Annotated in this window: 55 protein-coding genes and 2 pseudogenes; 25 read left to right on the top strand and 32 right to left on the bottom strand. The window is 65.9% G+C overall.

The window, feature by feature from the left end; translation table 11 throughout:
• Positions 1-83: 83 nt before the first annotated feature.
• Positions 84-626 (bottom strand): SprT family zinc-dependent metalloprotease, encoded by a 543-nt coding sequence (locus KBY93_RS09400; RefSeq protein ID WP_255094075.1) that lies wholly within the window; start codon positions 624-626, stop codon positions 84-86.
• A 104-nt stretch (positions 627-730) separates the two neighbouring features.
• On the opposite strand from KBY93_RS09400, the gene KBY93_RS09395 reads away from it, so the two are divergent.
• Both KBY93_RS09395 and ligA read left to right on the top strand, forming a co-directional pair.
• Positions 731-1153 (top strand): hypothetical protein, encoded by a 423-nt coding sequence (locus KBY93_RS09395; RefSeq protein WP_255094089.1) that lies wholly within the window; start codon positions 731-733, stop codon positions 1151-1153.
• Positions 1154-1173: 20 nt separating this feature from the next.
• The gene (gene ligA, locus KBY93_RS09390) at positions 1174-3285 is read left to right on the top strand and encodes an NAD-dependent DNA ligase LigA (protein WP_255094073.1); all 2112 of its coding nucleotides are present in this window, start codon (positions 1174-1176) and stop codon (positions 3283-3285) included.
• On the opposite strand, the gene KBY93_RS09385 is transcribed toward ligA, so the two are convergent.
• Complete coding sequence (locus KBY93_RS09385; RefSeq protein WP_255094072.1) at positions 3256-3879, bottom strand: hypothetical protein; 624 nt, start codon at positions 3877-3879, stop codon at positions 3256-3258. The two genes, ligA and KBY93_RS09385, sit on opposite strands and share 30 nt — an antisense overlap.
• A 152-nt stretch (positions 3880-4031) precedes the next feature.
• Between KBY93_RS09385 and KBY93_RS09380 the strand changes: the two genes are divergently transcribed.
• Complete coding sequence (locus KBY93_RS09380) at positions 4032-4226, top strand: hypothetical protein (RefSeq protein ID WP_255094071.1); 195 nt, start codon at positions 4032-4034, stop codon at positions 4224-4226.
• A 130-nt stretch (positions 4227-4356) separates the two neighbouring features.
• Here KBY93_RS09380 and KBY93_RS09375 read toward each other — a convergent pair whose 3' ends face one another.
• The 4 genes and pseudogenes from KBY93_RS09375 to KBY93_RS09360 form a co-directional block, all read right to left on the bottom strand.
• Positions 4357-4986 carry a hypothetical protein gene (locus KBY93_RS09375; protein WP_255094070.1) on the bottom strand — a complete coding sequence of 210 codons (630 nt, stop codon included), beginning with the start codon at positions 4984-4986 and terminating at the stop codon, positions 4357-4359.
• 170 nt (positions 4987-5156) lie between these two features.
• The gene (locus KBY93_RS09370; protein ID WP_399222919.1) at positions 5157-5771 is read right to left on the bottom strand and encodes a TVP38/TMEM64 family protein; all 615 of its coding nucleotides are present in this window, start codon (positions 5769-5771) and stop codon (positions 5157-5159) included.
• A gap of 54 nt (positions 5772-5825) precedes the next feature.
• A pseudogene (locus tag KBY93_RS09365) lies at positions 5826-6545 on the bottom strand (molybdopterin-dependent oxidoreductase).
• Between the two features lie 8 nt (positions 6546-6553).
• Positions 6554-7168 carry a cytochrome b/b6 domain-containing protein gene (locus KBY93_RS09360; protein ID WP_255094069.1) on the bottom strand — a complete coding sequence of 205 codons (615 nt, stop codon included), beginning with the start codon at positions 7166-7168 and terminating at the stop codon, positions 6554-6556.
• A gap of 104 nt (positions 7169-7272) precedes the next feature.
• On the opposite strand from KBY93_RS09360, the gene KBY93_RS09355 reads away from it, so the two are divergent.
• Complete coding sequence (locus KBY93_RS09355) at positions 7273-7779, top strand: DUF1643 domain-containing protein (protein ID WP_255094068.1); 507 nt, start codon at positions 7273-7275, stop codon at positions 7777-7779.
• A 107-nt stretch (positions 7780-7886) separates the two neighbouring features.
• A complete protein-coding gene (locus tag KBY93_RS09350; protein ID WP_255094066.1) occupies positions 7887-8330 on the top strand; it encodes a hypothetical protein in 444 nt (147 codons plus the stop codon).
• A 134-nt stretch (positions 8331-8464) separates the two neighbouring features.
• Here the strand turns inward: KBY93_RS09350 and KBY93_RS09345 are convergent, their stop codons facing one another.
• Positions 8465-9139: a MarC family protein gene (locus tag KBY93_RS09345; RefSeq protein ID WP_255094065.1), complete on the bottom strand. Its 675-nt coding sequence runs from the start codon at positions 9137-9139 to the stop codon at positions 8465-8467.
• Positions 9140-9289: 150 nt separating this feature from the next.
• Between KBY93_RS09345 and mscL the strand changes: the two genes are divergently transcribed.
• A complete protein-coding gene (gene mscL, locus KBY93_RS09340) occupies positions 9290-9667 on the top strand; it encodes a large conductance mechanosensitive channel protein MscL (RefSeq protein WP_255094064.1) in 378 nt (125 codons plus the stop codon).
• A 31-nt stretch (positions 9668-9698) separates the two neighbouring features.
• Here mscL and KBY93_RS09335 read toward each other — a convergent pair whose 3' ends face one another.
• The 4 genes from KBY93_RS09335 to KBY93_RS09320 form a co-directional block, all read right to left on the bottom strand.
• Positions 9699-12518, bottom strand: a complete 2820-nt coding sequence (locus KBY93_RS09335; protein WP_255094063.1) for a valine--tRNA ligase — start codon at positions 12516-12518, stop codon at positions 9699-9701.
• 70 nt (positions 12519-12588) lie between these two features.
• The gene (locus KBY93_RS09330; RefSeq protein WP_255094061.1) at positions 12589-13215 is read right to left on the bottom strand and encodes a hypothetical protein; all 627 of its coding nucleotides are present in this window, start codon (positions 13213-13215) and stop codon (positions 12589-12591) included.
• A 28-nt stretch (positions 13216-13243) separates the two neighbouring features.
• Complete coding sequence (locus KBY93_RS09325; RefSeq protein ID WP_255094060.1) at positions 13244-13459, bottom strand: CsbD family protein; 216 nt, start codon at positions 13457-13459, stop codon at positions 13244-13246.
• Between the two features lie 87 nt (positions 13460-13546).
• Positions 13547-13981 carry a hypothetical protein gene (locus KBY93_RS09320; RefSeq protein WP_255094059.1) on the bottom strand — a complete coding sequence of 145 codons (435 nt, stop codon included), beginning with the start codon at positions 13979-13981 and terminating at the stop codon, positions 13547-13549.
• 185 nt (positions 13982-14166) lie between these two features.
• Between KBY93_RS09320 and KBY93_RS09315 the strand changes: the two genes are divergently transcribed.
• The 4 genes from KBY93_RS09315 to KBY93_RS09300 all read left to right on the top strand — a co-directional run bounded on the left by KBY93_RS09315 (position 14167) and on the right by KBY93_RS09300 (position 17102).
• On the top strand, positions 14167-14475 hold the full coding sequence (locus KBY93_RS09315; RefSeq protein WP_255094058.1) for a hypothetical protein: 309 nt from the start codon (positions 14167-14169) through the stop codon (positions 14473-14475).
• A 57-nt stretch (positions 14476-14532) separates the two neighbouring features.
• Entirely contained in the window at positions 14533-14898 is a 366-nt protein-coding gene (locus tag KBY93_RS09310) for a hypothetical protein (protein ID WP_255094057.1), read from the top strand.
• Between the two features lie 50 nt (positions 14899-14948).
• A complete protein-coding gene (locus tag KBY93_RS09305; RefSeq protein WP_255094056.1) occupies positions 14949-15917 on the top strand; it encodes an META domain-containing protein in 969 nt (322 codons plus the stop codon).
• Positions 15918-16361: 444 nt separating this feature from the next.
• Positions 16362-17102 (top strand): hypothetical protein, encoded by a 741-nt coding sequence (locus tag KBY93_RS09300; RefSeq protein WP_255094054.1) that lies wholly within the window; start codon positions 16362-16364, stop codon positions 17100-17102.
• 196 nt (positions 17103-17298) lie between these two features.
• On the opposite strand, the gene KBY93_RS09295 is transcribed toward KBY93_RS09300, so the two are convergent.
• From KBY93_RS09295 to KBY93_RS09265, 8 genes and pseudogenes are all read right to left on the bottom strand, one after another.
• The gene (locus KBY93_RS09295; protein WP_255094052.1) at positions 17299-17790 is read right to left on the bottom strand and encodes a hypothetical protein; all 492 of its coding nucleotides are present in this window, start codon (positions 17788-17790) and stop codon (positions 17299-17301) included.
• 52 nt (positions 17791-17842) lie between these two features.
• A pseudogene (locus KBY93_RS16280) lies at positions 17843-17968 on the bottom strand (class I tRNA ligase family protein); the annotation flags it as partial.
• Positions 17967-18635, bottom strand: coding sequence for a hypothetical protein (locus KBY93_RS09290; protein WP_255094051.1), 669 nt, complete (start codon positions 18633-18635; stop codon positions 17967-17969). The pseudogene KBY93_RS16280 and the gene KBY93_RS09290, both read right to left, overlap by 2 nt.
• A 5-nt stretch (positions 18636-18640) precedes the next feature.
• Entirely contained in the window at positions 18641-21016 is a 2376-nt protein-coding gene (locus KBY93_RS09285; RefSeq protein WP_255094050.1) for an arylsulfatase, read from the bottom strand.
• A gap of 89 nt (positions 21017-21105) precedes the next feature.
• Complete coding sequence (locus tag KBY93_RS09280) at positions 21106-23460, bottom strand: arylsulfatase (protein ID WP_255094049.1); 2355 nt, start codon at positions 23458-23460, stop codon at positions 21106-21108.
• A gap of 81 nt (positions 23461-23541) precedes the next feature.
• Entirely contained in the window at positions 23542-24240 is a 699-nt protein-coding gene (locus KBY93_RS09275) for a Coq4 family protein (RefSeq protein ID WP_255094048.1), read from the bottom strand.
• A gap of 13 nt (positions 24241-24253) precedes the next feature.
• On the bottom strand, positions 24254-24895 hold the full coding sequence (locus tag KBY93_RS09270) for a 2OG-Fe(II) oxygenase (protein WP_255094047.1): 642 nt from the start codon (positions 24893-24895) through the stop codon (positions 24254-24256).
• Positions 24896-24961: 66 nt separating this feature from the next.
• The gene (locus tag KBY93_RS09265; protein ID WP_255094046.1) at positions 24962-25396 is read right to left on the bottom strand and encodes a protein phosphatase; all 435 of its coding nucleotides are present in this window, start codon (positions 25394-25396) and stop codon (positions 24962-24964) included.
• Positions 25397-25570: 174 nt separating this feature from the next.
• Here KBY93_RS09265 and KBY93_RS09260 point away from each other — a divergent pair, with 174 nt between their 5' ends.
• The 6 genes from KBY93_RS09260 to cynS all read left to right on the top strand — a co-directional run bounded on the left by KBY93_RS09260 (position 25571) and on the right by cynS (position 31010).
• The gene (locus tag KBY93_RS09260) at positions 25571-25831 is read left to right on the top strand and encodes a hypothetical protein (protein WP_094556940.1); all 261 of its coding nucleotides are present in this window, start codon (positions 25571-25573) and stop codon (positions 25829-25831) included.
• 41 nt (positions 25832-25872) lie between these two features.
• Positions 25873-26676 (top strand): methyltransferase domain-containing protein, encoded by an 804-nt coding sequence (locus tag KBY93_RS09255; RefSeq protein WP_255094044.1) that lies wholly within the window; start codon positions 25873-25875, stop codon positions 26674-26676.
• Positions 26677-26700: 24 nt separating this feature from the next.
• Positions 26701-27627: an oxidoreductase gene (locus tag KBY93_RS09250; RefSeq protein ID WP_255094043.1), complete on the top strand. Its 927-nt coding sequence runs from the start codon at positions 26701-26703 to the stop codon at positions 27625-27627.
• Complete coding sequence (locus KBY93_RS09245; protein ID WP_255094042.1) at positions 27624-28880, top strand: hypothetical protein; 1257 nt, start codon at positions 27624-27626, stop codon at positions 28878-28880. Before KBY93_RS09250 ends, KBY93_RS09245 begins: the two co-directional genes overlap by 4 nt.
• Positions 28881-28904: 24 nt before the next feature.
• Positions 28905-30188 (top strand): mechanosensitive ion channel family protein, encoded by a 1284-nt coding sequence (locus KBY93_RS09240; protein WP_255094040.1) that lies wholly within the window; start codon positions 28905-28907, stop codon positions 30186-30188.
• Between the two features lie 375 nt (positions 30189-30563).
• Complete coding sequence (gene cynS / locus KBY93_RS09235; protein ID WP_255094039.1) at positions 30564-31010, top strand: cyanase; 447 nt, start codon at positions 30564-30566, stop codon at positions 31008-31010.
• Positions 31011-31025: 15 nt separating this feature from the next.
• Here the strand turns inward: cynS and KBY93_RS09230 are convergent, their stop codons facing one another.
• From KBY93_RS09230 to KBY93_RS09200, 7 genes are all read right to left on the bottom strand, one after another.
• Positions 31026-31511 (bottom strand): nuclear transport factor 2 family protein, encoded by a 486-nt coding sequence (locus KBY93_RS09230; RefSeq protein WP_261355377.1) that lies wholly within the window; start codon positions 31509-31511, stop codon positions 31026-31028.
• Positions 31512-31801: 290 nt separating this feature from the next.
• Positions 31802-32077, bottom strand: a complete 276-nt coding sequence (locus tag KBY93_RS09225; RefSeq protein WP_255094037.1) for an MSMEG_0570 family nitrogen starvation response protein — start codon at positions 32075-32077, stop codon at positions 31802-31804.
• A gap of 64 nt (positions 32078-32141) precedes the next feature.
• The gene (locus KBY93_RS09220; protein ID WP_255094036.1) at positions 32142-33128 is read right to left on the bottom strand and encodes a sll0787 family AIR synthase-like protein; all 987 of its coding nucleotides are present in this window, start codon (positions 33126-33128) and stop codon (positions 32142-32144) included.
• Complete coding sequence (locus KBY93_RS09215) at positions 33125-33778, bottom strand: MSMEG_0567/Sll0786 family nitrogen starvation N-acetyltransferase (protein WP_255094035.1); 654 nt, start codon at positions 33776-33778, stop codon at positions 33125-33127. The genes KBY93_RS09220 and KBY93_RS09215 overlap by 4 nt, the downstream gene beginning before the upstream one ends.
• A 9-nt stretch (positions 33779-33787) precedes the next feature.
• Complete coding sequence (locus KBY93_RS09210) at positions 33788-34912, bottom strand: MSMEG_0568 family radical SAM protein (RefSeq protein WP_255094034.1); 1125 nt, start codon at positions 34910-34912, stop codon at positions 33788-33790.
• Complete coding sequence (locus KBY93_RS09205; protein WP_255094032.1) at positions 34905-35912, bottom strand: Nit6803 family nitrilase; 1008 nt, start codon at positions 35910-35912, stop codon at positions 34905-34907. Before KBY93_RS09205 ends, KBY93_RS09210 begins: the two co-directional genes overlap by 8 nt.
• Entirely contained in the window at positions 35913-36395 is a 483-nt protein-coding gene (locus KBY93_RS09200) for an MSMEG_0572/Sll0783 family nitrogen starvation response protein (protein ID WP_255094031.1), read from the bottom strand.
• Between the two features lie 253 nt (positions 36396-36648).
• Between KBY93_RS09200 and KBY93_RS09195 the strand changes: the two genes are divergently transcribed.
• The 5 genes from KBY93_RS09195 to KBY93_RS09175 are packed head-to-tail and all read left to right on the top strand — an operon-like array spanning position 36649 to position 41904.
• Positions 36649-37917 (top strand): MSMEG_0569 family flavin-dependent oxidoreductase, encoded by a 1269-nt coding sequence (locus KBY93_RS09195; protein ID WP_255094030.1) that lies wholly within the window; start codon positions 36649-36651, stop codon positions 37915-37917.
• The gene (locus KBY93_RS09190) at positions 37893-38888 is read left to right on the top strand and encodes a fatty acid desaturase (protein ID WP_255094029.1); all 996 of its coding nucleotides are present in this window, start codon (positions 37893-37895) and stop codon (positions 38886-38888) included. The genes KBY93_RS09195 and KBY93_RS09190 overlap by 25 nt, the downstream gene beginning before the upstream one ends.
• Positions 38885-39883 (top strand): alpha/beta fold hydrolase, encoded by a 999-nt coding sequence (locus tag KBY93_RS09185; RefSeq protein WP_255094028.1) that lies wholly within the window; start codon positions 38885-38887, stop codon positions 39881-39883. Before KBY93_RS09190 ends, KBY93_RS09185 begins: the two co-directional genes overlap by 4 nt.
• The gene (gene glnT, locus KBY93_RS09180) at positions 39880-41139 is read left to right on the top strand and encodes a type III glutamate--ammonia ligase (RefSeq protein WP_255094027.1); all 1260 of its coding nucleotides are present in this window, start codon (positions 39880-39882) and stop codon (positions 41137-41139) included. The genes KBY93_RS09185 and glnT overlap by 4 nt, the downstream gene beginning before the upstream one ends.
• Positions 41140-41172: 33 nt before the next feature.
• Positions 41173-41904, top strand: a complete 732-nt coding sequence (locus tag KBY93_RS09175) for a DUF6629 family protein (RefSeq protein ID WP_255094026.1) — start codon at positions 41173-41175, stop codon at positions 41902-41904.
• Here the strand turns inward: KBY93_RS09175 and KBY93_RS09170 are convergent.
• From KBY93_RS09170 to KBY93_RS09155, 4 genes are all read right to left on the bottom strand, one after another.
• On the bottom strand, positions 41859-42311 hold the full coding sequence (locus KBY93_RS09170; protein WP_255094025.1) for a cupredoxin domain-containing protein: 453 nt from the start codon (positions 42309-42311) through the stop codon (positions 41859-41861). The two genes, KBY93_RS09175 and KBY93_RS09170, sit on opposite strands and share 46 nt — an antisense overlap.
• Positions 42311-44410: a copper-translocating P-type ATPase gene (locus KBY93_RS09165; RefSeq protein ID WP_255094024.1), complete on the bottom strand. Its 2100-nt coding sequence runs from the start codon at positions 44408-44410 to the stop codon at positions 42311-42313. The genes KBY93_RS09170 and KBY93_RS09165 overlap by 1 nt, the downstream gene beginning before the upstream one ends.
• A gap of 97 nt (positions 44411-44507) precedes the next feature.
• Complete coding sequence (locus KBY93_RS09160) at positions 44508-45437, bottom strand: CHAD domain-containing protein (protein ID WP_255094022.1); 930 nt, start codon at positions 45435-45437, stop codon at positions 44508-44510.
• 51 nt (positions 45438-45488) lie between these two features.
• On the bottom strand, positions 45489-46562 hold the full coding sequence (locus KBY93_RS09155) for a PstS family phosphate ABC transporter substrate-binding protein (protein WP_255094021.1): 1074 nt from the start codon (positions 46560-46562) through the stop codon (positions 45489-45491).
• A 207-nt stretch (positions 46563-46769) separates the two neighbouring features.
• Between KBY93_RS09155 and KBY93_RS09150 the strand changes: the two genes are divergently transcribed.
• Both KBY93_RS09150 and KBY93_RS09145 read left to right on the top strand, forming a co-directional pair.
• The gene (locus tag KBY93_RS09150; RefSeq protein WP_255094020.1) at positions 46770-46895 is read left to right on the top strand and encodes a hypothetical protein; all 126 of its coding nucleotides are present in this window, start codon (positions 46770-46772) and stop codon (positions 46893-46895) included.
• Between the two features lie 8 nt (positions 46896-46903).
• The gene (locus tag KBY93_RS09145; protein WP_255094019.1) at positions 46904-50122 is read left to right on the top strand and encodes a cyclic nucleotide-binding domain-containing protein; all 3219 of its coding nucleotides are present in this window, start codon (positions 46904-46906) and stop codon (positions 50120-50122) included.
• A 22-nt stretch (positions 50123-50144) separates the two neighbouring features.
• On the opposite strand, the gene KBY93_RS09140 is transcribed toward KBY93_RS09145, so the two are convergent.
• Entirely contained in the window at positions 50145-50411 is a 267-nt protein-coding gene (locus KBY93_RS09140) for a hypothetical protein (RefSeq protein ID WP_255094018.1), read from the bottom strand.
• Between the two features lie 367 nt (positions 50412-50778).
• On the opposite strand from KBY93_RS09140, the gene KBY93_RS09135 reads away from it, so the two are divergent.
• Both KBY93_RS09135 and KBY93_RS09130 read left to right on the top strand, forming a co-directional pair.
• The gene (locus KBY93_RS09135) at positions 50779-51168 is read left to right on the top strand and encodes a Crp/Fnr family transcriptional regulator (RefSeq protein WP_255094017.1); all 390 of its coding nucleotides are present in this window, start codon (positions 50779-50781) and stop codon (positions 51166-51168) included.
• An 84-nt stretch (positions 51169-51252) separates the two neighbouring features.
• Complete coding sequence (locus tag KBY93_RS09130; RefSeq protein ID WP_255094015.1) at positions 51253-53214, top strand: pyruvate kinase; 1962 nt, start codon at positions 51253-51255, stop codon at positions 53212-53214.
• 509 nt (positions 53215-53723) lie between these two features.
• On the opposite strand, the gene KBY93_RS09125 is transcribed toward KBY93_RS09130, so the two are convergent.
• The gene (locus KBY93_RS09125) at positions 53724-53993 is read right to left on the bottom strand and encodes an SDR family NAD(P)-dependent oxidoreductase (RefSeq protein ID WP_255094086.1); all 270 of its coding nucleotides are present in this window, start codon (positions 53991-53993) and stop codon (positions 53724-53726) included.
• Positions 53994-54561: the final 568 nt, after the last annotated feature.

Raw genomic sequence — 54561 nt, 5'->3', positions numbered from 1 at the left:
AGACCCAGCAGGGCGATCGAAACCCCCCCTCCCTGCAGCACCCACAGAAACAGATCCACGGGCCCCGGCCGATTGGCGGAACCCTAGGCCGCACGCGCTTCGAACACCAGGGCACAGCTGGCATCCCAGCGGCCGCCATGCAGCCGCTCGCAGCAGAGCCGGCAGGCCAGGCCCCGCACCCGGCGGCGGTAGGCCGCGCTGACGCCGCAGCAGGGGCAGCGGGCGATCCAGGGGGCCGATGCCAGCGGCAGCGGGTAGTGGTGGCGCAGGCTCACCTCAAACTCCCCCTGGGCGGCGTTGATCCGGGCCATGGCCGCACGGAAGTGGGGACCGTGCACCTCAGACGCCTGCAGCACGCGGTCAATCCAGGCGTGGATCATCTCGTGGCAGAGAGTGCCCAGGGTGGCGCTGGCGGGCAGGGGCGCCAGGACCGGCCGCGAGAGCACGATCTCGCACAGGCCGGAGCCATCACGCCGGCGGCCGCGACGGTAGAGGCCGGCGGTGCGGCTCATGCGCCCGTCGCTCCAGCGCAGATCCAGCAGGGCGCGGCCGCCTGGAGCCAGGGCGCCGCCGAAGTGCTCCCGGTCGAGGCGATGGAACAGGGGCAGCAGGGGCGCCAGGGGCATGCCGCAGGCAGGTGGCTCAACCGTGCGCCCAGTGTGCAGGGTTCGCCACCGAGGTGGCCGGGCCGTCGGTCAGACTCTCCAACCTGAACGTGCGCATGCAGACGATGGACTGGGGTCTGGCCCAAACGATCGGCACCAAGGCCCTGCTGGCCGGAGCGACCGCCCTGCTCCTCTACTGGACCTACACCGCCGTGCGCCTGGTGATCAGCGCCCGCGGCATCAACCCGCTGCTCAAGCAGTTCTTCACCCAGGTGGCCTCGGGCCAGATCGACGGCGCCTATCTGCTCACCACCAAGAACTACCGCTCGCATGTGAACCGGCAGCAGTTCATCCGCTTTTTGGCGGGGCTGCAGCTCAACAAGTACCGCAACCTCAAATCGGGCCGGCCCCGGCTGCAGGAGGGCCAGATCATCCTCACCGTGAAGCTCAAATCCGAAGCCAAGGATGAACTGCCCCTGGATTTCACCTTCGTGAAAGTGGAAGACAACTGGCGGGTGGAGCGGATCCAGAAACTGGCCGCGGCCTGAGACCGGGGCGCCGGCCTGCCATGCCGCCCACCGCCGCCGAGTCGAGCCGGGCCGAGGAGCTCCGTCGCCTGCTCAATCGTGCCGCTCACGCCTACTACGTGCTCGATGCTCCGGAGCTGGAGGATCCGGTCTACGACCGCCTCTACCGCGAACTGCTCGACCTGGAGGTGGCCCATCCGGAGCTGGTCAGCCCCGACAGCCCCACCCGGAGGGTGGGTGGCGCGCCGGCCGACGGCTTCGGCACCGTGGAGCACCGCATCCCGCTGCTCAGCCTCGACAACGCCTTCTCCAGCGAAGAGCTCGAAGCCTGGTTTGCACGGCTGCTGAAGGTCCTGGACCGGACCCAGGAGGCCTGTGAGCCCCAGCCGCGCCTGCCGATGGTGGGGGAGCTGAAGATCGACGGCAACGCCCTTGCGCTCAGCTACGAGCAGGGGGTGCTGGTGCGGGCCGCCACCCGCGGCGACGGTGAGCGCGGCGAGGAGATCACCGCCAACGTGCGCACGATCCAGGCCGTGCCGCTGCGGCTGCAGCTGGAGCGGCCGCCGGCATGGGTGGAGGTGCGCGGCGAGGCCTTCATCCCCGACGGCACCTTCGCGGCGATCAATGCCGAACGGGAGGCCCGCGGTGAACCCCTCTTCGCCAACCCTCGCAACGCCTGCGCCGGCACCCTGCGCCAGCTGGATCCGGGCGTGGTGGCCAGCCGGCGGCTCGATTTCTTCGCCTACACGCTCCACCTGCCGGACGACTGGAGTCCGGTCGGGGCCGATCCCGCGCGGCCCCGCAGTCAGTGGGAATCGCTGGCATGGCTGGCCGCCGCCGGCTTCCGGGTGAATCCGAATGCCGACCTCTGCCCTGATCTGGCGGCTGTGGAGGCCTTCTTCAGCGGCTGGGAGACGCGGCGGGCGCAGCTCCCCTATGCCACCGACGGGGTGGTGGTGAAGCTCGACGACCTGCGTCTGCAGGCCGATGCCGGCTTCACTCAGAAGGCGCCGCGCTGGGCGATCGCGCTCAAGTACGCCGCCGAGGAGGCGCCAAGCAGGCTGCTGCGCCTGGTGGCCCAGGTGGGGCGAACGGGGGTGGTGACACCGGTGGCCGAATTCCAGCCGGTGCCTCTGGCCGGCACCACGGTGAGCCGCGCCACGCTCCACAATGCCGACCGGCTCGAGGAGCTCGATCTCCATGCCGGCGACACAGTGGTGGTGCGCAAGGCCGGTGAGATTATCCCCGAGGTGGTGCGGGTACTGAGCGAACTGCGCCTGCCGGGGGCCGCGCCGCTGCAGCTACCCGCCAGCTGTCCGGAGTGCGGCTCACCGCTGGTGCGGGAGCAGGGGGAGGCCGCCACCCGCTGCGTGAACAGCAGCTGCCCGGCGATCCTGCGCGGCTCGCTGCGCCACTGGGTGAGCAAGGGGGCCCTGGATGTGGACGGCCTCGGCGGCAAACTGATTGAACAGCTGGTGGACCGGGGCCTGGTGGCCTCGATCGCCGATCTCTACCGCCTCGACGCGGCGTTGCTGGCCAGTCTGGAGCGGATGGGGGAGAAGTCGGCGGCGAATCTGGTGGCAGCCCTGGAGGCCTCGAAGCAGCAGGCCTGGCATCGCCAGCTCTACGGCCTCGGCATCCACCATGTGGGGACGGTGAACGCCAAGCTGCTGGCGAAGGGCTTCCCGAGCGCGGCTGAGCTCTCCGGCGCCGTCCAGCAGACACCCGAGCGGATCACCGCGATCCACGGCATCGGCGGCGAAATCGCCCAGTCGCTGCAGCAGTGGTTCGCCACCCCCTCCAACCAGGGGTTGCTGGACCAGCTCGAGCAGCTGGGCATCTCCATGGCCGCCGGCGAAGGGGAGCTGGCGGCCAGTACGAACGGCGGCGTGGAGGCCACGGGCGTGGATGATCGAGCAGCGCTCGCCGGCCACACTTTCGTGCTCACCGGAACCCTTCCGAGCCTCAGCCGCAGCCAGGCCCAGGCGCTGATCGAAGCGGCCGGCGGCAAGGTGACTGGATCCGTGAGCAAGAAGACGAGCTACCTCGTGGCCGGTGAGGAAGCCGGCAGCAAGCTGGCGAAGGCCGAAAGCCTGGGGGTGCGGGTGCTGGATGAAGCGGGGTTACGGGCCTTGCTGGCCAGCGGATCGTAACGCTGGCGCAGGGGCTTGAACTGAAGTGGGATCGGCAAAAGGAGCGGCAGCTGGGTCGATCAAATCGAGCCGATCAGGCAGCAGTGCATCGAGTGACCGGGTCTGCCCCATCGCCAGCCCACTGACCAGAGGCAACGCGGCCCTTACGCGGCCAGCCGGCTTCGGGTTCACGAAGCGGAACTGATGGGTGATCTTCTGCCCGCTGGGGTCATAACCGACGACGTTGAAGCTCAAGTCAGGGCTGTCGCCCGATCGGAAACCGGAGAACATCCCACGCACCAGGCCGCTGACAAGACCCACCGGTGCCGCCACATAGCTGGAGCCCAGGGCAAGCGGTGCCGCGTAGGCCGCGGACGTCACCAGGAGGTTGCCGGCGCCTGCAACCGCATTCCCGACCCCGTTGCCGCGACGCTGCTCGCTGTCGCTGAACCACTGGGCAATGCGGCCTGCAGGGATGAACCCCGAAGGCCTTTCGATGCCGCTGGCATCGAGGCGGATCGTGCACGGCCCGTCGCCGCAGAGGGCCGCGTAGGGGGTAGCAAGCGCCGGTGCCGGCGCCAGCAGAACGACGAGGGCAGCTGAGCGGAGGCGCACCAGGAGTCGGGGCTGATTCCAGCCGCAGGCAGGTGGCCGCATCGTGCCGGGACTGCCCAGGGTCTGCCCAGAGCAGGGGTGGCGCACGCCAGAGTGGTCAAGAAGCAAGACTCCGTCAAAGAGCGGGCTCTATTAACGAGTCGAATATCCCCATGAACGCTCCTCTCAGCGAACCGGCCATTCACCGCTGGATCAAATCAGAGTGTGGCCGCGCGAAGTACGCCGAACTCGCCTCCCGCCCTGGGCTGGCAGCGAAGCTGCGGCTGGCCTGGTTTGTGCTGATCGCCGCAATCCGCGATTCGCGGTTGCCCAGCCAGGCACCGCAAAGGGCGCCGAGCCAGCATTGAATAACGAACCTCTTCCGGCATTAATAGCGTCACCCAGCGGAAGTAGAGAGGGATTCAAGGCGGCGACGTATGGAAGCGTGCCCAAGGCGGGGAGATCGCCCTGCTGGTAAGTCCCAGTCCGACGCGGAACTCAGGGTGCCGGGAACAGCCGTTGCCGCAACGCCTCGGCCAGTTGCGGGTTGCTGGCGGCCCACTCCACCAGGCCGCGGTCCTGCAGGTAGGCCGGCCAGTCGCCGCTGCTGCTGGGAGAGGCCGCGGTCCCCTCCAACGGCAGCGATTCATCCGCCGGCCGGCGAGTTTCACCCATGGCCAACCCGCTCACCATCGCCAGGGCAATGCGCACCTGGCGGGCCGGCTTCTGGTTCACGAACTCGAATTGGTGCTCGATCGTCCGCCCATCCCGGTCCTGGCCCACCACCAGGAAGCGCCGCGGTCCGTCCTCCCCGTCGCGGTTGGCACCAGCCCCGCGCAGCAGACCACCGAGCAAGCCCAGGGGAGCGGTGATGTACACCGGCACCACGAGGCCCGCCGCCGATTTCATCATGTTCAGGGTGCTGGCACCCACCACCTCCCCCAGGCCCGGAGGATCTCCCCCCGCCCCGGTGGTCACCCAGCGGCTGATCCCCGCAGCAGGGATGAAGCCCGCCGGTCCGGCGATCCCACGCTGATCAAGCACGATTGTGCATGGACTGCCGCCGCAAAGGGCCTGGAAGCTGGTGGCCAGCACCGGTGCTGGACCGATCGCAGTAGATCCGGCCATGGCTGGCGGCGCGATCAGCAGCAGAGTGGTTAGGGAGCCAAAGGCACTTGCGCCCCTGGCGCCGTGAAGCTGGGAACAATTGATCAAGGTGCCAGCCGGTGAAGCCTGAGGTGAATGGCACCCATCCTGCCGCTGGTGGCCATCACGCAGGCTGGGGGTTGGTGATCTGCTCAGCGCGGCTCCATCCGCTCCAGCGCCCGCTGCGCTGCTCGGCCGGCCAGCCAGATCGAGCTCACGGTTGCGATCAGGCCCAGGATCCGCAGAGCCCAGGTACCGGCATCGGCCTCGCCATGGAGCACATCGCCGAAGCGGGCCACATCGCCGGCCAGATCTCCCAGGACGCAGAACAGCACCGTGCCGGGCAGGATTGCGATCAGCCCGATCACGTAATCACGCAGGCTCACCTCGCTCAGGCCATAGGCCAGGTTGAGCAGGCTGAACGGAAAGGCCGGCGAAAGCCGGGTGAGCAGCACCAGCTTGAGGCCCTCCTGGCTCACCGCCCGCTCGATCGCCAACAGCTTCGGGAAAGCCTGCAGCCGGCGGCGGGTCCAGGTGCGCAGCCAGTGCCGGCCCAGCAGAAAAACGGCCATGGCGCCCAGCGACGCCCCCACGAACACGATCAGGCTGCCCCAGAGGGCGCCGTAGAGCGCACCGGCCAGCATCGAAGCCCACACACCTGGCAGCAGCAGCGTCACCCAGAGGGCATAAAGCGGCACGAAAGCCACGGCGCCGGCTGGTGAACGCAGGGCTGGCAGCAGCCCCTCTAGCCAGGGAGAGAGGTCCACAAGCAGGACCGCGCAGATGACCCAACACTGGCAGGGACGGCGGGGCTGCCGTGCTCAGAGACCCGCAAACCATTCGTAGCCCTGGTCTTCCCAGGTGCCACGACGTATCCCCAGACTTGAAACCACCCGCAGGCCCGTGACCCACTTGCTGAGCTTGTAGCCCAGCTTGATCGGGGTGGCGAGGCGCACGGGGGCACCATTGGTCACGGGCAGTGGCGCGCCGTTCATGGCAGTGGCCAGGAGGGTCTGGGGGTGAAGAGCCTAAGCCAGGTCCCAGCTCTCGAAGTACTGATCGGCCGAGTCGATCTCGATGTAGCCGCCTAGGGGGGAGATCCCCGCCAGGGTGAGCACATCGGCCAGGCGTACCCCCGACCAGGCCACAATCGCCGCCCAGCCCTCCACGCAGACGTGGCGCATGATCACGCTGTGCTGCGGCAGGGCCGCAAGGGCCGCCAGATCGAGCTGGAGCGGCCGACTCACCAGACCCTCCACCCGTAGCCGATAGCTGGCGGGATTGAGGCGGGGTATGCCGTTGAAACTGTTGACCAACAGAGCAGCGGGATCGACCTGATCGGGCCGGAATTCCGGCACCGGCCCTCGGCCCTGCAGCAGGGCTTCCAGGCGCTGATTGAGGGGCTCGCTGGCCTCCCCCACTTTCTCGCTGAAGCCATTGAGAGCACAGCCCCCCAGCAGCAGGCTCGAGCCGCCCGACAAGCCAAAGCCCAGCAGCCGGCGGCGGCTGATCAGATGGCGGGGATCCAGGTGGCGGCTCATGACAGAACTCAAGCGAGCATCGAGCGCAGCAGGCGCAGGCCACCGATGCGCCATGAGAGCAGCACGTGGGCGATCAACAGCAGAGCGATGGCGGGGATCGTGGCGAAATGGCACACCCTCAGGGTCTGCCAGGCGCTGACGCCGAAGGCCTCACCGAAAGCAAACAGCCCCGAAAGCCACCAGAACTGCGCTGGTTTGAACATGGCCAAGCCGGTGATCAGGCTGAAGGCCAGCAGGACCAGCATCAGGCTGTACACCACCCGGTGGCTCGCCAGTCGGCGCTTGCCGCTGTTGCCGCTGCCCTTGATGGTGATCAAGTCACCCCCCTTGGCCAGACGCCGGCGCCGCTGCACCAGCAGCAGGACGATCCAGAGACCGAGGTTGAGGGCATAGAGCCCCATGAAACCGAAGTGCGAGTCGCGGCCGCCAGCCAGCCAGCCCCCCAGGGTGAGGGACTCCGGAACGGTGGCGCCGCCGCGGCCACCGAACACCGGATTGGCGTTGTAGATCTGCAGGCCACTGGACGCCATCACCAGCAGTACCAGCAAGTTGAAGGTATGGAAGGCCCGGGTCCAGAGCGGAGCGAGCCGGATGGGCGCTGGACGGTCCGGGGGCTCAGGCATCAGCTCAAGGCAAGAAGGGGGTTGGATTTCTGAAAGGGGTACCGATGAGCGTGGCGGACGGATGGCTGGAGGTAGGGCCGGAGGGATGGCCGGAGGATGGGCCCATGGAGAGGAGCGCTGTTTTCAGCCCATGTGGCCATTACCGCTACAGCCTCTGGCGGCGGTGGGAGCCTGCCGGGGCCTTGATGATGGTCATCGGCCTGAACCCCAGCACGGCCGACGCCCGGAGCGACGATCCAACCGTGCGGCGCTGCATCGGTTACGCCAGGGACTGGGGCTATGGCGGGTTGTGTCTCACCAACCTGTTCGCCTTTCGGGCGAGGCTTCCTGAAGCCATGAAAGCGGCAGCGGATCCGGTTGGCCCTGAGAACGATCACCATCTGCTGGCCATGGCCGGTCAGGCCGCGCTGAAGCTTGCCGCCTGGGGCGTGCACGGCCGCCATCTGGGCCGCGATGCCGAGCTGGCCGCGCGCCTGCCGGGCCTGCACTGTCTTCGCCTGAGCCAGGCTGGCCATCCGATGCACCCGCTCTACCTGCCCCGGGGGTTATCGCCAACACCCTGGGCTGGGCCGCGTGACCAACGTCAAGTGCTCAGCACGAAGGGTGACTGACCCGGCAGACAGCCTTACGTTGGCAGGCCAGCGCCCCGGAGAGAAGCCCCATCGCCCGCCGCATCCGAACCGTCAGCGCCCCTCCGGGCAGCCCGGAAGACCAGCTTGTGGACAAGCTGCGCCGCATTGAGGCGCTGTTCGCCAGGCCCGGCAGCGAAGGTGAACGGGTGGCGGCCGAGCGGGCCCGCGAGCGGATCCAGGCCCGCCTCGCCCAGCTGGCATCCGAGGAGCCGCCGGTGGAGTTCCGCTTCTCCCTCGCCGATCAGTGGTCGCGCCATCTGTTCGTGGCGCTTATGCGGCGCTACGGCATCACCCCATACCGCTACCGCGGCCAGCGGCGCACCACCGTGATGGCACGCCTGAGCCGCAGCTTCGTGAATGAAACCCTCTGGCCGGAATTCCTGGAACTGCAGCAGACCCTGACCGCCTACTTCGACACCCTCACCGACCGTGTGATCGAGCAGGCCCTGGAGGTGAAAGCCGGTGAGGCCGAGGAGCGGCCACCGGCTCCCCAGCTGGAGCCGGTGGATCACCAGACGTCGCTGCTTTAGGCCACCGCTCCAGGCCACCCAGCTCTCGACCACATTGAGGTGGGTGGTGGCCATGACTGGTGTGACCCGGGAGATGTACAAATGAATTCCAGGGCCTGCATCCGGGGGGCTTCGTACCAGTCAGCCTTTGTGGACTAACGGAACGCCGGAACCAGCTGCTTGAGAATGGTGTTGACAGAACCAGTAGCAATGAACTGAACCCCCATCGCCGCCACGAACAGGCCCATCACCCGCTGCAGAATGCTCATCCCAACGTCGCCCAACACCAACTGCAACCATTTTCCCGAACAGAAGATCAACAGGACGACCAGGCTCAGCAGAAGCGTTCCGCCCACCAGCTCGAAGTTGAGCAGATCTTGCTTCATGGATTCGATCTCATTGGCATAGAGGATGACATTGGCAATCACTCCAGGCCCTACCAGCAGCGGCATCGCCATCGGGATCACAATCTGTTGGTAGACAGATCTGGCCTCGGCCCAGCTTCCAGCTTCAGCACCTTTGTTGATCAATGTCCGCGATGGATTCACTTCCACGCCATTGACAATGTTGATCCCGATCCCAAGCAGCAGAATGCCACCTGCGATCCGGAAGGAATCGAGCGAGATCCCGAAGAAGTTGAGGATGGGCGTTCCCAGGAACATGAAAACCAGCAGCAGCGCCAGCACCGTGATTGCAACGAACAACGCCACCAGCCGCTGAACGTCTTTCCGCTCACCTGCCGTTAAAGTCAGGAAAATAGGCACCATGCCCAGCGGATTCATCAGGGCGAAGGATGTGATCACAAAATTCCAGAGAATGGGAACATCCATACAGGGAAGGCCTCAGCAAAAATCTTGGGGCTGATCGGGAGAGGATCCAGTCCCTGGTCATCATCACCTCACTCAGGCCTCACCGCTTGTATGGAACTGAATGCCCCACTACACAGGCGTAAGGTGGCCGGATTATTTGTTCATCTGGCCATGGCCCGCCGATCCAGTTTTCTCGCCGATTTCCAGGCGTTCATCAACCAGGGCAATGTGGTTGACCTCGCCGTGGCGGTGGTTATCGCCGGCGCCTTCGGCAAGGTGGTGGACGCGGTGGTGAGCCTGGTTATGGGCACACTGCTCACCCCCGCGCTCAAGGCGGCAAACGTCGATTCGATCAATGCCTGGCCGGCCGGTGCCGTGATCGTGGCGCTGATCAATTTCGTGGTGATTGCCTTCGTCGTGTACCTGATTGTGCGGGCTATCGAGGCAATCAAGCGCAAGGAAGAAGCAGTGGCAGCCCCCGACGTGCAGGCCCAGCTGGCCTCGGCGGTGACCCGCCTGGCGGATGCTCTGGACCGCAAGGGGCTGTAGGGGCAACGAGGAGCTGATCGGCGGCGACCGCTCAGCCCAGTCCCTCCAGCCGCCCCCGCGCCAGCGTCGCCTGGGCTTCGGCTTCGGCCAGGTTGGCCTGGCATTCGGCCACCACCTCCGGTGGGGCCTTGCCCGCAAAGTTGGGGTTGGCCAGGCGGCCGCTCAGGCCCTTGATCTCCTTCTCTGCCTTGGCGATGTCTTTCTCCAGGCGGCCGCGCAGGGCGTCGAGATCGACCAGGCCCTCGATCGGCAGCAGCACCTGCAGTTCGCCGCTCACGGCCGCCAGGCAGCGGGCGCTCACGGGCGTGCTGCCGACAGCATCGTCCGCGCCGGTGGCTTTGGTCTCGCGCACCTCCACCGAGGCGGCACGGGTGAGAGCGGTGATGTCTCCGGTGGCCTCCCGCAGCACGGCCGCCAGCTCCGGGCGGCCGGTGACGAACACCACCGGTGCCGCCTGTGACGGCTTGAGGCCTGCCACGGCCCGCAGGTTGCGCACCACCCGAATCGCCTCGATCAGCTCAGCGAACTGGGCCTCCAGGGGGGCGTCCAGGGCGGCCTCTTCCACCGCCGGCCAGGCCTGCAGGGCCAGGAAGGTGGCCTCAGGCGCGCCGGTGAGACCGTGCCACAGCTCCTCACTCAGGTGGGGCATCAGCGGATGCAGCAGCACCAGCAGCTCAGCGAGCACCTTGGCCAGCACCTGGCGGGCCACGCGCTGGTCGGCCAGAGCCTCAGGGCTGATGGGGTCCCCCTCGGTGGCAGGGCGGGGATTGAGCCGCCGCTTGAGCAGCTCGATCGTCCAGTCGCACACTTCGTTCCAGGCGAACTCGTAGAGCCCCTTGGCCGCCTCACCGAGGGCGTAGCTGCCGTAGCGGTCCGCCGTTTCGCCGTTCACCCGTGCCAGCCGCGACAGGATCCAGCGGTCCGCCAGGGTGAGCGCTGCCGGATCGGGTTCCCCCAGGCTGGCGGGGGTTTCACCGCCCAGGTTCATCAGCGCGAAGCGGCTGGCGTTCCAGAGCTTGTTGGCGAAGTTGCGCGCTGCCTCCACTGTGGCCGAGCTGCCACTGACGCGGTCGTAGTCAAGGCGGATGTCCTGGCCGGCGCCGGCCACTTCGCGCACCAGGGCGAAGCGCAGGGCGTCGGCGCCGTAACGCTCGATCAGCGGCAGCGGATCGATGCCGTTGCCGGCACTCTTGCTCATCTTGCGGTTGTTCTCATCCCGCACCAGGCCGTGGATCATCACGTCGGCGAAGGGCATGCGGCCGGTGAAGGCACCGGCAAGCATCGTCATCCGCGCCACCCAGAAGAAGATGATGTCGAAGCCGGTCACCAGCACGCTGGTGGGGTACCAGGTAGCCAGATCGGCGGCGGTTTCGTCGGGCCAGCCCAGGGTGGAGAAGGGCCAGAGGCCGCTGGAGAACCAGGTGTCGAGCACGTCGGGGTCTTGCTCCAGCTGCAGCTGGCGGCCCGCAGCCCGGCTGGCGTCGCCGAACTGGGCCTCCGCCTTCGCCTGGGCCTCAGCCGCATCGCGGGCCACCACATAGGGGGTGGACTCGCTGATCATCCCGCCCGTTTCACTCACCACGAACCAGGCGGGGATGCGGTGACCCCACCAGAGCTGGCGGCTGATGCACCAGTCGCGGATGTCAGTGAGCCAGTCGCGGTAGACCTTCTCCCAGCGCTGCGGCACGAAGCGGGGCTCGCCCTGATCGAGCGCTTCGCGGCAGCGGGCTGCCAGCGGCTCGGCCTGCACAAACCACTGGGTGGAGAGCAGCGGCTCCACCGGCACCTTGCCGCGATCCGAGAAAGGCACGCTGTGGCGGTGGGGCTCCACCTTCACCAGGAACCCCTCCGCTTCCATCGCCGCCACCACCGCCGTGCGCGCCTCGAAGCGATCCAGTCCGGCGAAGCGTCCGGCCGCGGCGTTCATCGTGCCGTCCTTGGCCATCACCGTGATCAGCGGAAGACCGTGGCGGGCACCGATCGCGAAATCGTTGGGGTCGTGGGCAGGGGTGACCTTGACGCAGCCTGTGCCGAAGACCGGATCCACATGCTCGTCGGCCACGATCGGAATCTGGCGGCCCACCAGGGGCAGGGTGATTGTTTGGCCAATCAGGGCCGCGTAGCGGCTGTCGCCTGGGTGCACAGCCACGCCGGTGTCACCCAGCAGAGTTTCGGGGCGGGTGGTGGCCACCACCAGGTGGTCGGTGCCGTCGGTGCCGGCCCCGCCGCTGAGCGGGTAGCGGAAGTGCCAGAGGTGCCCGTCGAGCTCCTTCATCTCCACTTCCAGATCGCTCACCGCCGATCCCGAAGCCGGACACCAGTTCACCAGGTATTCGCCCCGGTAGATCAGCCCCTGCTCGTGCAGGCGCACGAAGGCCTCCACCACGGCTTTGTTGAGGCCGGGATCGAGCGTGAAGCGCTCACGGCGCCAATCCACCGAGTAGCCCAGCCGCCGCAGCTGGCCCACGATCGTGCCGCCGCTGCCTGCCTTCCAGGCCCAGGCGCGCTCAAGGAAGGCGTCGCGGCCGAGATCGTCTTTGCTGCCGCCCTCGGCCTGGATCTGCTTCTCCAGGATCGTCTGCACCGCGATCGAAGCGTGGTCGGTGCCGGGCAGGCAGAGCACGTTCTTGCCCTGCAGCCGCTGGAAGCGCACGATCGTGTCGATCAGGGCCGTCTCGAAGCCGTGGCCCATGTGCAGGCTGCCGGTCACGTTCGGAGGCGGGATCACCACGCTGAAGGGCTCACCCGGCGCGTCGGGTTCGGGGTGGAAGGCACCCGCTGCCTCCCAGGCCGCCTGCCAGCGGGCCTCGGTGCCGGCCGGGTCGTAGGTCTTGGGCAGGGCCTCAGTCACGGCGGGCAGGGCGGAGGCAGGTCGACCCCATGGTCTCAAAGGGCGGTGCAGGGGCGATCTCAGTTCCGGCTCAAGGGTTGAGGCGAACGGGAAGCGCCCGGCAGCGAACGACGCTGCCCCCAGGGGGCTCAAGCCGGATCCCCCTGGCGTCATTGCCGATGCGAACGAACGGGGACCAGTCGTCCTGAGGCTGGAGGGCGCTGGCCAAAACCAGCAACCTGCCCCGGCCATCCTGGATGCTGAGTGGCGACGGATCAGGCTGGTGAAGGCGCACCGGCCCGTTGCCCCAGGGGGCGCCCGGGCAGGTTGCCAGGAAGGCCGGGCGCGTCTGGCCGGAAGCCCGCCCTGCCAGGGCGGCAAGGAGGTCGATCCGCTCACTGTAGGCGGCTATCAGGCAGGCGGCATGCCGTTCGGAGAAGGCGCAGAGGCTTCTCCTGCGGAACCAGTCGGGCTGCGGTTCGAACCAGTGCAGCGGCGAACCGGGGCCCGCCGGGCTGGCTTCAGCCAGGAGCACAACCATCCGGCGATCGAGGGCCAGCAGATCCGGATCAGCACACACCAGCTGGTCACTGGCGTAGGTGGGATTGGAGCAGTTCGCGGTGCCCTGTTCCGGCGGCGGCGGAACGGCGCCGAGAGCTTGGCAGCAACCCCACCACCCAGCCGCCAGCAGCGCGAGCAAGACCTTCAGCGGCGGCACCAGTGCCACCCCCCGGCTCCGGAAAAGCTCAGCCCCCCTTCCCGCCCAGGGCCTCACCGATCGCCTGGGCCACATCCTGGGCCTTGTCCTTGAGGTCGCCGGTGGCACCCATCACCTTGGCCTGGAGCTGCTTGGCCTCGCCTTCCGCCTTCAAGCCCTGATCACCGGTGAGTTCACCAGCAGCGGCCTGGAGCTTGCCCTCGGCGTCCTTGGCTGTGGCCTTCATCTGGTCTTCGAGGCTCATGGGCGTCGAGCGAGGGGATGGCGAGAGGGAACGGGACGACCCCTTCCTCTCTGTCAGGGACCGTAGCCACCACTCTGATGGGTTCCATCAACGACCATGCTCTGCCCCCCTGAGCAGGACGACCAGCGCGAAGGGGGCGACGATCACCAGGTGCAGCAACGGCACCACGATCACGGTGAAGCGCTGCACCATCCGGTACTCGGCCACGGTGTGGAAGGACCAGCTGTCCAGCGCGAAACACCCGACGCCTGCCAGGGACAGCGCCACGGCGAGGCCGAACAGGCTCCAGGCCCATCGCCGCGAGCGCAGCAGCATGATCGCCAGTACCCCAACACCCAGATAGGGCGTCAGCGCCAGCAGCAGGAACGCTCCATCGCTGCTTCGCCAGCGGGGAGCGCTGGTGAGGGCGAGCGTGAGGGTGAGCAAGGCCGAGACGCCGCACAGCAACACGGTGAGCCGTGCTGGCCGGGTGCTGGTTCGTGGCGGCAGGCTCCCCTGCTCAACCATGACGTGGTTGGTCATGCTGAACGCTGGGCTGGCGATTCCGGAGGGATGTCGGGATGGGGAGCATCGAGGCTCGAGGGAGAAGGGAACGAGGAGAAGCGCGAATTGCAGCGATCTGCGCGGGTGGGCTGTTCCTGCTCAGCACCTCTGTGGCGCTGGCAGGAGCCGACCGGCCACCACCGCTCCGTTTTGTCTGGCTCGTGGTGGCGCTCGCTGTGCTCTCGGGACTAGCCCATCTCAGGCTGAAGCACCACCTTGGCGCTCGACGCGTCTCAGGCGGCGGACAGGCTTCCGCGGCGGGGCTTGAAGGCTGCCTCGCCGGTCTCGCCCTCTGGCTGTTCCTGTTGGTTGTGGGGGGCGGTGAACCGAGTGTGACGCCATCGCTGCTCGATCGAGTGATCGGATTCGGCGTGATGGGGGCCCTGGGAGCGGCGAGTTCCCTGGGTCTCTGGTCGATGGCGGCCTGGATACAGCGACGGGTCCCGACCTACAGCCGCCTCTTGAAGGGCTGAGCCCCCTGCTTCGTCTGTATGGAGGATGGAAGCGAATCAAGCTTTCCTGCCGTCGCCATGATCCGATCCATGCTCACCCTGGTCGCCCTGCTGCTGGCCTCCCCTGTGGCGGCCGCCCCACAGCCGGCCCGCTTCAATGCCTCAGACTTCGGTCGCCTGCGGATCAGCCAGCGTCCCTGCAGGCTCAACACCGTTCAGCAGACTTGCGTGATCACCAAGGCGGAAGGCAGCGAGGTGCTGAGGATCGACTTCTCCTCCGGGGATCGGCCCTTCTGGGTGTTCACGCCCAGCAGCGCTGCCACCAGCAAGGGGCGCCCCTACCGCGACGTCCAGGGACGCACCTGGCTGCTCTCCGGCAACAGCTCCTTCCAGCTGGTGGAGCAGGGGACCGATGGCAACGTGCTTCGCGTCGCAGCGCCCTGAGGTCCTGCAGGGCTGCAATGGTGGAGATACCTGGTCGTCCAGTGTTCAACATGGCCCGAAAAGCACTCGCGTTGGTTTTGGCCGCTGTCACCGTCACGGCGGCCACCCTTCTGCCTGGCGCGGCGGGCAGGAGTCAGGCCAAACCGGCCACCGCCGCCCCCCTGGCAGGCACCCAGTGGCGCCTGGTTGAGATGCAGTCGATGGACGATGCTCAGGGCACCACCCGGCCGGCCGATCCATCCCGGTACACGCTTCAGTTCAACGGCGACGGCACGGTGCAGCTGCGGCTCGACTGCAACCGGGCCAACGGCGGCTGGTCGGCCCAACCCAGCGCCGACCCCAGCAGCGGCAGTCTGCGGCTGGGCCCACTGGCCACCACCAGGGCCCTCTGCCCGCCTCCAAGCCTGGGCGAAAAGCTTGGCGCCCAGGCTGCCTTCGTGCGTGGCTATCGGCTGAACGATGGCCGGCTGACGCTCAGCTTGCTGGCTGATGGGGGGCTGCTCGTCTGGGAGCCCGTACAGCCCGCAGGCCAGTTCTCAGCCAGCCCTGATCCCAAGCTGGAGGCCGCCATCATGAGGGCCTCGCCTGATGTCATGGGCCAGGGGAACGCTGGGGAGCAGGGAGCAAGCCGCACCCGCTACGTCCATGCCCGGTACGACCTCAATGGCGATGGCAGCGAGGAGGTGTTCGTGTATCTGATGGGCCCAGCCTTCTGCGGAACCGGGGGATGCACCCTGCAGATCTTTCGACAGAGCGGCATCGAGTATCACTTGATCGACAGCTGGGCGATCACGCGCCTCCCCATCATCGTTTCAGCTCAGCGCACACGCGGCTGGCAAGATCTCTGGAAACGGGAGTCCGGTGGCGGGGCCCCCACCACCTACCTGCGCCACACATTTGACGGCCAGCGCTACGTAGAACAGGAGCGTGTTCCGGCCGAGCCGACGCCGGCAGGGACGCCGATTCTTGTCGGTGATCCCGGTTTTGCTGATGGCCTTCCACTGCTGCCGAGTCGCTGATCAACGATGCAATGGCTGGCCGAGATCTTTATCGCACAACCACTCCACATCCTTGTGGTGGCTCTATTTTTTCTATTGAACTATGGAGTGCTACGCAGGTGGGGAGGTGCCAGTCGCCGGCGCACCCGCCCACTCCTTCTGGCCGCTTCGAGCTGGATCATCTATGCGGCGTGGGAGTAGTTGGTGCTGGTTCGGACACCAGAAGCCAACATCCGCCTCGACCTGTTGCTGATCTGGCCACTGCTGGCTCCGGTGACCTTGGTTGGCCTGATCAGACCCCTGTTGGCCTCCAGAGCGACGATTGACTGAATGAACCAACCTGCGGCGATGACGGAGGCTGGAGTGACCACCATTTCAGGATAACGGATGCATCGAGGTGCAGATTAATCTCCCGTTCAGCATCCCTGCTCCAATCGGGACTGCCGGCAACACACCTAACCAGCCATGATTTCCTCGATTCGTCGCAGATCCATCGCCCTCGGCGGCGCGGGCCTCCTCCTGGCAGGGCTGTCCGCCCCCTTCGCCCCGGCGGCCATGGCCGAAGTCCTGGTCAGGGCGCAAGGCCGTTGCAAGCTGATGGATGGTAACTCTGAAGCCTTCAACGGACATTGCGGCTTCAAGCACAAACAGTCCGGCGGCGTCGATGCTTACGTTGTGAAGCTGGATGATGGCACAGAATATATTTTCTCGGGCCCCAATGTGCAGGCGCTGAGTGTGCAGACCTACTCTGGAATCCGCAGCGTCCAGCACAAGGAACAGCCTGATCATGATGTCTTCAGCTGGACTGATGGCACCGCGCGCAGGCTCTCCGTGCGTCTCGACCGCGCCGAGAATCCCGATGCCCGCTTTGATGATCAGCCCCAGAAAGCCAACTCCAGTGAGCTGGTCGGGGCTGGAATCGGCGCTCTGATCGGCGCTTTGATCAGTGGCAAGCCTGTCGCCAGAACCGAGCCTGCTCGGGAAGGCGCTCCCGTCTCCGACCTGCAATCCCTGGTAGGAGCCAAGGGGGGGCAGGCCGAAGGGACCCTCACCTCCAAGGGCTACACCTATCGCGGCGGCACCAAATTGGCCGACAGTTCCTTCACCTACTGGCAGCAACCCAAAACGGGCAACTGCGTGTCGATTCGCACCACCGACGGCCGCTATCAGGCCATCACGTACACCAAGAAGAGCGACTGCAACTGATCCTCTCCCTGCCCTGAAGACCACCACCACCACCAACCCAGTTCATGGGGACGCTGGTGGGGGTCACGTCAGCACTGATCCGTAGCTTGAAAAGCTGAGCCCACCGTGCGCAAGGGCTCCGTTTCGCGGGAGTGTCCTCGCAGGTCAGGACGCAGCTGATCCTTCCCTGGCCCTCAGGGGAGACGACGACGATCCATCACAGGTAGCCGTAGGCATACGGAGGCTCAGTCCCGTGACGGGGCACCAACAGCCAGGCGGGGCCGGGGAAGAAGGCAGGGGCATGCACACACCAGATCCAGTGCTCGGCCACCGTTTCGCCCTGTTCCGGTGGAAAGAGGAGCGCGCCGTCGGCCGCCTGCGGTTCCTCGCCGGCAGGCAGCAGCTGGAAGGCCAGATCGGAATCAGCGGCCAGCCCGCGCACGATCACAGCACGCACCTGTTCGGCTGAGGCGCCGGCCGTCAAACCGAAGCTCTCGGGCTGGGAGGTCACCATGGCGGCAAATCCGTCGCGGTTTGCATCGACCCGGCAGGGCTCGAACAGGGCAGGCAGGCCGCAGCGAAAGGCCTCCACGGCGTCGAGGCTGCCCGGCAGTGCCTCCTGAGCCTGGTGCACGGCGGCCTCGTAGCGGTAGGCGGGGGGCAGACCCTGCTTCTGAAGGGGGGCATCGAAGTCCGCGGCGGAAGCCATCGGAAGGGTGGCGGAGTGGACCCATTGTGATCAAGGGCCTCGCGGTCGCGGGCGTGTCGATCAGGGCCGTCTCGAAGCCGTGGCCCATGTGCAGGCTGCCGGTCACATTCGGCGGCGGGATCACCACCGAGAAGGGCTCACCCGGCGCGTCGGGATCGATCTTCGTGGCCCTGGGCTCACGTGCCGAGGATGTTGATGGCCCTGGCCGCGATCACGGCGATGGTCAACAGGGAGATGGAGCTTTCGAGCATCATCAGCAGCATGGCCCGCGCGCTGAGCGGGATGGCCCCGGTGGGGCTGAAGGCCGTTGCCGTCGAAAAGCCCAGGAACAGGTAATCAATGAACGTGGGGCGCCAGTCAGGGCTCACGGCATCGGGCACCCCCTCCTGGGGGAAGAACCAGTCCGCCCGGACAGGCAGACGATTGAGCCTCGCCTCGGGGCCGCTGCGATCGACATGCCAGAACGCCAGGGAAAACGTGACCACGTTGGAGACCCAGATCGCCATGCCGGAGGCAAGCAGTTCAATGGCATTGAGCTGTCCTCGGCCGAACAGCATCTCCTGAATCAGAACGACAAGATTCGCCAGCGTGATGCTGCCGGTGACCGCAACGAAGAGCCAGGTGGTGACACGCTCGATGCGCAACCACCTCCTGCTGCCGGCCGTCAGCCCGACAACCAGCATCGGAATCAGAACCGTCCCGAAGAGGATGAAGTCGAAGCCGGCAGGAAGGAGCCGGAACCGGTTCGGCAGCCCCCTCTCCAGCGCCCAGAGGACGACCACGGCGAGAACGGCGGACCAGCGCAGTTCGATGCGCAGGGATTTGACGGACTTGCTCTGGATCACGCCATCTACTGCAGAGCCATGGCTAAGCACAGCCTTTCCTCCGGGCTGATCAGATGATCGAGATCCTCGGCGTCCTTGTCGACGGCAATCTCCACCCAGTTCACCTCACCGCTGAACGCGCCGCCGACGCTCGGATAGTCATCGGTCACCGGCGAACCGGCTTCGAAACCGACGTCGCAGGTCTCGTCGGCTGAGAAGACCATCGGTTCGGTCTGCTCCACCCGGCCTTCCCCGACCTTCTGCCCATCCACATAGAGCGACACCGTGCCGCCTTTCGCCAGGCCGCCACCGTCATAGGCGAACTCCATCCGCACCTGGTGAGTTCCAGGTGGAATCGCCGCTGTGCCCGCAATCGTGTAGCGGTTCACGCCATAGAAGTTGTAGCAGTACTTCGGCTTGCTCTCTCTGGCATAGAGGCTCCAGCCACCGGTGAGACCACCCTGGGCGATGATGACGCCCTCGGCACCGGCTTCGGGCACGACCACCTCGGCGGTGATCGCGTGCGACTTGTTCTTGAAGTTGACGATCGAGCTTTCGCTCAGCCGCCCCATGCCGCCGAACAGCAATTGCCGTGTTCCCTTGATCAGCTGCGGCCGGCCGGCGATCTCGGGATTGGCACGCTCGGCGAAGCGATCATCAAGCGGTAGCACGTTGTATCGGGTGGCTTCGATCAGCCACAGCCGCTGCAATTCATGGAGCTTCTGGGGATGTTCCCTTGCCAGATCATGCGCCTGGGTCCAGTCGGTGCTGGTGTCATAGAGCTCCCAGACATCGTCGTCAAAAGCGGCCAGTTGCACCTGGCCGGTCACCCATGGGGTGCGGTGCCGGGTCACCGCCGTCCAGCCCTTGTGGTAGATGCCGCGGTTGCCCGCCATCTCGAAGTACTGGGTCTGGCGCCGTTCGGCCGCCTGTGGATCGTTGAAGGAATAGGCCATGCTCACCCCCTCGATTGGACGCTGCTGCACTCCATTGACAAAGGTGGGCTGGGGCAGACCCGCCGCTTCCAGGATGGTGGGGGCCACATCGATCACATGATGGAACTGGCTGCGGATTTCTCCCCTGGCCTGGATTCCCCTGGGCCAGTGGACGATGGTGCCGTTGCGGGTGCCGCCGAAGTGGGAGGCAACCTGCTTCGTCCACTGGTAGGGCGTGTTCATGGCGTGGGCCCAGCCCACCGCGTAGTGGTTATAGGCCTCGACTCCACCCAGCAGGTCCAACCGCTCGGCGAGGAACTCGGCGGTTTCGAGGTGGGCAAAGCCCGTGAGCGGGGCCATCTCGTTGAAGCAGCCCTGCAGAGAGCCCTCCGCTGAGGCGCCGTTGTCGCCGATGATCACGTAAATCAGCGTGTCTTCGAGAATCTCCAGCTCCTGAAGTGCATCGATCAAGCGTCCGATGTGATGATCGGTGTGCTCCAGGAAGCCCGCATAAACCTCCATCTGGCGGGCCAGAATCGGCTTCATTTCGGCCGTGATCGTGTCCCAGGCGGGAATATCCCCATGGCGCTCGGTGAGCTGACAGTCGGCAGGAATGACCCCCAGCTGCTTCTGACGGGCGAAGATTTCCTCTCTCAACTTGTCCCAACCCTGGTCGAACTGGCCCTTGTACTTGTTCGCCCAGTCCTTCGGCACATGGTGCGGAGCATGGGTGGCCCCAGGCGCGAAATAGGTGAAGAAGGGCTTGTCGGCCATCAGCGCCTTCTGCTGGCGGATCCATTGGATCGCCTTGATGGTCAGATCCTCGCTGAGGTGATAGCCCTGCTCGGGTGTCTTCTTCGGTTCCACCGGCGTTGTGCCTTCGTAGAGCGCCGGATACCACTGGTTGGTTTCGCCCCCGATGAAGCCGTAGAAGTATTCGAAGCCACCGCCGCCCGTGGGCCAGGCATCGAAGGGGCCCATCGGGCTTGTCTGCCAGACGGGCACCTCATGGCACTTGCCGAACTGCGCGGTGGAGTAGCCGTTGAGCTTCAGGGTGCGCGCCAGGGGAGCGCAGGTGTTCGGCAGGATCGAGTTGTAGCCGGGCGCGGCCGTGGCGATCTCGGTGATGCCGCCCATCCCCACCGAATGGTGGTTGCGGCCGGTGAGCAGGGCCTGCCGTGTCGGTGAGCAGAGGGCAGTGGTGTGGAAGCGGTTGTACTTGAGCCCACCGGCAGCCAGCTTCTCGATGTTCGGGGTGTGGCAGGGTCCGCCGAAGGCACTGGAGGCCCCGAACCCCACATCATCCAGCAGGATGACCAGCACATTGGGTGCTCCCGCCGGCGGCCGCAGATCCCGGATCGGTGGATAGGTGGTATCCGGATCTCTGGCGTCGTAGGTGATCAGGCCGCCATAGGACTGATCGGGGATCGGCAGCATCTGGCGTTGCACGGAGTCAGCTGCTGCCATGGTTGGGATTCCTGGTGGGGATAGAGCAAAGAACGAAGAATGTGCCGGCTTGATTCAACTTGCGCAACCGACGCTTGTGCGAAGAGCCATTAATGGCGCGCCAGGATCATGCGCATCTTCTCTTCCAGCGATTCCACCGATGTGCCGGTCACATCCACTAGCGCCCGCTTCACCGTGCCGGCAAACGCGAAGGGTGGCTTGTAATCGGGCATGGTGGGCGAGCCGGGATCGGCGCCCACGGCGGCACCAGCCGCCAGGCCAAGGCTGAGGGGAATGGTGACCGGGAGATGGCCCTCACCCACCGGCTGGCCGTCCACGAACAACTTGATGTCCGCAGGAGTGCCCTTGCCGTTGGCGATATCCGCCGGACCGGTGGGGGTGAACTCCATGCTGAAGATGTGATGGCCGCTGGGAATCGACGCCGTGGAGGTGATGCGGAAGTGGCTGTCGGCCACGTAGTTGTAGCCGTAGGTGAGGATGCCGTTCTGTACGTAGAACGCGAAGCCACCGTCGTTGCCGCCCATGCTGAACAACACCCCATCGGCTCCGCCTTCGGGCACCACGGCCTCCACCGAGATCGAGTGGGGGCGATTCATCACCCTGGGGGCGGCGTTCGTGGGCACCACCTGGGTGCCGGGATAATAGATGTAGTGCTGGCGATCGGGGGCGATCTGAGGACGCTCCACACCGAACCGCTGGGTGCCGCGGCTGTCGATCGGAAGCACGTTGTACTTGCCCGCCTCCACGTACCACATGCCGATCATGGCGATCAGGCGATCGCGCTCGCTGGCGGCAAGGTCGTTGGTCTCGGCGAAATCATCTTTGAGATTGAAGAGCTCCCAGCCGTGAGCATCGAGCTGAATCAGCTGGTCGTAGGAGATCGGATCGCCGAAGCGGCGGCCCGATTCGCTGAAGGATGTACCGGGCCAGGGACATACGGCCCGCCAGCCATCGTGATAGAGCGAGCGATGGCCGAACATCTCGAAGTACTGGGTGATGTGCCTGCTCGGCGCAGCGGCCTCGTCGAAGGAGGAGGCTAGGCTGAAGCCCTCGATCGGGCTCTGGGTCACCCCGCGAATCGTGGCTGGAGCCTCGATGCCGAGCGCATCGAGCACGGTGGGCACCATGTCGATGGCATGGGCGTACTGGCTGCGGATCTCCCCCTTGGCGTTGATACCTTTCGGCCAGCTCACGATGAAGGGATCGCTGGTGCCGCCCCGGTAGGTTTCGCGCTTCCAGCGCCGGAACGGGGTGTTGCCGGCGTGGGTCCAGCCCCAGGGGTAATGGTTGAAATATTTCGGCCCGCCGATGTCATCGATGGCCGCCAGATTCTGCTCCAGATTTTCGGGAACGTTGTTGAAGAACTTGCCCTCGTTTACGGATCCCGTGGGTCCGCCCTCGGAGCTGGCGCCGTTGTCGGAGATCACCATGATCAGGGTGTTCTCGTATTCACCCAGATCCTTGAGGAACTGGATCAACTCACCGATGTAGTGGTCGGTGTGCTCCAGGAAGCCGGCGAACACCTCCATCATGCGCGCATACAACCGGCGCTCATCGGCCGAGAGCGAGTTCCAGTCCTGCACGTCGGGATCGTGATGTGACAGCACGGTGTTGGCGGGAATGATGCCCAGCTCCTTCTGGCGGGCGAACGTCTTCTGGCGATAGGCGTCCCAGCCGTCGTCGAACTGGCACTTGTACTTGTCGGCCCACTCCTTCGGCACATGGTGGGGCGCATGCATGGCGCCGGCGCAGAAGTACATGAAGAAGGGCTTGTTCGGTGCCACCTGCTTGGCATCGGCGATCATCGCTTTCGCCTTCTCCACCAGATCCGGCGTGAGGTGATAGCCCTGCTCTGGAGTTGTCTCCGGCTCCACCTGGGTGTTGTCGCGCACCAGTTCCGGGTAGTACTGGTGCGTGTCGCCACCAAGGAAGCCATAGAAGCGCTCGAAGCCTCGGCCCAGGGGCCAGCGGTCGTAGGGTCCGGCCGCGGAGGTGGCTTCCGCAGGCGTGAGGTGCCACTTGCCGACTGCGTAGGTGTTGTAACCCTTCTGCAGCAGGATTTCAGAGAGGAAGCCGTTCTCGAAGGGGATGTATCCGTTGGAGCCGGGGTAGCCCATCGAGCCTTCCGTGATGCAGGCCAGCCCGTTGGAATGATGGTTGCGCCCCGTGAGCATGCAGGAGCGCGACGGCGAGCACAGCGCCGTGGTGTGCATGTTGCTATAGCGCAACCCATCGGCCGCCAGGGCATCCAGGTTCGGGGTGGCGATCGGACTGCCGTAGCAGCCGAGCTGCCCGTAACCCGTGTCGTCCAGAACGATGTAGAGCACGTTCGGCGCCCCTTCCCGGGCCCGGTTGGGCTCGGGCCAGGCCGGGGTCGACACGTCGGCCGTGCGGCCGATCACACCGGGGAAGGCGGAGCCGGGCCGGTATTCGTTGAGCGGCATCGAGCCGGGGCGGAGGGTTGCCCGAAACTTAGACAGACAGGCCAAGGTACGTTTTCTCACCCGTGCCATCCGACACAGCTCTCAGCAGAGCAGCGCCAGCTCCTCCTGGAAGGGGCTTTGCAGCAGAAGAGCTGTCAGCCCCAACCGTTCACGCCAGATGCTCATCGGGGTGTCCCAGCCTTCCTCCCAGCGCGAAGCCAGCAGGGTGGGGCCCAGGCGGGCCACCTCAAGGCCGAAACGCACACCGTCCCAGAGGCGCTCGTTCTCCAGCGGATCCTTGAAGGCATGGAAGATCCAGGCCGTCAGCACGGCGGCGGACTGGGGCTGCCGTAGAGCCGAGGCGTAGTAGGCCGAGCCCGCCGCCTCCCCAGGCACATCCACTGGAATCGCCAGAATGGTGTGGTGGATGTCGTGGGTGGCGCGCAGACGCTGCTGCAGGTAAGCGCCGGGACCATCCATGCGGCTGGTGTCGGGCGGGGGAACGGCGTGCAGACCCAGCCGATCGAAGCGGGCCTGGTAGAGACGGCCCAGGCTGCCGGCTGGCAGGGCGCGGAGCCCCTCGGCCGAGGGCCAGGGGCCCCAGTACTGATCATCGGCGAGCTGCCTCAGCGCCGGATCCTGCAGCAGCTGCTCCCGGCCCATCTCCCCCAGCGGCGAGTTGCCGAGCGCATCGAGCAGCGGCACGGCATGAGGGAAGACGTGCTCAGGGTCGTGGGCGGTTTCCAGCAGGCCCACCGCGGCCCTCAGGGTGCGGCGACGCAGGTCGGGATCGATCTTCATGGGGCCTCGACCTTCAAGTGGAGCCGGCCACCGGCTTGGCCGCCAGCCGCTGGATGTAAGCCTCCAGTGTGCCGGCGTTGATCCAGCCGGTGGCAATCGTCTTGGTGTGCTCCTGACTGACGCGGCCCCGGTGCGTGTGCGAAGGGCTGGCGGGAAAGATCAGCAGCTTGCCCCGCTCGGCCTCCTCATGGTGGTCCTGCCAGTGGAACTCGGTGCCGCCATCGGGAAGGGTGTTGAGATACAGGATCCAGGCCAGCACACGCCGGATCGGCTCGGTGTCCTCCTCGCTGATGGTCCAGTCGCAGTGCCAGCTGCGGAAGCCCTCGCCTGGGGCGTAGCGCTGCAGGTTGAAGATCGGGTTCACGAACAGGGAGCGCTCCGGGCACACCTCCAGGAGGAGCGGACGCTCCTTGAGGTATCGATCCAGCCCAGCGGACACCCCGCGCACGATCAGTTCGGCCAGGCCATGGGCCTCGGGGTCGGAGCGATCGATCGCCACCAGGCTGATATCGGTTGAGACTTTGGCGGGTTGGGCGGGATCGTGGCCGAAGGCGACGCCAGGGCGGCGCAGATCCTCCCGCCGCTCATAGAAGCCCAGGGCCGCCTCGGCGAGAGCGTCGTAGCCGGGATTTCTGTAGGTGGCGATCAGGCGCATGGCGGGCCTCCCTCAAGCTGGCACCGTAGGAACAGGCCAACTCGTAGGAACAGGCCCACTTCGCTCTCAGCCGAGCCAGGGGATGGTCACGAGGGACTCATGGCGCACCCAGCTGTGCGGATCGGTGCTCACCCGCTCCGCCAGGCCCACCTGCTCCAGGGCTTCCGCGAGGGTGGCGGCGTCCAGCCCGCCCTCACCGCCGGCGGGCTCGAGGGGCAGGGCGAGCACCTGGGCTTCGGCGGGATCTGCCATCAGCTTGAGATTGATCGCCACGAGCTCCCGCTCAAAGAACAGCCGCCGCATCCGGGCCATGGTGCGAGGGCCGATGGCGCCGGCGAAGGCCTCCAGACCCTCGCGGCTGCCATCGGCACCGCAGTTGAGCGCCAGCCAGATCAGCAGCTTTGCCCAGCTCTCGGCGGTCCACAGCGGCGGGAAGCTGGCGCGATGCTGACGCACCAGCTCACCCAGGGCAAAATCGAACAGACCGGCCTGAAGGGCCATGGCCTGGTCATTACTGGCGCCGGCTGGGGTCACAGAGGGCAGGGCGGGGAAACCAAGGCTGCCGCAAGCATGGTGCTGATCAGGAGTTCCGCACAGGAGCCACGGCTGGTGGCCCTGAACCGCCTCAGGGCCGCCCTTGGGGGCAAACTGCATGGGCTTGCACAGGACACGCCCATGGCCCTGGATCTGAACGACCCGGAGCTCGAGTTCTCCGATCTGGTCTACGCCTACCAGAGCTGGGTGATGGCGGTCATCAACGACGAGAAGCTCGGTGGTGAAGAGAAGCTGCTCAACGACGACATCACCGAGGACGCGCTCAACGCCATGCGCTTCCTGCCCGGTGAGGTGACCTCAGCGATCGAAACCTCCCTGGCCCGCGTCTACGACGTCGATCCCGACGAGCTGGCCGAGCTGCTCTTCCCCGGCGAAGACTGAACTCCGGGTCACACTGACCTGAGCTCACCACGCACGCACCGGTGGCCAGCGACACCTACCTGCTCGGCACCGACCCCCGCGAACTCGAGCGGCTGCGGCTTCAGCATGAGCTCTGGCTGCCGGAGGCTCGGCGGGCCTGGCGCCGGGCTGACCTGAAACCTGGGGAGCGGGTGCTCGATCTGGGGGCTGGTCCGGGCTTCGTGGCGCGGGAGCTGGCTGTGGAGGTGGGACCTGAAGGCCGCGTGCTGGGCCTGGAGCTGAGTGCGGCCTACGTGGCAGTTGCCCGTGGCGCCGCTTCGGGCCTGAACCAGCTGGAGGTGCGCCAGCACGACCTCTGCCGGGATCCCTTGCCCGAGGAACCCTTCGACCTGGTGTGGTGCCGCTGGGTGCTGATGTTCCTGGGCGAACTCGACCCCCTGCTCGATCGGCTCGCCGCCCAGCTGAGTCCGGGCGCGCGGCTGATCTTTCACGAGTACATCCACTGGAGCAGCTTCGGGTTGCATCCAGGCGCCGATGGGGTGGCGAGCTTCGGCCGTGCCGCCCACGCCAGCTTCCTGGCCGCCGGCGGGGATCCGGACGTGAACCGGCGCTTGCCGGGGCTGCTGGCGCAGCGAGGCCTCCGCATCGATGAACTGCGGCCTCTGACAGTGGTTGGGCGCCTGGGCGACGGTGTGGCGCGCTGGCTGGAGCGCTTCGTGACCACCTACGGCCCGGAGCTGATCCGCCAGGGGCTCTGGAGCGACGGTGAGGCCAGGCGGGCCCAGGCCGAGATGGCGGCAGCGCGACAGGATCCAGGCACCTTCTGGGTGGGGCCCACGCTGATGGAAACCCGCGCGACACGATGACTGACTTGAGCGACGAGTAGCCCGATGCCCTGGACCATGGCCGACAGTCCTGATCAGAGCGGCCGCATTGCCCTGATCACCGGAGCCAACAGCGGGCTGGGGCTGGAGACGGCACGGGCCCTGGCCAGCCGCGGGGCCACGGTGGTGCTGGCCTGCCGCTCCCGCCGCCGGGGGGAGGAGGCCCGCGCCGAGCTGCTGCCCGCAGCTGCGGCTGGGCTGGAGGTGCTGGAGCTGGATCTGGCTGATCTGGCCAGCGTGCGCGCCGGGGCCCACTGGGTGCAGGAAAACTACGGCCGCCTCGACCTGCTGGTGAACAACGCCGGCGTGATGGCCCCGCCCCGGATGCTCACGCGAGATGGCTTCGAGCTTCAGTTCGGCACCAATCATCTGGGCCACGTCGCTCTCACAGCAGCTCTGCTGCCCCTGATGGAGGGGCGCACCGATGCCCGGGTGGTGACGGTGACATCCGGCGCCCAGTACTTCGGGCGGATCGCCTTTGACGACCTGCAATCGGAGCGGCGCTACGACCGCTGGGCCGCCTACAGCCAGAGCAAGCTGGCGAATGTGGCCTTCGCTCTTGAGCTGCAGCAACGGCTCGCGGCGGCAGGCAGCACAGTGGCCTCCCTGGCCGCCCACCCGGGCCTGGCCCGCACGAACCTGCAACCGGCATCGGTGGCAGCCGCCAACTCGAAACTTGAAGGCCTGGCCTACCGATTGATGGATCCCCTCTTCCAGAGCGCCGCCATGGGGGCCCTGCCCCAGCTCTACGCCGCCACCGCCCCCGAAGCCCGGGGCGGTGAGCACTACGGGCCCGATCAATGGGGAGGGATGCGGGGCTGGCCGACCCAGGTGCGGATCGCGCCAGCGGCCCTCGACCCCCAGATCCGCCGGCGCCTCTGGGAGGTGAGTGAGCAGCTGGTGAGCCAGGCCGTTCCAGCTCAGGCCCCATGAGCAGCGGGGCCACTGCCAGAACCCTCGGGGCCCTGGCAGCCATCCTGCTCTGCGGCGGCTGCCAGGGCTGGGGCGGGCCCGACAGCCTTTTTCTCTATGTGGAGACTGACTCCGTCAAAACCAATGCAGTGGAGCTGGGAGACAGCCAGAAGCGGACCCGCAGGCTGATCGAGGAGTTCCGCCAGGTGAACCCGGGCGTGAACATCCACGTCCGCCATCTGCCCAGCGACGCCTTCCTGCGCTCCACGGCCTTCCGCACCTCCCGTGGGCTCGGGCCCGACCTGATGGTGACCCGGGTGGTGACGGCCCTGCGCCTGAATCAACAGAAGCTGAGTGAGCCGGTGGAGCTGGATCCCCAACGGCTCAAAGACATCGAACCGCGTTTTCTCGATGATTTCCGCGTCGGGCGCCAACTGCTGGCCGTACCCCTGCTGGCGCAGCCGGAACTGGCCTGCTTCGACCGGCGGCGCGTGCCCACACCCCCGCGCGATCTCAATGAGCTGATCGGCCTCAGCGCCAAGGGCCTGAGGATCGGCCTGCCCCTGCGGCTCACGGATCTCTACTGGACCAGCAGCGGGCTCCAGGCCAATGCAGCTGTTGAGCGCCTGCTGGAGGCGCCTGCCACGGCTGACGCCGGCCTGACGATCAGCGCGAGCGACCGCCAGGACCTGCTGCGCTGGCTGAGCTGGCTCAACAACGCCAACCTGCAGCAGAACGTCGAGTTCGCGGATGAACCGGTTGACCTGGTGCAGCGGTTAGAGGAGGGCAGGCTCGGTTGGATCAGTTGCAACAGCCTCTGGCTGGAGCGGCTCGGCAAGGCGCTGGGGCCGTCGTTTGGGGTGTCGGAGCTGCCGGGTCGCGCTGGCGAGCCGGCGCATGGGCTCACCCGGCTGAAGGTCTGGAGTTTCGGGCGGCACTCCACACCCCGTCAGCGCCAGCTGGCCGAAGAGTTCGTGCTGTTCACACTCAACCGGCTCAATCAGAAACGGCTGATGCTGACCGCCCCCGGCAACCTGCCCGTGAACAGCACCGTGTTGATCCCCAGCAAGAGCTCCAGTGTGTTCGCGGCCCTGGCGGGCAGCCTCGACCGGGCTGAGCTGATGAGCTTCAAGGATCCCGATCGGATCGAAACCCGCCTGGCCTGGGTCGACGGTGTGCTGGAGAGCGCGATCGTGAACGCTGAGCCACCCGCTGTGGTGATGGGGATCCTGGAGGCGGGGCCACCCCCGGAGCAGAGCTCCACCCTGCCCTGAAGTACGCCGTCCAGCCGATCAACGATGCGCCTCTTCCTCTACGAAATCTCCGGCTGGCTGGGCTATCTGGCCCGGCCCCAGGTGCTGATCCAGGTGCTGGTCGGGATGGCGCTGTTCGCCTCCTACTCCATCTGGATCCGCCCTCGGCTGCTGGGCCGCGGCCACCGGCTGGAGTTCCTCGGCAGCCTCGGGCTGCTGCTGACACTGCGCCTCAGCGCGGTGCTGCTGGGCTGGTGGGGGCTCCCCAATGGCCTGGCCCACTACACGGCTCAACTGTTCGGCCTCTGGCTGTTGCTGGCCCTGGTGCGGCTGTTGTCGCGGCGCTGGTTCCGCGATGAAGCCATTGAACGCCTCTACACCCAGCTGGTACGCCCTCTGGCCGTCCTGGTGGTGGTGGGATCCCTGATCAACCAGCTGGATTCCCTCATCGATGTGGGCCAGATTCCACTGATCACCTTGTTCGGCGAGCCGCTGAACGCCAGCGGCATCGTCCTGCTCCTGACCATCCCCTACTTCCTGGTGGTGGTGTCGGGCTATGCGGTGGTGGTCGTTGGAAGTCTGCTGCAGCGACTGCTGGGCTTCTCCAGCAGCACCAGGGTGGCAGTGGAGCTGGTGAGCCGATATGTGGTGATCGCCCTGGGATTGCTGTGGGTGCTCAAGCGCATCGGCTTGAACAGCACCGCTCTCGCAGCGGTGGCAGGAGGCTTGTCTGTAGGACTGGGCTTCGGCGTCAAGGAGGTGTTCTCCAACTTCGTGAGTGGGCTCTGGCTGCTGTTCGAGGGGTCGGTGCGCCCAGGCGAGATCCTGTTCATAGATGGCGACCCCTGCGAGGTGCGCAGCCTCGGGTTACGGGCGGCGGTGCTCTGGCGCGACCGCGACAACGCCGAACTGGTGGTTCCGAACCAGGACTTCTTCACGACAACTACCACCACCTACACCGGCAGCGACCGGCTACGCCGCAGCCAGGTGGAAGTGTCGGCCGCCTACCGCCACGATCCCGACACAGTGATCCAACTGCTGGAGGCCGTCGCCAGCTCCACGGCGCGGGTGCTGCTGCAGCCCGCACCCAAGGCCCTGCTGCTGAGCTATGGCGAGTCCGGCATCAACTACGGCCTGCGCTATTGGATCGAGAATCCGATGAACAACGCCGGCATCAAAAGCGAGGTGAGCAGCGCCATCTGGCACCGCTTCCACGAGGAGGGCATCGAGATTCCCTTCCCACATCGGGTGCTGCAGCAGGTCGTCCACGATCAGGGCAGGCAGCAACCCGCAGAGGAGATAGCCAAGCCGAATTCCGAGGGTCCGTAGCCTCCATCGAGCTGCAGGGTGGGCTGCAGCAGAAACACGATCCCGGGTTCGAGCCCTTCAGTGGATGGAGCGTGCAGATGGAGATGGCCCACCACTCTGGCCCGAGCAACTCGGGGAACACCAGTCCATGGATTCTCTATATTGACAAACATACTCAGCAACGACAGAAGGGTTCATCAAGCAGCGAAGTCGCGGTCTGAAAGGGTAGCCATGGTGATGGTACTCCAGACGCGTGGGAGGCAGTGGCAGGGCAGTGGTAGGGCAGTGGTAGCTGAATGGGAGGCCCCGTAACATGGAGAATCCTGTTGCGGCTAATCTAAGCAAGCCAGAAGGCCGCTCCCGCTTTCAAAGCTCACCCACCTTTTCGATTAAGCCATGAGCCCACTGACCGCTCTCAGCCACACCCTGTTGAACGCCAAGCGCCGGAAAGGTATCAGCTTCACCGAGCTGGAATCACTTCTGAATCGTGATGAAGTATGGATTGCGAGCCTGCTCTACGGCCAGGCCACGGCCTCCCCGGAGGAAGCACAGATCCTTCTGGCAGCGCTGGATCTTGATCCCAGCCTGGCCAGCGAACTCTCCACACCTCCAGTGAAGGGGTGTCTCGACCCTGAGCTCCCCACCGATCCCCTTATCTATCGCTTCTACGAAATCATGCAGGTGTATGGTCTGCCGTTGAAAGATGTCATCCAGGAGAAATTTGGCGATGGCATCATGAGTGCAATCGACTTCACCCTGGAAGTAGATAAAGTGGAACATCCAGCTGGCGACCGAGTCAAGGTCACCATGTGCGGCAAGTTCCTTGCTTACAAGAAGTGGTGACCCGAACAGCTCCCATCAAAGGCCGAGTTCTGTGAGACCAGGGTGGTCTTGTGGCCTCGGTCCCTGCGGCCAGAGGAATTTGCGTTCCTCTTCGGCAATCTGCACATCGTTGATGCTGGCCTCACGCCGCCTCATCAGACCCTGATCACTGAACTCCCAGTTTTCGTTGCCATAGGCCCGATACCATTGCCCGATTTCATCATGCCACTCGTACTGAAAGCGGACCGCAATGCGGTTGTCGTGCCAGGCCCATACCTCCTTGATCAGCCGATAGCCATTCTCCTTGGCCCACTTGCGCTTCAGGAACGCCACAATATCCTGGCGTCCCGTGATGAATTCTGAGCGATTACGCCAGTAGCTGTCTTCCGTGTATGCCTGCGATACTCTGAGGGGGTCCCTGGAATTCCAGGCATCCTCCGCCATTCTTGCTTTCTGTATCGCCGATTCCTGGTTGAACGGTGGCAGCGGAGGTTTCGCAACCTGGGGCGTGATCTCGGTCAAAACAGGAATTATATTGATCCATCAATGGCTAACTGAATCCACGGCCTCACTACGTATCGAGCGCTACCGAGGGAAGGCCACTCTTTGCCGGAAGTTATGGAGAAGCAATACAAGGACATTACGCACTACAGGGTAACTAGCCACCCTGTCTCTCGAAGAGGAGCTGAGGAAGACGCGATCGTTCGCAATCTGATGGTTCATTCAAATCATGGCAAGGTAGGCATCACTTGGACCTGAAACAACCTTGCGGTAAGACTGTCAAGGAAAATGTTGCCGTACAGCACGATGGCTCATTGGGCGCTGATACGCACCAGCTGATCATCCGCGTAGGCCGCGGCGGTATGGAGCAACTGGCGCTCCTCCTCGTCGGTCCGGGTGCATGCGAAGCCATAACGGGCCCGCACCCGCTCGGAGGCCAGACGCAGGGCCTCCGTCCCCCGGCTGGTCAGCTCAGCCACCGCCAGGCTCTGGCCAGGCTGGAGGTAGTTCAGGATCACGGTGGAGGGTGAGTAGAGCACCGTGTTGCGGCCATCGGGCCACTCCACGTTCAGATGGACTTCGGGCACTGAGCCTTGGGGCGGACGAGCTGGGGCGGATCCTCCCCGAAGCAGCCAACACCGGTGGTAGGCGTCAGCACCGGGCCCCGAATCCCGTGAGCGTCTCACCGCCGCGCCAGAGCTCATGGCAGCGCCCGGCCTGTCGCAGGCTCAGCCCACCACCAACCGGACCAAACCGACCGATGCAGGCCAGCTGCAGGTCAGCGAACGGCGCCACGGCCGCCTCCAGGGGCCCGTCCTGCTCAGGAACGGCGGCCAGCAGGTAGCCATAGCTGGGGAAGCAGCTGAGCCAGTCGTCGATGCTCAGCCCCGGCGGCGGAAGGATGGCGTCGAGATCAAGCTCCAGGCCGCAGCCCGCGGCTTCAGCGAACATCACGGCCGTGCCGATCAGCCCTCCCATGCTGATGTCCTTGGCCGCATGTACCGTGCCGGCTTCCGCCAGTTCCGCCATCAGGGCCAGATGACGGCGCAGCAGAGCGGGCTCCCCCCTGGTGGCCGCATCCCAGAAGGGATATGGGTGGTGGACATGGCCGCTGGTGTTGATCAGCAGATGGCAATGGTCGCCTGGGCGTGCGAAGCGAGCCGAGAGCACCGGGCCGGCCGCCACTCCCAGCACGGCCACTGAAAGGGCGTTGTAGGGGCTGTGGAGGTTGGTGTGTCCTCCCACCACCGGCACCTGAAACGTCTCCGAAGCCACGCGCATGCCCTCAAAGATGCGATCGGCGTGCCTGGCATCACCACTCCAGAGACTGTTGACCAACGCCAGCGGCCGCCCGCCCATGGCAGCGATGTCGCTGAGGTTCACAAGCACTCCGCTCCAGCCCGCGAACCAGGGGTCCTGCTCCACCAGCTCGGGATGGAGCCCCTCACAGGCCAGCAGCAGCGAGCCTGCGACGGCGGGCAACAGGGCGGCATCGTCGCCCAGGGCAGCCGCAATACCGAGGGCCGGGAAGGGGAGATGGGGGAAATGGGCCGCGGGCCGCTGGATGTCGGTCTTGCCGCGCCACCCAGCCAGTTGGCGCAGCCGGGAGACCAGAACCTCCAGATCGGGCTCGCTCATGCCGCCTGGGGCAAGGGCTGCACCGGGGGCAACTCCGGTCGCCGCTCATGCGACGGGACGTAGTAGTCGAGGTCGGCCTCCATCAGATGGTGGCTGACGCCACGGATCTCCAGGGTCTCCACCGAACACCAGTGCAGGCGCCTGAAGAAGCGCACGTTTTGAATCTGCACCGTGGCCAGAAATCGCCGGCAGCCCCAGCCATGGGCCGTGGTCACAGCCTTCCAGATCAAGCCCTTGCCGATCTGATTGTGCCTTCGGAAGTCGGCGGCCACCCCCAGACGTCCGCCATACCAGAGGCCTGGGCTGGTCTCGAGGATGCGCACCACCCCCACCACCGAACCAGCAGCGCTCCCGCCATGGGTCAGGGCCGCGATCGGGTAGGCGAGGTCATCGCTCGCGTCGCGGTCGGAGGCCTCGAAAAGGTGCTGCTCCTCGCAGAAGATGCTGCTGCGCAGGCCCCAGTAGCCAGCCAGCAGGGGGGAACTGTGGCGCAGCAGATGAAAGGAGAACCGATCCGAGCAGGCGCCTGGGGAGAGGCGGAAGTCGTCGGCATCTACACCGAGTCCCCAGCGAACCGAGGGCGTGTAGGCCGCCGGAGCGGAGCTTGGACTGCGGCCGATCTCATGGCTGGAGGGGTCGATGAAGAACATGCCGTCGGTTCAGGTGGGGCCGGGTCCGCTGGACTCGAACAGGGACAGGGCGGAGCAGGCGCCGCACTTTGCACAGCCCGCCGTCATCGCGGCGGAACTCAGATCGGAGGCCTCCAGGAGTCTTCCCACCGCCGTGTAGATCTCAACCATGAAGTCGGTGCTGGGGGCTGGATGGTGCTCCAGCGGGGTTCCGGCGATCGGCACGAACGGAACCACGAAGGGGTAGACACCCAGGGCGATCAAGCGCTCACTGCAGCTCACGATCGACTCGGCGCGATCACCCAGCCCGGCGAGCAGGTAGGTGGACACCTCACCCCGGCCAAACACCGCCACCGCCTGCTCGAAGGCGGTGAAATAGCGCTCGAGACTGAGCTCTGCCTTGCCTGGAAGGATCCGCCGGCGCACCTCAGGCTCCACCACCTCGAGGTGCATGCCGAGGCTGTCAACGCCGGCGTCATGCATGCGCTGGAACCAGATCGGATCGTCCGGGGGCTCGCACTGGGCCTGGATCGGCAGGGGCACCAGCGCCTTGACGGCGCGTGCGGTTTCGGCCATCAGCCGGGCACCGCGGTCGTCGGAGTTGGGAGTGCCGGTGGTCATCACCAACTGCTTGACACCATCGAGCCGCACAGCCGCTTCAGCCACCTCGGCCACCTGTTGTGGGGTCTTGCGCGCCAGGGTGCGGCCGTCGTCGAGCGATTGCTCGATCGCACAGAACTGGCACGACTGGCTGCGGTCGCGGAAGCGGATGCAGGTCTGCAGCAGGGTGGTGGCCAGCACATCGCGGCCATGCAGCAGCGCAATCGAGCGGTAAGGCGTGCCGTCGGCAGTGCTGAGCCCGTAGAAGTGCGGTTCAGGCGGGGTGTCCACCAACTGCAGGGAGCCGCTCCGGTCGCGGTGCGTCAACCACACTTCGCCGTCGGCGTGGCGCTCCAGGGCATAGGGAGAACCCTCAGCGGCTGTGTTGTAGACGGGCACCATCACGGTGGTGCCATCAACGTTGATGGCGCGGTGATCGGAGGGGCCGGCCCCGCCACGACGGCCAGGATTGCCGCCAAAAGCGGGTACCACCACGCCATTCACCTGGAGCTCGGTGACCAGCCGGCCCAGTGCGGCGGAGGCACCTTCAGCCATGGGAGGCCACCTCCAGAGGGGGGAGCGAGCTGGCGGTGATGGGCACGTCCGAAGGGGCCTGAACTGGAGGCCCGGGGTTGTCTTCGATCAGACGGGCCGGTGTGCGGTCGATGCGCAGACCAAGCAGATCGGGACGGCTGTAGTGGCCCACGCTGTCCATCATCCGCTTGCGTTTGGTGATCAACGCAGGATCAAGCTCGGCGATGGCCAGCCCTTCGCCATCCGGGAGCGGGCCGGCCAGATAGCGGCCCTCAGGGCTGATCACGGCGGTGTGGCAACCGCCCTGAAACGCCTTTTGCAGCGAGGCGTCCGGCGTGATCGTGGCCATATCCGCGGGATCAAGCCAGGCGGTGGAGCTGATCACGAAGCAGCCCGCCTCCAGGGCGTGGTGACGCAGGCTCACGGCCGTCTGCTCGCTGAAGATCGGCCCCACCAGCGAGCCGGGGAACTGGGCACAGTGGATCTCCTCTCCCTGGGCCATCAGGCTGAAACGCGCCAGCGGGTTGTAGTGCTCCCAGCAGGCCAGCGCACCGACCCTGCCGAGGTCCGTGGGCACCACCGTCAGTCCGGCGCCATCGCCCTGGCCCCACACCATCCGCTCGTGATACGTGGGGGTGATCTTGCGGCGCTTGAGCAGCACCTCGCCACTGTCATCGATCAGCAGCTGGGCGTTGTAGAGGCTGCCGCCGTCGCGCTCGTTGATGCCCAGGAGCACGTGCATCCGATACCGACGGGCTGCTGCGGCAATCCTGTCGATAGTTGGGCCGGGAACAACCACTGCCTGCTCATACAGCCGTAGGTGCGAGCGGCCCATCAGCACGGGCGGCTCGATGAACGAAAAGTAGGGGTAGTAAGGAAGGAAGGTTTCCGGGAAAACGATCAGCCGCACCGATGCTGCAGCCGCCTCAGCCATGGCCTCCAGCAACCGTGCAACTGACCCGTCCAGGCTGTGAAGAACCGGACGGATCTGGGCGGCAGCAACGATGATCGGCGCCTTCATTCAGAGCGTCCAGGTATCGAGAATGAAGGCACCCTCCTTACGGTGCATCAGGATGATGTCGAGCACATCGAGAGGATTGACTGGGCGAATTCCCGGAATCAGCGCACCCTCGCCATGGCCGTAGAGCGCCTGAAGGGCAAAACGGCAGGCATACACTTTGCCGCCCTGATCCATGAACTTCTGGAGGCGGGCATTGAAATTGAGATGGCCGTCAAAGGCGGCATCACCAAGCTTGGGAAAACCCCGCTGCACACCCAGGGTGACCCCAGGGCCATAGAGCAGGATCGAGGTCTCGAAGCCCTTGTTGATCAGGCGGCTGGCCTGCAGCAGGTTCACCAGACCGATGGAGCCCTCGAAGGCCACGGTGTGAAAGGTGACCAGTGCCTTCTCCCCCGGCTCGGCCTTGATATCAGGAAAGACTTTCTCTTCGTAATCAACGAGAAAATCTCCTGCTTGATGGGCTGGATGGGTGACCTCGGGCATCGATGAACGGCCTGGCTTGGAAGCAACGAAAGCGACCATTGCACAGCCCATGTTTCGACCTGTGTAACCACTGCCACAGAATCGCCAGGCCACCAGAGAGAGCAGGCTGTGGCGGAGCGTCATCCGCCGTTCGTCACGATCGCTACGGTCAACCACCTCCAGAGATTCCAGAATGGTGGATTGAATCAAGGGTGGATTGACCGGAATCGTCACCAGTTCAGATCATCCCCCGTCCAGCTCAGCCATCCTGCGCGTGCCGGTCGTGGTGATCGGTGCCGGCCAGGCCGGCTTGTCGGTGGCCAGCTGCCTCCAACAGCAGGGCCTGACGCCACTGGTGCTCGAACGGCACCAGGTCGCCCACTCCTGGCAGCACCAGCGCTGGGATTCCTTCTGTCTGGTCACCCCCAACTGGCAATGCCGCCTGCCTGAGTTCCCATACGACGGCGATGATCCCGAGGGGTTCATGGGCCGCGACGCGATCGTCGACTACCTGCGCCGCTTTGCCGAGCACGCCGCTGTGCCGGTGCGCGAGGGCATTGCCGTTGAGCGCCTGGTGCCCCTCGAAACCGGTGGTTATCGCCTGAGCACCAGCGACGGGGTGATCGAGGCCCGGCAGGTGGTGATCGCCACCGGCGCCTACCACCGCCCCCGACGCCATCCGCTGGCAACCCGGCTGCCAACTGGGCTGCTCCAGCTCGATGCCCGCGATTACCGCCGCTCCGACCAACTGCCCGATGGGCCCGTCCTGGTGGTGGGCAGCGGCCAGTCGGGCTGCCAGATCGCCGAAGACCTCTTCTTATCCGGCCGCCGTGTTCACCTCAGCGTGGGTTCGGCTCCCCGTTCACCCCGTCGCTATCGCGGCAAGGACGTGGTCGACTGGCTCGATCGGATGAGCTACTACGACACACCAATCGAGCAGCACCCGGATCCCCGCTCGGTGCGTCGCAAGACCAACCACTACCTGACAGGCCGCGATGGTGGCCGGGAGATCGATCTGCGCCGTCGTGCCCTCGAAGGGATGGTCCTGCACGGCCGGTTGGAGGAGATCACTGCCAGCGGCTTCCGCTTTGCCCCTGATCTGGCCGCCAATCTCGATGGAGCCGACGCGGTCTACCAGCGCATCCGCGCCAGCATCGACACCTACATCGAGTCCAACGGTCTCGAAGCCCCCGCAGACCCCGCCTACGAACCCTGCTGGCAGCCGCCGCCGCTGGATCAACCCATCGATCTTGGCGATGAACCACTGGCGGCCGTGATCTGGTGCACGGGCTACCGCTCCGACTTCCGCTGGGTGGAGGTCCCCGTCTTCGATGGCGCTGGGGAACCGCTGCACCAGCGCGGTGTGACGCCGGCGGCCGGCCTCTACTTCCTGGGGCTGCCCTGGCTGCACACCTGGGGCTCGGGCCGCTTCTGCGGCATCGGCTCCGACGCGGCCTATCTGTCCGGCCTGATCCGCCGCCTGGAGGATCGCCGCGATGCCAGCCAGGAACGGTTGGAATGCACAGCGTTACTGGGATCCTGAGGTCCGTGACCACGAGCCAACCTGCCGTCAAGGCGGCCTCTGCCGAGCTGATTCCCGCCGATACTCTGCGCCAGCTCAACCTCCGCTCCGATGCGGCCGGCTGGCGGCAGGCGGCTGGGCATGGGGCGCTGATCCTGGTCAGCGGACTGGTCTGGGGGGATGATCGCCTGCCCTGGGCGCTGCGCTTGCCGGCCCTGCTGCTGCTGGGCTGGGGCCTGGCCTTCGCCTTCTGCGCCATGCACGAGTGCGGCCACCGCACCGCCTTCGCCAGCCGCCGGCTCAACGACGGCCTGGCCTGGTGGGCCGGGGTACTGAGCTTCTACAACGCCGATTTCTACCGGCGCTACCACCAGTGGCACCACCGCCACACCCACCAGCCGGGCCTGGACCCGGAGCTGGAAGATGCGCCGCCCACCAGCCGCTGGGCCTACCTGCTGGAGTTGAGCGCTCTGCCCTGGTGGATCGGCAAGTTGCGCAGCCACACCGCCGGTCTGAGCGGCAACTTCCGCGATCGCCCCTACATCCCGGCCGAGGCCGCTCCAGCGCTGCGCCGCTCGATCCGGCTCCAGTTCGGCGTCTATGGGCTGGTGCTGCTGTTGTCCCTGCCGGGCGCCAATGGCTTCCTGCTCTGGCAGTGGCTGCTGCCGCTGGCCCTGGGCCAGCCCCTGCTCCGCTTCGTGCTGCTGGCTGAGCACGGCGGCTGCAGCACCGCCGCCGACGTGCTGCGCAACACCCGCACCACCCACACCCTGGCGCCCCTGCGCTGGCTGATGTGGAACATGCCGTTCCACGTCGAGCATCACCTGATGGCCTCGCTTCCCTTCCATGCCCTGCCGGCAGCCCACAGCTGGATCGCCCCGCAGCTGGAGCACAACGACCCAGGCTACCTGGCGGTGCACCGGGCCTTCCTTGCCGATCCCTCACGACTGGCGCTGCCAGGGGTGGCCCCTCTGCCGGCACCAGCCGGATGAGCGTGGCCGCGGCGATCAAGGGCCGGGATGCCGTGTTTGAGCTGGGTCACCTGCCGCTCAGCTGCGGCAAGGAACTCGCCAACGCCCGTCTGGCCTACCGGGTGTTCGGTGAGCTCAACGCCGAGCGCTCCAACCTGGTGCTCTACCCCAGCTCCTACGGCGCCTGGCCCGAGGACATCGACTGGGTGGTGGGGCCGATTCTTGATCCCCTGCGATGGTGCGTGCTGCTGGTGAGCCAGTTCGGCAACGGCCGCTCCAGCAGCCCCAGCAACGCGGCGATGGGCCTGGCTGAGCAGGGCTGGGTGATCCATCACGCCGACAACGTGGCCGCCCAGAAACGGCTGATCCAGGAGGTGTTCGGGGTGGAGCGCCTCGCCCTGATCTACGGCTGGTCGATGGGGGCGCAGCAGGCCTACCACTGGGCGGCCCTGGAGCCGCAGGCGGTGGAGCGGATCTGCTGCCTCTGCGGCACGGCCCGCACCACGCCCCACAACCGCCTGTTCCTGCTCAGCCTGCGCCAGGCCCTCACCAGCGATCCCGCCTGGGATGGGGAACGCTTCAGGGCCACTCCCGCGCAGGGGCTGCGCGGCTTCGCCCTGATCTACGCCAGCTGGGCCGCCAGCCAGGCCTTCTACCGGCAGGGTCTGCACGAGGCGCTGGGCTACACCAGCGTGGACGACTACGTGGAGCGCAGCTGGCTGCCTGCCTACCGCCGCCATGATCCCCGCGATCTGCTGGCCATGCTCGACACCTGGCTGGCCAACGATCTCGGCGCCGCCGCCCTGGGGCGGATCACGGCCCGCACCACGGTGATCGCCGGCTCCCACGACCTCTATTTCCCCCCTGACGACTGCGCCGCTGAAGCCGCCTGCATCCCCGGCGCCCGCTTCGAGCGGCTGGAGTCGGTGCTGGGGCACAGGGCCGGCAATCCCCGTGATGCCCCGTCTGAGCAGGCCATGATCCGCGCCTCCCTCGAACGCTTGCTGAGCCCATGACCGACCTGGCCCGCTACGCCTCCGACCACGGCCTCCGCCATTTCCTCTTCTCCTTCTCCGACCTGTTCGGGGTGCAGCGCGCCAAACTGGTCCCGGCCAGCGCCATCAATCAGGTGGCCCGCGATGGCGCGGGCTTTGCGGGCTTCGCCGCCTGGCTGGCGATGACCCCGGCCGATTCCGATGTGCTCGGCCTGCCGGATCCCGCCAGCCTGGCGGTGTTGCCCTGGCAGCGCAGCGTGGCCTGGCTGGCCACCGATCTGCAGGTGGAGGGGAAGCCCCTGGAGCAGTCGCCGCGCTGGGTGCTGCGCCGCCAGCTGGAGCGGGTGAACCGCATGGGCTACAGCTTCCGCACGGGGGTGGAAGCGGAATTCTTCCTGCTGCAGCCGGGCGGCACGGCGATCGCCGATGGCCACGACACCCAGAGGAAGCCCTGCTACGACCAGCTGGCGCTGATGCGCCAGTTCGAGCTGATCGGCGGCCTGCTGGAGGCGATGGAGGAGCTGGGCTGGGGTCCGTACCAGGCCGATCACGAGGATGCCAACGGGCAGTTCGAGATCAACTGGACCTTCGCCGACGCCCTGGTGACCGCCGACCGCCACGCCTTCTTCCGGGTGATGGCCCAGTCGATGGCGGAACCACTGGGCTGGCGGGTGAGCTTCGGCCCCAAGCCCTTCCCCCAGCTCACCGGCAGCGGCGCGCACCTGCACCATTCGCTCTGGGACAGCTCGGGCCGCAACCTCTTCCACGACCCCCGCGGTGAGCTGGGCCTCTCGCGGCTGGCTTACCACTTTCTGGGGGGCCTGCTGGAGCACGCCCCGGCCCTGTGCGCCATCACCAATCCCATCGCCGAGAGCTATGCGCGGCTGGGGGGGATCACCACCAACTCCGGCGCCACCTGGTCACCGGGCTGGATCACCTACGGCGGCAACAACCGCAGCCACATGGTGCGCATCCCCGACGACCAGCGACTGGAGCTGCGCCTGGCCGACAGTGCCGCCAACCCTTACCTGCTGCCGGCAGCCGTGCTCGCCGCCGGCCTCGACGGGCTCGAGCGGGAGCTCGAGCCGGGCCCACGCAACGACGCCAACCTCTACACCGATCCGCCGGCCCCCGGTACGGCGGCGGCGCTGCCCACCAGTCTCGAGGAGGCTCTCAGCGCCTTCGCCGCCGACACGGTGTTGCGCCAGGCGCTGGGTGAACCCTTCTGCCAGGCCTTTGAGAGCCTGCAGCGGGCCAACGACCATGGTGGAGGCTGATGGCACCATTGCCCTGGGCAGGGCCCCCTGTCGATGTGTTTCTCGAGCAGCTCCAGCTTCGCGGCAGCGGCACTGCTGATGCCATTGGGCGGGCTGACCGTGCAGCGGTGCTGGCGTGAGCCATCGAGCAACCTGCTGCCCCTGGCCCTGACCCCGGTGTTGTTCGGCCTGCAGCAGGGTCTGGAGGGCCTTGTGTGGGTCGGTCTAGATAGCGGGAGCCTGGAGCCGCTCACCCAGCGGGCGGCACTGGCCTATCTGTTCTTCGCACTTGGCTTCTGGTTGGCCTGGTTCCCCTGGTGCGCGTTGAAGGCCGGCGCCACGGGCGATGGCCAGCCCCGCTGGCTGATCCGGATCTGCCTGGTGATGGGCCTGATGCTGGGCCTGTGGCTCTGGGTGCCGCTGCTGCTGGATCCCTCCCAGGTCACACCGGCCGTGAGTCTGGGCAGCATCGAATACCAGATCAGGAGTCCTGCCCATGGCTTGGTGAGCCATGGGCTGGGAAGCCTGATCTACGGGTTGATCGTGACGGTGCCACTGCTGCTGACACCGATCAGGCGGCTGCGCTGGTTCGCGGCGGCGATCGTGATCGCGTTTATCTCTGCCCAGGTGGCCTACCTTCACGCCTTCAGCTCGGTCTGGTGCTACCTCACCGCCATGCTCTCGGCTGTTCTGCTCTGGGTGGTGGACGAACCAGCAGCAGAGGCCGGAGCCGGAGCCCTTCAGACCACCTCCAGCACACCCCGCACCATCGACATGCCGCAATGAAATGGGTACTCCCCAGGCTGCATCGGCGGCAATTCCAGACTGGTGCGGGCATTCAGGGGTAGATCGAGCGTGCGGCGAAAGTCGGGGACGATCACCTGGGCGACGCAACCGCTGGGATCCAGCCGGTGAAAGATGAGGCGCACCGGCCGGCCGGCCGTCAGTCGGATCCGGGCTGGGGAGTAGCCCCCATCCACGGTGATCGTGATCTCCTGCACCCCTCCCTCACCTTCACCGGCCGCCACACCGCCGCCATGGCGGCCGAGAAACCACCAGAGTTCGGCGGCGATCAGCGCCAGGCCACCGGCGGCTACCGCCACGTTGAGGCCAAGGGGCTGCTCGATCGTGCGCCACAGCGGTTCGCCGGTGGCAATGGCAGTGGCAGTGGCAGTGGCAACGAAGCTGGTCATCAGCTGGCGGCAACGGGAAGGGGGGTGGGCTTGAAGCGACGCAACCGCAGGGCATTGCTCACCACGGACACGGAGCTGAAGGCCATGGCCGCGCCGGCGATCATCGGACTCAGCAGCCAGCCGGTGAAAGGGAACAGCAGTCCGGCGGCAATGGGCAGACCCGCCACGTTGTAGGCGAAGGCGAAGACCAGGTTCTGGCGGATGTTGGCCATGGTGTGGCGGCTGAGCTCGATCGCCGCCGGCACCCCGGCCAGGTTGCCGGAGATCAGGGTGATGTCGCTGGCCGCGATCGCCACATCGGTGCCGGTGCCCATCGCCAGGCCCACATCGGCCGCCGCCAGGGCCGGAGCGTCGTTGATGCCATCGCCCACCATCGCCACCGGACCCTCGCCCCGCTCCTGCAGCCGAAGGATCACATCGGCCTTATCGGCTGGTCGCACCTCGGCGATCACCCGCTCGATGCCCACCTGGGCGGCCACCACCTCGGCAGTACGGCGGGCGTCACCGCTGAGCATCACCACCTGCAGGCCCAGGCGCCGCAGAGCGGCCACGGCGGGCACCGCTCCCGGCTTGATCGGATCGGCGATGCCGAAGCAGGCCTCGATCCGCCCATCCACCGCCACCGCCGCCACGCTGCGGGCCGCGCCCTCCAACCGGCTGGCCAGGGGCTCCAGCGCCTCCATGCCGAAACCAAGCTCCGCCAGCCAGCGGGGGGTGCCCACCACCACGTCACGACCATCGGCGCGGCCCCTGACGCCGAAGCCCGCCACCGCCTCGAACGCCTCCACGGCCGGAAGGCGCGGATCCTGGAGCTGGGGGCGGATGTAACCCACGATGGCCTCAGCCAGCGGATGCTCCGAGCGCTCCTCCAGGGCCGCGATCATCCGCAGCAGGGCCGCCGCCGTCAGCTGGCTGCCGCCCAGCCGCTCGAAATCGGTCACCTCCGGCTGGCCGCGGGTGAGGGTGCCGGTCTTGTCGAGCACGATGGTGCGCAGGCCGCCGGCGGTTTCCAGAGCCTCGGCGCTGCGGAAGATCAGTCCGTTCTCCGCCCCCTTGCCCGAGGCCACCATGATCGAGGTGGGTGTGGCCAGCCCCAGGGCGCAGGGACAGGCAATCACCAGCACGCTGACCAGGAACAGCATCGCCAGCACCGGGTTGCCGCTCACCAGGAACCAGCCCACGAAGGCGGCGATGGCCAGGGCGATCACCACCGGCACGAACCAGCCCACCACCTGATCGGCCAGGCGCTGCACCCGCGTGCGGGAGCTCTGGGCCTGGCGCACCAGCTCGACGATCTGGGCGAGCACGGTGTCGGTGCCCACGTGGCTGACGCGAAAGCTGAAGCTGCCGCTGCGGTTGAGCGACGCCCCGATCACCGCATCACCGGGACCCTTCTCCACAGGGGTCGGCTCACCGGTGAGCATCGATTCCTCCACCCAGGAGCTGCCCTCCACCACCACCCCGTCGAGGGGCAGCTTCTCGCCGGGGCGCACCTGCAGCAGATCGCCCACCACCACCAGCTCCACCGGGATCTCCTGGAGGGCGCCATCGCGCAGCACCCGGGCCGTGGGCGGCTGCAGGCGCAGCAAGCGGCGGATCGCCTCTGATGTCTGGCCGCGGGCGCGGGCCTCCAGCAGGCGGCCCAGCAGCACCAGGGTGAGGATCACCACAGTCACTTCGTAGTAGACGTCTGCGGGCAGACCTTCCTCGGTGAGCAGCCGCGGCGCGACGGTGGCCACCAGGGACGTGAGCCAGGCGATGCCGGTGCCGGCGGCCACCAGGGTGTTCATGTCGGCGCTGTGCTGACGGAAGGCCGAGGCGGCGCCGGTGAAGAACTCCCGGCCGCACCAGAACAGCACCGGGGTGGAAAGCAGCAGCTGGGTCCAGGGGCTGGTGAACCAGCCGGGCAGGAACGGCAGGGAATGGAGACCGAGCATGTGGGGCATGCTCGCGAGCACCACCAGCGCCGTGAGCACAGCCGCCAGCGAGAGCTTGCGGCGCAGCAGGGTGAGTTCATGGGCCAGCTCCCGCTCCGGGTCGGGCGTGGGGGCCAGACCATCGGCGTGGCAGCAGGACGGAGTGGGGGGTGGGCCGGTCATCGGGGACGGGCGATCGATAGGGGTCGATCGGGAGAAGCGATGACTTGACGCTAAGGTGTCCAGTGGACTGGAGAGTCAAGCCCCCCCGTCTTGCGGCTCAGGCAGACGGGATCAGGCTGCTGTAGAGCCTGTGACGATTGGCCTGGTCACGAAGCTGGATCGCCTGGTCGCTCCATTTGCTCCAGCGCTCAGCCTGCTGGGCAAGGATGCCGGCCTGCAACACCGGCAGGGTTTCAGCCACACCATTCTCGAGCTGATCACCCAGGATCGCTGCGAGCACCTGGAGATCGTGAAGATCCCCCAGGCAGTCCTGGGCCTTTTTCAGAAGAGCGATCCACTCGCCCAGCGCCGGCGCCGCGAAAGGCTCCAGATGTTCGAGGGCATAGCGCAATCCCTTGATGCGCTTGCGCAGATCGTGGAGGGCCGGATCGTGCGGATCGGCGGCGAACCAGCCGCCATGCAGGAACAGGCCGCTGGAGGCCTGCGACTGCCATTCGAACAGCCAGGGCCCCAGGGGCAGATCTCCCAGCGGAGAGAAGCGAGGCTTCAGCTGCCAGGCGCGCAGACGGGCGAGCAACTTGAGATAGGGCCCGCCGGTGAGCGCCTCCGCGAGGTCTTCGAAGGCCAGCCGCCGGTTGCGTGACAGCCGCTTCAGCACCGGCTTCATCGCCTTGCGTTCCTGCTCCGGCAGGGGGGGCAGCAACTGCCCCTCCAGGCGATCCCTGAGCACGTCGAGATCACGGCAGAGGCTGGTGCGCCGGGCCACCCTGGCGATGCGGCGATCGCTCACCCCATCCGGCATCCGCAGAGCGGGCGCGAACTGGCTGAGGGCCGTGCGCAGCCTGCGCAGACTCACCCGGAGCTGATGCAGCGGTTCAGGATCGTGATCAGCCAGCACTTCGGACTGGAGCTTGCCCAGCCGGCGTGTCTGGTGCTGGATCAGATCGGCTGCGTAGAGCCCGCAGACCATCGCGGGATCGCTGACCTCCGCGGTGCTGGTGCTGGCGCTGGTCTCGAAGGCCGTCACGGCGATGGCGGGAAGACAGGACTCATCCTCACTGAGCGGGCGGAGTGTCGTTCAGCGGGACCGGGGCTGCTTGAGCTGGTCGAAGCTGCGGGCAAGGGCCTGGCCGATGGTTAGTCCGATCGGCAGGTCTCCACCGAAGGAGGTGCCGAGCACGTGGCGGTACAGCTTGCTTTCCACCAGGAGGTAGGTGGAGTCGGGAAGGGGAATGAAGTCTGCGGCCCTGACAATCTGGGGGCCCCTCCGAACGAAGAACGTGACGAACTTCTGCACCTCCGGACGGGAAAGCATGTTGGCATTGTTGATATAGATGAAGAGCGGCCTGGAGAGGGGCGCGTAGCGCTCTTTCTGAACAGCCTCGACTGAAGGCCTGGTTGCTCCCTTGGGTCCGATTATGGCGAGGGACCTGAGCTTGTTCTGATTGGCGAGATAGTAGCCAAAACCGAAGTAGCCCAGTGCGTTGGGATCATTGGCCACGCATCTGACCAACACATTATCGTCTTCGCTGGCGATGTAGTCGCTGCGGCTGTTTTCGGCATCGCCGGTGATCGCCTTGTTGAAATAGTCGAAGGTGCCGGAATCCGAACCAGCTCCGCACAGCTTGATCGGGCGGTCGGGCCAGGCGCTGTTCACCTGCTTCCAACGCTTCACCCGTCCAGTGGCCTGGCGGTTCCACAGGGTGTTCAGTTCCTTGACAGTGATCTGCTTGGCCCAGGTGTTCTTCGGGTGGACAGCCACTGTCAGGGCGTCGAAAGCAATCGGCAGCTCGATGAACTTGACCCCCTTCGCCTCGCAGGCCTTGAGCTCCCTGGTGTTGATCGGCCGTGAAGCATTGGCGATCGGCACCTTGCCGGCGCAGAAGTCACGGAATCCGGCCGACGTGCCCGTTTCCTTGAGCTCGAAGCGGACGTTTCGGCCGGGAGCTGTCTTGCGGAATGCCTTGATCGCCTCCGATGTGATCGGGAACACCGTGCTTGATCCACTGATCCGGACCACTCCAGCCGCAGACTGGGCGCTGACCGTGATCGGAGCGAAAGCGGAGGCCAGCACCGCCACACCGAGAACCGATCCAGGGAGCCACAGCCGGTTCGCGCGTGAGAACAGACCACCGGACAGGGTGTGACTCACAGGCATGGTCGCTACTCCCAACACTCACACTCTGCGCGTCCATCCCCGCCTGTGCGGTTAACAACCGGTTAGGGATTGGGTTGGGATTGGGTTGGGATCGAGCTGTGTTCATGCCGGCCAATAAACTGCTCTTCGCGTATCCACGGATTCACAATCGACAATCCCGAGGAGGCAGCTGAAAACGATCCGGAAGGATGGGCAGAGTTGGTGCGTGAAGGTGAGGATCTCGGTCTCACGCTGGATGAGGCCTTCCTGCCAGGCCTGAAGGGAGTGGGTGGCATGCGGCTGTGTATCTGTTGCGGGGCTGTCTTCAGCGCCAGGCAACGGGGCTGATCTCGCCGATGGGCATGCGAAAGACCGGGGAGCGCATCAGCGCCGTGTTGGCTGTTCATGCCGGAGAGCGGAAGCTTGTTCTGGCTCTGCTGGCCCATTCCGTGCTGCTGGGCACGGCTCTGCTGTTCACGCTCACAGCCGCGAACGCCCTGTTTCTCTCCAGGGTCGGTCCGCAGAACCTTCCTTACGTTTTCCTTGCTCTGGCCGTTGTCGGACCTCTCAGCAGCGTCCTGCAACTCCGGATGGCCCGGTCGATGGCCGACCGCAGGGTCTGGCAGCTGAGTCTGCTCACCATCGCCGTGGTGATGGTGGGATTTCGTGGCCTGATGGCGACCGGGCTGGCGGTACCTGTCGCCTTCGCGCTGCTGGTCTGGTACCGGCTTGTGGAGAGCTTTCTCAATCTCGAGTTCTGGGGCGTTACCGCCTCGCTGCTGGATGTCCGCCAGGCCAGACGGCTGTATGGCCTGATCGGCTCGGGGGAAATCGCCGCGATGGCCACCGGAGGCTTTGCCATGCCTGGCATCGTCAATCGGATCGGCAGTGAGAACCTCTTACTGGTGGCGGCTGTGGCCGTGGTCCTCTGCCTGCCGCTTCTGGTTGTGATCCTGAAATGGGCACCCCACCCGCAGGGGGTTGGACCCGCCCGGATCAACCGCCGCCATGTGGATCAGACGCCCTATGTGCGTCTGATCCTGCTTCTGGTCCTGGCCTCGATTCTGCTGCGGTTGCTGGTCGACAGAAGCTTTCTGATGGTCGTCCATGAGCGCTTCCCGGATGCTGATTCGGCGGCGTCCTACTTCGGCCGTTTCTTTGCCATCACAGCAACTGTGACCCTGCTCCTGCGCTGGGCCGTGACGGGACCGCTGCTCGCCCGCTGGGGCCCGGGAACGGGCTTGATGATCCTGCCCGCAAGCCTTGGGGTATCGGTGCTCGCCGGTGGCCTGGCGGCTGCGTTCGGACTACCCGCCTCGATTCTGTTCGCCTCTGTCGCCACGGCGAAGTTCTTCGATCGCACGCTGCGCCACTCGATCGACCACTCGGCCGTACAGATGCTGTTCCAGCCGCTGCATAGTCGGCAGCTGTACGGCGCCCAGACTCTGGCCGAGGGGATCGTCAACCCGATGGCCGCGGGGCTGGCGGGTCTTTTGCTGCTTGGGATCGATCGGCTCTGGCCGTCCAGCCTCTTCCCGATGGCCTGTGTGATGGGAGCCGGTGCCCTGGGTTGGCTGGTCGTGGCCCTGCTGCTGCGCGGTGATTACCCAAGAGCCCTTGCCCGCGGCCTCCGCGGCCGGTTTCTGGGGGGGGAGGTGTTTTCAACGCGGAATCTGGTCGCCCTGGAGGTTCTGCACCGCACCGCATTGGGGCCTGACCCGGTCGGCGTGCTGCACGCCCTTGAGCTGCTGGCCCTCACTGACCCCGGATTCCTGATCGTGCGTGCCGGTGATCTGCTGCGGCATCCGGAACCTCAGGTGCGGTTGGCTGTACTCCGGGGGCTTGGACAGGCCGAAATTCCGCAGATAGTGAATCAGCTCGAGGACATCGTCCGAGTCGATGCCGACGCCGATGTCAGAGCGGCAGCGATGCTTCTTCTTGCTACACAGGCATCACTCCAATACTGGGATCTCATCGAGCAGCAGCTATGCAGCTCCCAGGCACCTGTGCGGCAAGCCGCCTTGTCAGCCCTGTTGCGTTTTGGCAAACCCGACAGCCAGGGCCGCGCCGCTGCGTTGCTGGCTGGCTTGGCGGCCTCGTCAAAGCCGGCAGAGCGTGTCCTTGCCGCGAATGTATTGGACGAAGCCTTTGACCGAGGTGATACCGGCCTGTTGGAAGACCTTTGCAAGGACCCTGAACCTGTCGTGCGCCGCGCCGCCTTCGCCGCAGCAGGCAGCCGGCCAGTGCCTGCACTGCTCCCTCTGGTGGTCGAGGCTTTAGATGACTTCTCATGTCGCGGTTCGGCTGTGGCAGCGCTTCTCAGGGCTGGAACCGCCGGGACGGAAGCCCTGCTGACGACCCTGGAAGCAGGAGGTCAGAGCCTTGAGCATGAGCGACGCCTGCTGAGGCTGCTCGGCCGTCTGCCAGAGCCAGGGGCGATCGTGGCACTGCTGCAGCGGCTGGGATCGAGGGATCCATCCCTTCGTCAGTCGGCCCTGCGCGCGCTCTGTGCATGCGGCTTCGAGCCCGATGAGGAGCAGCGCGCCGAGATTCATACCGGGATGATCCAGGAGGTGAGGCTCGGTGCCTGGATTCTGCGAGTTCAAGGAGAGCGGGTCGGGGCGATGCATCCAGTGCTGAGCGATGCCCTCGCCACCGAACTCGATCGCTGCCGGGAACGACTGCTGTTTCGGCTCGAGTTGCTCTACTCCACGGAGGCGATCCGCCCGGCAAGGATCCGGTACTGGGGGGGAAGTCGGCGTGAACGGGCCCTCGCACTGGAGCTGCTCGACACCACAATCTCCTCGACCCACCACGACCTGATCTTTCCACTGATGGAACGCCTGGCAGCTCCTCTGGCGCTGGGGAGCCTGCCTGGGAAACACGTCCCTCCCCTGCTGGGCACCACAGAGCGGATCCGCCAGATCCTGATGGAGTCCCGGGATGAATTCCCTATACCGCAGTGGATCCGCTGCTGTACCGCCTATGCACTCTCACAACGGCCGCAACCAGCCCAATCAGGGATTACACCATGGGTTCTGGCCATGGAAGGATCCGTGAAGATGGCGAGGATGACTCTGCACACTGATACGGATCCTGAGGATCTGCTCACGGAATTGACCCTTAACTCCACCCCCTTTACAAGCATCGTCACGATGGAAAAGGTGCTCCTGCTGAAGAGCGTGGGCATCTTCTCCACAACCCCCGCCGATGTGCTGCGGCAACTGACCGATGCCCTCGAGGAGGAGACACTGTCCACTGGGGAGCAGCTCTTCGCCAAAGGCGACCTCGGCACTTCCATGTATGTGATCGTGGATGGTCTGGTTCGTGTGCACATCGGCGATCACACGATCGTGGAACTCGGGCCACGGGAAATCGTGGGCGAGCTCGCGGCCTTGGATCCGGAACCTCGTTCGGCTTCTGTCTCCGCTCTGGAGCCCACTCGTCTTTTCAGGATCGAGCAGGAGGTGCTGCTCGACTTAATGGCCGATCAGCCCGAGATCGTGCAGGGAGTGATCCGGGAGCTGGCTCAGCGGATCCGCAATACCACTGCTCCCTACGGATTGGGCCCCTGAAGCCACCTCTGTGGGTGGGGGCTCAAGGTTTCCAATTGTTCAAAGTCCAAAGCAGTTCACCAACGTCCCAGCAGAGACTGTCGAAGTTCTTGACAGCAGAAGCATCGTCGCTCTCCACCACCAGCTTGGCAAAATGCTTAACCAGTGCAGCTCCGCTCAGGCTGATGCCCGCCTCAGCAGCCACGGCCTCCAAGTCGCCGACGGTGGTGGCCTCGCGGGCCTTCCGCTCCAGCTCTGTTCCATCTTCGGCCCTTAACCGTTCGATAAACACTTGAATGGTGTCGCTCATGATTCCAGGTGGTACTTCGGCTTGCCGACTGTCAGCCATCTCAGGAGGTTCTGTCAACAAACCTTCGCTGGGCAGGGGTGTCAAAGCCGCGCTGCCATCCAGCCCTGGCAAAAGCTACGACGCCAGTGAAAATACAACTTTACATCTGCAGGACGACAACTAGGAACATCACCAGCCGGGCTGGACAGGCCCGCAGAGGCACGTAACTCTCCGGAGCGATCCTCAGTGTCTTCACGACCTGATTCATGCGAGTCCGGTGCTGGCCCTGGGGGAAACGCTCCCGGCACGATCAAGTCCCGCTTAGAAGGCGGCCAACCAGCTCTTAACCCGTCTGGGCCACACTTTTTCAAGTTTCTTTCCTCCTGTCATGACCGTGACCCCCCTGGAGATCATGCGTTCGCTGGCCCAGAACGGTGACGTGCTCGAGGTTCCCGAAGGCGGCACTATCTTCGTAGCCGAGGCACCCGGCGACCAGATGTTCGGCCTGCTCAAGGGCACGGTGCGGCTGAGCTGGGGCCCAGCTCCCTGCAGTGAAGACATCGCCCCGGGAGATGTGTTCGGCATGGGGGCACTGGTAGATCCACAGCACCGGCGCCAGGGACACGCTGTGGCGATCACCCCCTGCCGCCTGCTGGTCATGGGCCGGGAGGAGTTCCTGTTTGCCCTTCAAGAGACGCCGATGTTCGCCCTCGATCTGCTCGCTTCGGTTGATCAACGCCTGCGGGATCTCAAGATCCGACTGGCGGAGCGTTCGTGAGTCCGCTGAGCCTTCGCGCCGGCCCAACGGGCCCATGTATGCAGCAAGACTGAAGCCGCAGGCCAGCCGGATCAGAGTGGTCTGATGGACACAGTGCTGGCTCCGGTGCCGTTTGAGATAGCTGCGGTCGGATCCGGCGGCCGGCCTCTTCCAGTGGAATTCTTCGGCGGTTGCCAGGATCCCGGGGGGATCATCCCCAGGCTGGTGGAACTCGCTCGCTCCATGGTGGACCTGGAGGGCTGCGAGCTCCCCATCCTGGAGGCGGTGGCACCGGCCTATCGGCCCAGCGCTCTCAATCTGGTCCACTACGTGGCGCTGCGGCAGCACGACATCCGCGACCTGCAGGAGCAGCTCGCCTGCCTGGGACTGTCCTCACTCGGTCGCTGTGAGGCCAGCGTGCTCGCCACGCTGCGGCGGGTGCTGGCCATCCTCTGCGCACTCTCCGGAGAGGACGGTGGCCACCGGCTGGGAGCGGAGCCACCGCTCGAGCACAGGGCCGGCCTGGCCCTGGCTGCCGGGAACACCCGGCGTCTGCTCGGTGAGATGGGCACGATCATGGTGACCCTGCCCGCCGAGGCCGCGGCTGATCCAGCCCTGATTACCGAGCTGCTCGAAGCCGGCATGACCGTTGCCCGGATCAACTGCGCCCACGACGACCCAAGGGTGTGGCAACGGATGGCGGATCAGGTGCGATCCGCCAGCGCCGCCACGGACCGCCCCTGCCGGATCGCCATGGATCTGGCCGGGCCCAAACTCCGCACCGGTCCGGTTGAGGCGGGGCCGCGGCTACTGGTCTGCAAGCCTCGCCGTGACGTTCTCGGCCGGCTGCTGACGCCGGCGAGGCTCCTGTTCGCGCCGGGGATGCGACCGCTCAAGCCTCCAGCTGGGGTCGATGCCGTGGTGCCGGTCAGCGGCGATGACTGGCAGCGGTTCAAGACCGGTGATGTGTTGCAGGGCGTCGATGCGTCCGGCCGTCAGCGGCGCTTCAAGGTCGAGAGGCGCCTGGCGGAAGGCCTGCTGCTGAGCTGCACCCGCACCTGCCACTTCATCCCCGGGCTGCGCTTCGTCAACCAGGCCGGGATCTCGATCCTGGTGGGCGTGATCCCGCCCCAACCCGGCGCCGTGACTCTGCAGCCAGGAGATCGGCTGCGAGTCGTGGCGGGCACCGAGCCGGGACGTGACGCTGTGCTTGACGCTCGTGGCGCCGTGACCAGTCCGGCGGTGATCGGCTGCACCTTGCCGGAGGTCTTCGCCGATGTGAAGGTCGGCGAGCGGATCGTCTTCGATGACGGCCGGATCGCCGGCCGGATCGTGGCCATCCCGGCCGGCCCTGCTGGCGCCCCCGAACTGCTTGTGGAGATCACCGCAGCGCGGCGGCAGCGTTCCCGGCTGCGGGCCGACAAGGGCATCAATCTTCCCGACAGCACGCTCCAGCTGGCGGCGCTGACCTCCCGCGACCTTGAGGACCTCGCCTTCGTCGCCACCCACGCCGACATCGTCAACGCATCCTTCCTGCGCCGCCCCAGCGACGTGCACGCCCTGCAGGAGCAGCTCATCCGCCTGGGTCGAGCTGATCTCGGCGTGATCCTGAAGATCGAGACACGCCAGGCCTTCGATCAGCTGCCCGCGCTGCTGCTGGCCGGCATGCGCCATCCGGCGCCCCTCGGCGTGATGATCGCCCGCGGCGATCTGGCGATCGAGTGCGGCTGGGAACGGCTTGCTGAGATCCAGGAAGAGATGCTGCGGGTCTGTGAAGCGGCCCATCTCCCCTGCATCTGGGCCACTCAGGTGCTGGAGGAGCTGGCGCAGCGGGGCACGCCGACGCGCGCTGAGATCAGCGATGCCGCGATGGGCGCCCGCGCCGAGGGGGTGATGCTGAACAAGGGACCCAACATCGCCGCCACTGTGCGCACACTGCACGACATCGTGCTGCGGATGCAGAACCATCAGCGCAAGAACAGCCCCACCTTCCGCCGCCTCGAACTGGCGGCGCACCATCACCCCGAGGCCATTCCGCTCGGCCCGGCAGGTTGTAGCCGAGGCTGACGAGGCTGTCCTGGACACATTGCTCCAGCGACAGACGATGGCCAGATTCGCCGGAATCTGCTCATGACCCTGGGCGATGTCCGATCGTAACCAGACTGAAATGGTGAATCATGCCCCTCGATCGTGACATCAATCACGAGCTTCACATCGAGGTAACGGTTCAGCCTGTTCTCGGAAGGCCAGAAATAGCAGAGCCCACCGAGCTGAGCTGAGCTGAGCTATACTCACGTTGCGAGCACCAGTTCGGAATGACCCTGCATCCTCTCCAAAGACCCTAGCTGCACCTGCGGTGACCAGCCTCATCGAGGAGGTCAGAGTCTTGAAGCGGGAGCTTGCTTGCCGTTGTCCCAACCCTGGATCCTGATTTCAATCCGGGCAGCGGATCACGGTCAGCACGTGCTCATTTCGGGAAGAGCAAAGGCTCGAAGCTTCACATTCAAGGCTGGACGTCTCATGCTGGCTTCGGCCAGCCACGAGGTTAAATCACTCGTTCAATCCGCAAAGGCAGTTTAAAGGCCAAGACAGGATCGGTGGCTTGACCATGGTTGTCGCTGGCTCACAATTGCCCTAGCATCAGGAGTAGTTCGACAGCTTGCAACTGATCGGATTACGCAAGGCCAGCAGGCAAGACTTCGGCATGAGTCAAATACATTTATCAGTTGCTGCGCGAGAGCGTCAAGGCGGTCACGACGACGATCGACAAGAACTAAATCGTATTGACCTTGTGCAAGGCGCTCAGCGAAAGTGGCGCCAATGCCCGATGAGGCTCCGCCGATCAAAGTCAGTGGGCGAGCTGGGCCTGGATTTTTAATGTCACCCAAGGCCGCCAAACAGACTTGGCTCGGCTGAGATTTTAACTTGCCCTATTGTAGCATCCACTTCGTATGAGCTCCCAGAAGAACTCGATTCATCAGCAGAGATTGCCAATCTGGCTTCACTCCCGGCAGCGGTTCTCAGTCATCTCGACGGTCAAGTACGTTTACTCTTAGAAGTGCCCTTGATTCATCGGGCTTGTGGTGCCTTATCTGCGATCACTGGCGAAGACCTGCAGACGCTGCCGAGGAGCGCAGCCATCAACAGATGACAATAACTTGGCCACAACGCTGCGCCTGAGTGGCAAGCGGTCAGCCTAAACCACAAGCAGAGAATTTTGCGGTGGCCTGACCACTCGAGGGGGCATGTTAGGCGTCATCGGGCAGATCCACTAGGAGTTTGTTGCCAATTGAGCAGCGAACCCCTGGCCACAGCGGATCGACCCCTGAGCTGAACAGCTGAGACTCCGTTCTTCTGCTGTCCGGGCCCCATCGATGGGCCTCAGTCAGCCGCTGCTACACCGGCCAACGCTTC

This window comes from Synechococcus sp. J7-Johnson, from assembly GCF_024345795.1.
Taxonomy (GTDB): Bacteria; Cyanobacteriota; Cyanobacteriia; order PCC-6307; family Cyanobiaceae; genus Regnicoccus_A.
The sequence above is the reverse complement of the archived record's forward strand: the minus strand, read 5'-3'. Positions and strand labels throughout refer to the sequence as shown.

Excerpts from the sequence above, each read along its gene's own strand:
- KBY93_RS09400 (WP_255094075.1), bottom strand. The coding sequence starts at position 626 with ATGCCCCTGGCGCCCCTGCTGCCCCTGTTCCATCGCCTCGACCGGGAG.
- KBY93_RS09395 (WP_255094089.1), top strand. The coding sequence starts at position 731 with ATGGACTGGGGTCTGGCCCAAACGATCGGCACCAAGGCCCTGCTGGCC.
- ligA (WP_255094073.1), top strand. The coding sequence starts at position 1,174 with ATGCCGCCCACCGCCGCCGAGTCGAGCCGGGCCGAGGAGCTCCGTCGC.
- KBY93_RS09380 (WP_255094071.1), top strand. The coding sequence starts at position 4,032 with ATGAACGCTCCTCTCAGCGAACCGGCCATTCACCGCTGGATCAAATCA.
- KBY93_RS09375 (WP_255094070.1), bottom strand. The coding sequence starts at position 4,986 with ATGGCCGGATCTACTGCGATCGGTCCAGCACCGGTGCTGGCCACCAGC.
- KBY93_RS09360 (WP_255094069.1), bottom strand. The coding sequence starts at position 7,168 with ATGCCTGAGCCCCCGGACCGTCCAGCGCCCATCCGGCTCGCTCCGCTC.
- KBY93_RS09355 (WP_255094068.1), top strand. The coding sequence starts at position 7,273 with ATGGAGAGGAGCGCTGTTTTCAGCCCATGTGGCCATTACCGCTACAGC.
- KBY93_RS09345 (WP_255094065.1), bottom strand. The coding sequence starts at position 9,139 with ATGGATGTTCCCATTCTCTGGAATTTTGTGATCACATCCTTCGCCCTG.
- mscL (WP_255094064.1), top strand. The coding sequence starts at position 9,290 with ATGGCCCGCCGATCCAGTTTTCTCGCCGATTTCCAGGCGTTCATCAAC.
- KBY93_RS09325 (WP_255094060.1), bottom strand. The coding sequence starts at position 13,459 with ATGAGCCTCGAAGACCAGATGAAGGCCACAGCCAAGGACGCCGAGGGC.
- KBY93_RS09320 (WP_255094059.1), bottom strand. The coding sequence starts at position 13,981 with ATGACCAACCACGTCATGGTTGAGCAGGGGAGCCTGCCGCCACGAACC.
- KBY93_RS09310 (WP_255094057.1), top strand. The coding sequence starts at position 14,533 with ATGATCCGATCCATGCTCACCCTGGTCGCCCTGCTGCTGGCCTCCCCT.
- KBY93_RS09305 (WP_255094056.1), top strand. The coding sequence starts at position 14,949 with ATGGCCCGAAAAGCACTCGCGTTGGTTTTGGCCGCTGTCACCGTCACG.
- KBY93_RS09300 (WP_255094054.1), top strand. The coding sequence starts at position 16,362 with ATGATTTCCTCGATTCGTCGCAGATCCATCGCCCTCGGCGGCGCGGGC.
- KBY93_RS09295 (WP_255094052.1), bottom strand. The coding sequence starts at position 17,790 with ATGGCTTCCGCCGCGGACTTCGATGCCCCCCTTCAGAAGCAGGGTCTG.
- KBY93_RS09285 (WP_255094050.1), bottom strand. The coding sequence starts at position 21,016 with ATGGCAGCAGCTGACTCCGTGCAACGCCAGATGCTGCCGATCCCCGAT.
- KBY93_RS09280 (WP_255094049.1), bottom strand. The coding sequence starts at position 23,460 with ATGCCGCTCAACGAATACCGGCCCGGCTCCGCCTTCCCCGGTGTGATC.
- KBY93_RS09275 (WP_255094048.1), bottom strand. The coding sequence starts at position 24,240 with ATGAAGATCGATCCCGACCTGCGTCGCCGCACCCTGAGGGCCGCGGTG.
- KBY93_RS09270 (WP_255094047.1), bottom strand. The coding sequence starts at position 24,895 with ATGCGCCTGATCGCCACCTACAGAAATCCCGGCTACGACGCTCTCGCC.
- KBY93_RS09265 (WP_255094046.1), bottom strand. The coding sequence starts at position 25,396 with ATGGCCCTTCAGGCCGGTCTGTTCGATTTTGCCCTGGGTGAGCTGGTG.
- KBY93_RS09260 (WP_094556940.1), top strand. The coding sequence starts at position 25,571 with ATGGCCCTGGATCTGAACGACCCGGAGCTCGAGTTCTCCGATCTGGTC.
- KBY93_RS09250 (WP_255094043.1), top strand. The coding sequence starts at position 26,701 with ATGCCCTGGACCATGGCCGACAGTCCTGATCAGAGCGGCCGCATTGCC.
- KBY93_RS09245 (WP_255094042.1), top strand. The coding sequence starts at position 27,624 with ATGAGCAGCGGGGCCACTGCCAGAACCCTCGGGGCCCTGGCAGCCATC.
- KBY93_RS09240 (WP_255094040.1), top strand. The coding sequence starts at position 28,905 with ATGCGCCTCTTCCTCTACGAAATCTCCGGCTGGCTGGGCTATCTGGCC.
- cynS (WP_255094039.1), top strand. The coding sequence starts at position 30,564 with ATGAGCCCACTGACCGCTCTCAGCCACACCCTGTTGAACGCCAAGCGC.
- KBY93_RS09220 (WP_255094036.1), bottom strand. The coding sequence starts at position 33,128 with ATGAGCGAGCCCGATCTGGAGGTTCTGGTCTCCCGGCTGCGCCAACTG.
- KBY93_RS09215 (WP_255094035.1), bottom strand. The coding sequence starts at position 33,778 with ATGTTCTTCATCGACCCCTCCAGCCATGAGATCGGCCGCAGTCCAAGC.
- KBY93_RS09210 (WP_255094034.1), bottom strand. The coding sequence starts at position 34,912 with ATGGCTGAAGGTGCCTCCGCCGCACTGGGCCGGCTGGTCACCGAGCTC.
- KBY93_RS09205 (WP_255094032.1), bottom strand. The coding sequence starts at position 35,912 with ATGAAGGCGCCGATCATCGTTGCTGCCGCCCAGATCCGTCCGGTTCTT.
- KBY93_RS09200 (WP_255094031.1), bottom strand. The coding sequence starts at position 36,395 with ATGCCCGAGGTCACCCATCCAGCCCATCAAGCAGGAGATTTTCTCGTT.
- KBY93_RS09190 (WP_255094029.1), top strand. The coding sequence starts at position 37,893 with ATGCACAGCGTTACTGGGATCCTGAGGTCCGTGACCACGAGCCAACCT.
- KBY93_RS09185 (WP_255094028.1), top strand. The coding sequence starts at position 38,885 with ATGAGCGTGGCCGCGGCGATCAAGGGCCGGGATGCCGTGTTTGAGCTG.
- glnT (WP_255094027.1), top strand. The coding sequence starts at position 39,880 with ATGACCGACCTGGCCCGCTACGCCTCCGACCACGGCCTCCGCCATTTC.
- KBY93_RS09175 (WP_255094026.1), top strand. The coding sequence starts at position 41,173 with ATGTGTTTCTCGAGCAGCTCCAGCTTCGCGGCAGCGGCACTGCTGATG.
- KBY93_RS09170 (WP_255094025.1), bottom strand. The coding sequence starts at position 42,311 with ATGACCAGCTTCGTTGCCACTGCCACTGCCACTGCCATTGCCACCGGC.
- KBY93_RS09165 (WP_255094024.1), bottom strand. The coding sequence starts at position 44,410 with ATGACCGGCCCACCCCCCACTCCGTCCTGCTGCCACGCCGATGGTCTG.
- KBY93_RS09145 (WP_255094019.1), top strand. The coding sequence starts at position 46,904 with ATGGGCATGCGAAAGACCGGGGAGCGCATCAGCGCCGTGTTGGCTGTT.
- KBY93_RS09140 (WP_255094018.1), bottom strand. The coding sequence starts at position 50,411 with ATGAGCGACACCATTCAAGTGTTTATCGAACGGTTAAGGGCCGAAGAT.
- KBY93_RS09135 (WP_255094017.1), top strand. The coding sequence starts at position 50,779 with ATGACCGTGACCCCCCTGGAGATCATGCGTTCGCTGGCCCAGAACGGT.
- KBY93_RS09130 (WP_255094015.1), top strand. The coding sequence starts at position 51,253 with ATGGACACAGTGCTGGCTCCGGTGCCGTTTGAGATAGCTGCGGTCGGA.